The sequence below is a fragment of the Aeromonas sp. A04 genome (assembly GCF_047780465.1).
Classification (GTDB): Bacteria; Pseudomonadota; Gammaproteobacteria; order Enterobacterales; family Aeromonadaceae; genus Aeromonas; species Aeromonas bestiarum.
In genome coordinates this window covers 55,268-111,177 of the sequence record NZ_JBLNHP010000003.1, presented here as the reverse complement: position 1 = coordinate 111,177, position 55,910 = coordinate 55,268, and the positions used below count along the sequence as shown (strand labels likewise).

Sequence of the window (55,910 nt, the reverse complement as noted above, 5' to 3'; positions counted from 1 at the left end):
CTTGGCTGGTCGCCATGTGCCAGGTACCGGGGCGCCGCGCCCTGCAGTGGGCGCTGATGCTGCCCATGGCCATGCCCTCCTATATCGTTGCCTACGTCTATACCGACCTGCTCGACTACTCGGGGCCGCTGCAGGCGGGATTGCGAACCCTGTTTGAGTGGAGCAGACCGACGGATTACTGGTTCCCGGCCATTCGATCCCTCGGCGGCGCCGCCTGGGTGCTGGCGCTGGTGCTCTTCCCCTACGTCTATCTGCTGGCCCGCGCCTCGTTTCTGGAGCAGTCGGTCAGCCTGATCCACTCCAGCCGCTTGCTCGGCTGTACCCCCTGGCAGAGTTTTCGTCGTCTCAGCCTGCCGCTGGCGCGACCGGCCATCATGGTGGCCATCTCCCTGGTGGCGATGGAGACCCTGGCCGACTTCGCCACAGTCCACTTCTTTGCCATCAACACCCTGACCACGGCGGTCTACGACACCTGGCTCGGCTACGGCAGCCTGGCCACCGCCGCCAAGCTCTCCTGCCTGATGCTGCTGGCCGTGGTGCTGCTGATCGCCGTCGAGCGTCGCTCCCGTCGCCGGCAGCAGGTGTTCCAGAAATCCATGGGTCATGAGCCGCCGCTGCGCTACCCGCTCAAGGGAATGAGTCGTTGGCTGGCCGGTCTCTGGTGCTGGGGGTTGGTACTGGCCGGTTTCGGCCTACCGTTCGTCATCCTGCTGGACTACGGCGTGCGTTACTTCGAGTTGTCTTGGACGCCGGAGTTTGTCCGCTTCGCCGGCAACAGTCTGCTCATCTCGACGCTGACCGCCCTGCTCGCCATGGGCATAGCCCTGCTGCTCGGCTTCTTCCGCCGCCTCGATGGCGGGGTCAGGAGCCTGTTGCCCCTGCGCATCTCTGCCATGGGGTATGCCATGCCTGGCACTGTGCTGGCCATCGGCGTGCTGGTGCCGCTGACGGCCCTCGATTTTGCCATCAACGATCTGGCCGAGTGGCTCGGCCGCCAGGGCCCCGGCCTGCTGCTGACCGGCACCATCACCGCCATCGTGTTCGGCTACCTGGTGCGCTTCGTGGCCATCGCCATCGGCTCGGTAGAGAGCAGCATGGGCAAGATCTCCCCCAGCCTCGACATGGCGGCCCGCTCCCTGGGGCAGGGGGATGGTGGCATGCTGCGGCGGGTTCATCTGCCGCTGGTGCGGCGCGGTCTCTTTGCCGGCGCCATGCTGGTGTTCATCGAATCAATGAAGGAGCTGCCCGCCGCCCTGCTGCTGCGGCCCTTCAACTTCGATACCCTGGCGACCCACGTCTATCAATTCGTCTCGGACGAGATGCTGGAGCGGGGGGCGCTCGGCGCTATCGTCATAGTGCTGGTGGGCTTGCTGCCGCTGATCTGGGTCAACCGCAGCCTGGATAGTCCGGGCCACTGAACGGGCAGATGAATCTCTGCAATCTTGTCCGGCCGCAGGTCGGTCCGAACCAAAAGAATATGAGGAAGCCAGCCGTGTCTTGCTTGCAGGTTGAAAATGTCAGTTGCCGTTACAACGGCCGCAATGTGCTGGAGCAGCTCTCCCTGACGGTGGCCGACAACGAGATCGTCTGCCTGTTTGAGGGTAGCGAGTGGCTGCGTCGAATTTAAAACATAAGGGGAAGCCAGCCGTGTCTTGCTTGCAGGTTGAAAATGTCAGTTGCCGTTACAACGGCCGCAATGTGCTGGAGCAGCTCTCCCTGACGGTGGCTGACAACGAGATCGTCTGCCTGCTGGGGGCGAGCGGTTGCGGCAAGACCACGCTGCTCAAGGCCATCGCCGGTCTGTTGCCGCTGGCCGGGGGCAAGATCCGTCTTGGCGATACCCTGCTCGACGGGCCGGATGCCAGCGTGCCCCCCGAGGCGCGCAACATCGGCATGATCTTTCAGGATTACGCCCTGTTTCCGCACCTGACGGTGGCCGACAACGTCGGCTTCGGCCTGACCCGGCTCGATCGCTTCGCTCGCCAGCAGCAGGTGGATGAGGCGCTGATGCTGGTCAATCTGCAGGGGCTGGGGGCGCGTTATCCGCATGAGCTCTCCGGCGGCCAGCAGCAGAGGGTCGCCATCGCCCGCGCCCTGGTGTGCAAGCCCAGACTGATGCTGCTGGACGAGCCTTTCTCCAACATAGATACCCAGGTGCGGATGAAGCTTATTCTCGAGATCCGCGCCCTGCTCAAGCAGCAGGGGATAGGCGCCATCTTCGTCAGCCACAGCAAGGAGGAGGCGTTTGCCTTCGCCGACCGGCTGGCGTTGTTTCGGGCGGGTCACATCGAGCAGGTGGGCCAGCCGGAGCAGCTCTATCGCCGCCCGCAGAACCGCTTCGTGGCGGAGTTTCTCGGCGGGGTCAACTACCTGGCTGCCGAGGTGGTGGACAGCCACTGCGTGCAGACGTCGCTGGGGGTGGTGTGCGGCACCGAGCCTCACGGCCGTGCCGTGGGCGAGCTGCTGCAATTGATGCTCAGACCCCAGCAGCTGTTGCTGGAGGCCGTCGACGGCGGTGAGCTGGCGGTGCTGGAGCAGCAGTTCCTCGGCCATCACTGCCGGGTGTTGTTCGAGTGTGGCGGCCAGCGGCTCGAGGCCAGCATTGGCGAGCCGCTTGGCGGGATGCGGGCCAGGGTCAACCTTGCCCCGCATGCGCTGGTGCTGTTTGATCCATTGCCGTGACAGACCTGATATCGTTGTGAAATCAAGGAACTGGATTCACTCTGGTTTATAATCGCGCAACGCCAACATAGCCAATGCCTGTTCAGGGGAGAGATATATGAAAGCCCAAGCCGGGATCTGTGCAGAGCCGAATCTGCACGCCCTCTATCTGATGTTCAATCGCACCGGTGACGGCGCCGAACTGGTGACCCGTCTGGCCAGCTTGCCCGCCCTGTGGGAAGCAGTTGCCGCCGATTTCCCCGATGCCGGTTTCAGCGGTCTGGTCGCCGTCGGCGCCGATGCCTGGGATGGTCTCTACCCTGCCGCCCGTCCACCCCAGTTCCGTGGTTTTATGGCTCAGGAAGCCAATGGTCATAAGGCGCCGAATACCCCGTTTGATCTCTTCGTGCAACTGCGCGCCGATCGGGTCGATGTGCTGCACCACGCCGGTCAGCGCGTGATGGCCCTGCTGGCGGGGCTGGTGGCGCTGGCCGAAGAGGTGCGTGGTTTCCGCAATCTGGATTGCCGGGATCTGACCGGCTTCGTCGACGGCACCGAAAACCCGCAGGATGAGCACAGGGCCGAAGTGGCGCTGCTCGAGGGGGGCGAATTTGCCGGTGGCTCCTATATCCATGTCCAGCGCTGGGTGCACGCCATGAGCGACTGGGAGAGGCTGGCCCTGAAAGAGCAGGAAGACATCATAGGTCGCACCAAGGCCGACAACATAGAGTATGAGTCGGCCGACAAGCCGCTGACCGCCCACATCAAGCGGGTCAACCTCAAGACCCCGAAGGGTGAGTCCATGGAGATACTGCGCCAGAGCATGCCCTGGGGCACCATGACAGAGCAGGGGCTCTACTTCATCTCCTGCTGCCGCACGCCGCAGCACTTCAACGCCATGCTGGCCAGCATGTACAAGGGGGAGGGCAGTCACTTCGACCACCTGCTGCGCTTCACCAGCGCCGTGACCGGGGCGGCCTTCTTCGCGCCGTCCGAGGATTATCTGGTGTCGCAGGGTAAATAAGCGCGGTTGAGATGACCAACAAAAATCCCGGCCTTGGCCGGGATTTTTCGTTCAGGGGGCGTCACCACAGCGGGACGGACGTGCCTGATTAAGGGGTCTGTTCGAACAGCTCGAGGGCGGAGAGGTAGAGCTCTTCGATGTCGGTGTCGCTGGTCGGGGTGATGAAGATGGTGTCATCACCGGCTATGGTGCCGAGGATCCCTTCGGCCTTGCCGAGGGAGTCGAGCAGGCGGGCGATGAGCTGGGCCGCCCCCGGACTGGTGTGGATCACCACCAGGGCGCCGTTGTGGTCGACGTCCAGTACCAGGTTCTTGAGCGGGCTGGAGGTGGTGGGCACGCCCAGTTCCACCGGCAGGCAGTAGACCATCTCCATCTTGGCATTGCGGGTGCGAACGGCGCCGAAGCGGCTCAGCATGCGCGATACCTTGGACTGGTTGATGTTTTCGAAGCCCATCTCTTGCAGGGCAGTCACTATCTCTGCCTGGGAGCCAAATCGTTCTTCTTTCAGCAAGGCTTTAAAGGCCTTGGCCAGTTTTTCTTGCTTGTCGTTATGCTTCATCTTGGACTCACGAATGAGGAGGTGTGGCTGCCTGTCACGCTCAGGCGGCAGATATGAACAGCGTGCCCATTTTGCATTCATGTGCCTATTTTTGCAAGGAAGCGGCGCTTGTTCTGCATATTGATTCAAAATTAGCTTGCATCCACCCATGTTGGGGCTAAAATCGGGACGAAATTTTGAAAACTTATTCAATTGGGTTGTATGGGTATTGAATTAATCGGTATCGAAAAATCTTGGCACAAGGTGCCGGTACTGCAAGATGTCAGCTTTCGGACTGCACCCGGTGAGACCTTGGTGCTGCTGGGCCCGAGCGGTGCTGGCAAGAGTTCGCTGCTGCGCATGATGAACCTGCTGGACACCCCGGATGCCGGTGTATTGCGCATAGGTGAAAGTGAATTTTCTTTCCCGTCCAGCCTCTCTGCCGCCGGATTCAACCGTCAGGCACAGGCGCTGCGCCGCAAGGTGGGCATGGTGTTCCAGCAGTACAATCTGTGGCCACATCTGACCGTGATGGAGAACCTGATCGAGGCCCCCGTCAAGCTGCTCGGCATGAGCAAGGCGGCGGCCACCGAGAAGGGCGCCTACCTGCTGACCCAGTTGCAACTGGCCGACAAGCGCGATGCCTGGCCTGCCCGGCTCTCCGGCGGCCAGCAGCAACGGGTGGCCATCGCCCGTACCCTGATGATGGATCCCCAGGTGCTGCTGTTTGACGAGCCGACGGCGGCCCTCGATCCCGAGATCACCAAAGAGGTGGCGGAGATCATCCGCAATCTGGGCCAGACCGGCATCACCCAGGTGGTGGTGACCCACGAGGTGGAGTTCGCCCGCAAGGTGGCCAGTCAGGTGATCTATCTGGAGAAGGGGCGGATCATCGAATCCGGCTCCGCCGCCATTTTCACATCCCCGCAAACCAGCCGGTTTGCCGAGTTCTTGATGCATTGATATTCAAATCGATAAGGAAGCTGTCATGAAAAAGAGTCTGTTGCTGGTTGCTGCCATGGGCCTGTTGAGCACCTCGGTGCTGGCCAAGGAGATCAAGTTCGCCACCGAGGCCACTTATGCTCCGTTCGAATACCTGGATGACAAGAACGAGTTCCAGGGCTTCGACATCGATCTGGCCCGTGCCATCTGCACCCAGGCCAAGCTGGAGTGCAGCTTCCACAACCAGGCCTTCGACAGCCTGATCCCCAGCCTCAAGTTCCGTCGCTATGACGCCGCCATCGCCGCCATGGACGTGACCCCGGAGCGGGCCGCCCAGGTCGACTTCTCCGACATCTATTACGAGAACTCCGCCGTGTTCGTGGCCAAGAAGGGCGCCTTCAAGGGGCCGGAAGAGCTGGTGGACAAGACGGTCGGTGTGCAGAACGGCACCTCCCACCAGTCCTATCTGGTGGACAACTGGATCAGCAAGGGCCTGCTGACCGTGCCCTACGCCAGCTACCAGAGTGCTTTCCTCGACATGATGAACGGCCGTACCGACGGCGTGTTTGCCGATACCGCAGTCGCCGCCGACTGGCTCAAGCAGCACAAGGAATATGCCGTGATCGGCACCCCTGTGACCGACGCCAAGTATTTCGGTACCGGCTTTGGCATCGCGGTCGCCAAGGGCAATCAGGAGCTGCTGACTCAGCTGAACAAGGGGCTGGCCGAGATCAAGGCCAACGGCACCTATCAGAAAATCTTCGACAAATACTTCGCGCACTAAGCCATGTTGAGCCTGTTGTTGGATGCAGCCTGGATGACCCTCGGGCTGGCCTTGGCATCACTGGTCGGGGGCATGGTGCTGGCGCTGGCGTTCAGCGCCGCCGAACTGAGCAAGCAGCGCGCGCTGGTGTGGCCTGTGGCCACACTCACCACGCTCATTCGTGGCCTGCCCGAGTTGCTGGTGGTGCTGTTCATCTACTTCGGCTCGACCCAGGTGCTGTTCCTCATCACCGGCGAGTATGTGGAGTTCAGCCCGTTCGCCTGTGGCGTGCTGGCGCTCTCCCTGCTGTTTGCCAGCTACGCCACCCAGACCCTGCGGGCGGCGCTCAATGCGGTGCCCGCCGGGCAGCGGCTGGCGGCGCTGGCGCTCGGTCTCGGCAAGGGGCACATCTTCTTTCGCATCGTGCTGCCCCAGGCCTGGCGTCATGCCCTGCCGGGGCTCGGCAACCAGTGGCTGGTGCTGCTCAAGGACACGGCGCTGGTCTCCCTCATAGGGGTGAACGAGATGATGCGTCAGGCCCAGATGGCCTCGGCCAGCACCTATGAACCCTTTACCTGGTATGCCGCCGCGGCCCTCATCTATCTGGCCATCAGTCTGGTGAGCGAGTTCGGGCTCAAGCAGGCAGCCCGCTATACCCGTCGCTACGGAGGTTGACCATGCAGGACTATCTCATGACGCTGCTGGGGGGATTGGTGATCACCCTGCAATCGACCGTCTTCAGTCAGCTGAGTGAATGCGGTTTTAAGCAGACAGCCCGCTATACCCGCTGCTACGGAGGTTGACCATGCAGGACTATCTCATGACACTGCTGGGTGGTCTGGCGATCACCCTGCAACTGACGGCACTGAGCTTGCTGCTCGGCGTGCTGCTGGCCGCCGCCATGACCTGGGTGCTGGAACGACGGATTCCGGTGGCGACCCAGCTGGTACAGCTGTGGGTGCTGATCTTCACCGGCACGCCGCTGCTCATCCAGATCTTCCTCATCTACTACGGGCCAGGCCAGTTCGAGTGGCTCAAGTCCGGGCCGCTCTGGCCGCTGCTCAAGCAGCCCTGGTTCTGCGCCGTGCTGGCCCTTGGCTTCAATACGGCGGCTTACTCCACCCGGTTGTTCAAGGGGGCGCTGGATGCCATCCCCTCCGGCGAGGTGGAGGCGTGCCGTGCACTCGGCTTCTCGGCCGGGCAGACCCTGTGGATGAAGGTGCGCCACGCCGCACGGCGGCTGGTACCCGCCTATTCCAACGAGGTGATCCTGGTGCTCAAGGGGAGTTCGCTCGCCAGCACCATCACCATCATGGATGTGATGGGTCTGGCCCAGCGCCTCAACGCCCAGACGTATGACACTCTGGCGGTGTTCACCGTGGCTGGTGGCCTCTATCTGACCATGAACGGATTGTTAACAATTGGGTTTCGCTGGTGTGAACGGCGAGCCCTGGCATTCCAGGCCTGAGCTCGGTAGATCTACCTATTTATGGTAAGGGGAAGTGCAGGAAATCTGTGCTTCCCCTCTGATTTTCTGCATTTCCCCCCATTTTTATTCACCGCCTGTTTCTTGGCTCACAGAACCCGTGATTGCAACTGTTATCAGATTGTTTTTTAGGGGGGGATCCATTAAGGTTGGGCCCACAACAAGAAACAACCTTAAACCTACGCTTAAACATGGAGTTGATCATGAAAGTTGCCGTTCTGGGTGCCGCCGGTGGCATAGGCCAAGCCCTCGCTCTGCTGTTGAAAAATCGCCTTCCTGCTGGTTCCGAACTGAGCCTGTATGACATAGCCCCGGTCACTCCGGGTGTGGCGGTCGATCTGAGCCATATCCCGACTGACGTGAAAGTAAAAGGTTTCTGCGGTGAAGATCCGAGCCCGGCTCTGGTCGGCGCCGATGTGGTGCTGATCTCCGCCGGTGTGGCGCGCAAGCCCGGCATGGATCGTTCCGATCTGTTCAATATCAACGCCGGTATCGTCAAGAATCTGGTGGAAAAATGTGCCGCTACCTGCCCGAAAGCGCTGATCGGCATCATCACCAACCCGGTCAACACCACGGTCGCCATCGCCGCCGAAGTGCTGAAGAAAGCCGGTGTCTATGACAAGCGCCGCCTGTTCGGTGTCACCACTCTGGACGTGATCCGTGCCGAGACCTTCGTGGCCGAGGCCAAGGGTCTGAACGTCGACAAGGTGCGTGTCAACGTGATCGGTGGCCACAGTGGTGTGACCATTTTGCCGCTGCTGTCCCAGATCGAAGGCGCTTCCTTTACTGCTGAAGAAGTGGCTGCCATGACCAAGCGTATCCAGAACGCCGGTACTGAAGTGGTGGAAGCCAAGGCCGGTGGCGGATCTGCCACCCTCTCCATGGGCCAGGCGGCCTGCCGTTTCGGTCTGTCGCTGATCAAGGGTCTGCAGGGCGAAGCCAACGTCATCGAGTGCGCCTATGTGGAAGGGGATGGCAAGCACGCCACCTTCTTCGCGCAACCCATACTGCTGGGCAAGAACGGCGTCGAAACCGTACTGGACTACGGCAAGCTGAGTGCCTTCGAGCAAGCGGCTATGGATGGCATGCTGGCTACCCTGAAAGCCGATATCCAGCTGGGTGTCGACTTCGTCAAGTAAGCCGTATGGCTGGCAAACAAGGGGAGCTTCGGCTCCCCTTTGTCATGGGTGACAGATGCAGATGGCGACGGGCTAAGGGGATGGGGCCGGCTGCCGATAACAGAGAGCAGCAGGAGAACCTTATGATGAAACCACTTACCCTTGTCGGCCTTGTCTGTTTGCTGACCCCCCAGGTACAGGGCGCTGAGCCTCAGGCATCCGCCGCCACCCCCACAGCGAGCAGCGCGGTTTCCGCTGCCGAGCAGGCGATGGCATCCCAGAGCGCAGTGTCTGCCGCCGAGTCGCCAGCGGCTGCAGCCCAGAGCTCTGTGTCTGCTGCCGCCCCCCAGCCTGCCGGATCCGGTGCTGTCCCCGCTGCCGCGCCCTTGCCTGTGGCGTCCGAGTCGACACCCGCAGCTGAGCCCGCTCCCGTCGCGACGGGATCTGCGCCCGTGGCCCCATCCCCCGCCGCCACAGCGGAGAGCGGACTCTCTCCGACCAGCCGGCCCATGACCAGCACGCCATCGGGTGGCGGCGGTCTGGGGATCGACAGCAGCAATTTGCAGGCGGTCCCTCTCTATCGCCAGGACGAGCTGCTCAACTGGATTGAACAGGGTCGTCACTTGCAGCAGGTGAAGCAGGACAGGTGCCAGCTCACTCAGGATATAGAGGTGCGGGCCGAGGTGATGAAGGTGCCGGCCTATCAGTTCCTGTGGGGCGACATGCTGGCCTGGGGGGTGTGCATCAAGCCCGATGCCGAGCTCGGGGTCAAATTCATGTGGGAGGCGGCCAATCAAGGGCTGGCGCCGGCGCTGGAACAGCTGGGCCGCTACTACTGGAAGGGCACTCTGGTGCAGAAGGATCTGGTCAAGGCCGAGACCCTGATGCGCGAAGCCGCCAGTCTGGGGTTTCAACGGGCACAGGTCGAGTGGGTCGAGATGCTGCTGCAGGGGATGGGCAGCCCGCTGGATTATGAAGAGGCCTACCACTGGCTGCACAGCACTGTGATCGGTGACAAGGCGCTGCATCAGAAGGCGACCAGCCTGCTGAGCCGCCTGGCCAACCGCATGCCGGCCAATGCCATCGCCCGTGCCAAGGCGATGCACTGAATAAAAAAATGACCCACAGATCTGCATCTGTGGGTCCGGATCCGGCCGCCGTGCCATGACAGGCTGGATCCTCCTTGCTTTATAGGGGGCAGCCCCGTTTAAAGATCCTGATGGGGACCAAAAACTTCGTAGTGCAGCTGGTCGGCCGATATGCCCGCCGCGCTCAACTGCGCCTTGATCGCCTGCATGAAGCCAAGCGGACCGCAGAAGTAGTAGTGGGCCTGCGGTGCCAGCAACTCGGCCACCTGGCTCAAGTCCATGGTGCCGTGGAAGTCGTAATCCTTCCCTTGCTCATCCTGAGCCTCCGGCTCCCGATACCAGACCCGGCTCTGCAGCTGGTCGTGCTGCTCGTGCTTGTGCCGGATATCCTCCTTGAAGGCGTGCAGTGCACCCTGTTCACAGGCATGCAGCCAGCAGATGTCGGCCGCATGGCCCTTGGCCAGCAGCTGGTTGAGCATGCTCAGCATGGGGGTGAGGCCCACGCCGGCAGAGAGCAATACCACGGGCGTGCTGGCATCGGCCTGCAGGAAGAAGTCGCCGGTCGGTGGCATCAGTTCCACCTGATCGCCAGCATGCAGATGGTCGTGCAGCAGGTTGGAGACCTGGCCCTGGGGCTCGCGCTTGACGCTGATGCGGTAATCGCGACCGTTCGGCGCATCGGAGAGGGAGTATTGGCGGATCTCCTGATATTCGAGCTCGGGATGGGCCAGCTTGATGCTGAGGTACTGGCCCGGCTTGAAGTCCAGTACCGGCTTGCCATCCACCGGCGCCAGCAGGAAGGAGGTGATGAGCTCGCTCTCTTTGCGCTTCTCCTTGATGATGAAGGGGCGGGGACCCTGCCAGCCACCGATCTCGCTCGCCTTCTCCTGATAGATCTCGCTCTCCCGGCCGATGAAGATGCTGGCCAGCACACCATACGCCTTGCCCCAGGCATCCAGCACCTCTTCGGTGACCGCACTTCCACCCAATTCTTTGAGCGTGGCCAAGAGATGACTACCTACAATGTGATATTGTTCCGGCTGGATCATGAAACCCGTGTGCTTGTGGGCGATGCGTTCCACCGCGCCGGCCAAGGCTCCCAGGTTGTCGATATTCCTGGCGTAAGCCGCCACCGCATTGAACAGCGCCAGCGGTTGACCGCCGCTGCGCTGGTGCGCCAGGTTGAAAATATCCTTCAGTTCCGGGTTGTGGCTGAACATGCGCTGGTAGAAATGCTGGGTGAGGGCAGGCCCCGCCGATTCGAGCAAAGGGATGGTGCTTTTGATGACGGCGATGGTGGCTTGGTCTAACATAGGAGGTCCTTGCTAATTGAACATCTAAAATGTCACTTAATAAGCTGCATCCTAGATGTTTATTTGATCTGAATCAATAATCAATTTTCCGCGTTATGCGACACAGGCACTATGAGACTAACTAGCTATACCGATTTTGGATTGAGAGCCCTGCTCTATCTGGCGACCCTGCCACAGGGCGAACTGTCGAGCGTGGCCAAGGTCTCCGCCTTGTATGGCGTCTCCCGCAACCACATGGTCAAGGTGGTGAATCAACTGGTGAAGCTGGGTTATCTGCAATCCCAGCGCGGCAAGAATGGCGGGATCCGCATGGCCTGCGCGCCGGAGACAGTCAATATCGGCCAGGTGATCCGGGCGCTGGAGGGCAATCTGGACGGCATCGACTGCAACTCGCCCGCCTGCCACATAGTCTCTGTCTGCTTGCTGAAGAATGCCCTGAAGGAGGCGATGAACGCCTTTTTGGCGGTGATGGACAGCTACACGCTGCAAGACCTGCTGGCCAATCGCGAGGAGCTGCAGAAGGTGTTCGGCGACTTGATCCCGACCCTGGTGCTGGAGCCGGACGAGGAGAGCGAGTGAGATAAAAAAGGCTGCCATCGGCAGCCTTTTTTCAATCTTCGAATCCCGACTCGTTGCGGTATAAATCTGGCATGATCCGCGCCATCTTCACCATGTTGTTCTCCACTTCTAGGATCTCGATGGGATAGCCGGCCAGCCGCAGGCTGATGTTGGGCTGGGGGATCTCCTCCAGGTACTCCAGGATGACACCGTTCAGGGTTCTGGGCCCATCGATGGGCAACCGCCAGCTCATCTCCTTGTTCAGCTCGCGGATGCTGGCCGAGCCCTCCACCAGAAACGAGCCATCCGGCTGGGGGTGGATCTCGTCGCTGGGCGCCGGTGTCATGGAGGTGGTGAAGTCGCCCACTATCTCTTCCAGTATGTCATCCAGGGTGATCAACCCTTGAATATCCCCGTACTCATCCACTATGAGGCCGATCCGCTCCTTGTTGCGCTGGAATTTGGCCAGTTGCACGTTGAGCGGCGTGCCTTCCGGGATGAAGTAGATCTCGTCCACTTCCCGCAGCAGGCTCGACTTGTTGAACTGATCCCTGGCCATCAGCCGCAGCGCATCGCGGGCGTGCAGGAAGCCCACCACATCGTCGATGTTGTCGCGGTAGAGCAGGATCTTGGTGTGGGCACAGTGGGCCAGCTGACGCAGTATGGTCTTCCAGTCATCGTTGATGTCGATGGCGTAGATATCGCTGCGCGGCACCATGATGTGCTCCACCGTCATCTTGTCCAGATCCAGAATGCTGAGCAGCATCTCCTGATGACGCTGGGGGATCAGGCTGCCCGCCTCGTTGACTATGGTGCGCAGCTCCTCGGTGTTGAGGGAGTCATCCTTGTTGGGATGGAGCCTGAGCAGCTTGAGCAGACCGCTGGTGATGCCGTTGATCAGCCAGACAAAGGGGTAGAGCGGCACCATCAGCCCCTTGAGGATCCAGGAGGCGGGATAGGCGATCTTCTCCGGGTACATGGCTGCCAGCGTCTTGGGAGTCACCTCGCCAAACACCAGCACTATCAGGGTCAGGCCGAAGGTGGCGATGGCCACCCCGAAGGCGCCAAACAGCCTGATGCAGACTATGGTGGCGATGGCCGAGGCGAGGATGTTGACCAGGTTGTTGCCGATCAGGATCAGCCCCAGCAGACGATCCGGGCGGGACAGCAGCTTCTCTACCCGACGGGCAGCCTTGTGCTTGGTTTGAGCCAGATGCCGCAGCTTGTAGCGGTTGAGCGACATCATGCCGGTTTCAGAACTTGAGAAAAAAGCAGACAAGAGGATCAAAATAACGAGAACAATCAATAATGTGCTCGTTGATATGCTGTCCAAGAAGGGCTCCTGTGAGGGCTGGATGAGTAAAGGGGGGTGAGTATCAGCTCAGCAGGACTTCTTTGACGAAGCGGCTGCCAAAGTAGGCCAGGGTCAGGATGAAGCTGCCGATCAGGCTCAGGGTGATGACCTTGCGACCGCGCCAGCCACGGGTGTGATGACCCCACAGCAGCAGCACGTAGATGCACCAGGCCAGGATCGAGAGGATCGCCTTGTGGGATTTGCCCTGGGCGAACATGTCTTCCAGGAAGAAGAGGCCGGAGGCGATGGAGAGGGTCAGCAGGAACAGGCCCGCCGAAATGAGCTGGAACAGCCGTTTCTCCACCGTCATCAAGGGCGGCATGGCAGGCAACTGACTGATCTTGCGGGACTTCAGCTGTCTGTCCAGACAGGCGAGCTGCAGTGCGAACAGGCAGGCGATCATCAGCACCGAATAGGCCATCAGCGCGAGCCCTATGTGCAGCAGCAGCTGGGGATGGGCCTCCAGATGGGTGATATAGCGACCCGGGATCAGGGCGCTGGCGGCCAGCAGCAGGGCGGAGAAGCTGTAGACCACGGGCAGCAGGATCCAGCCGTTGAAGCGGCGGGTGACGCAGGTCATGAAGCAGCTGATGATGAGGCTGACCAGGGACGCGACGTTGAGCATGCTCAGGTTCTGGCCTGAATGGGTCACCAGCACTTCGCCGGCCACGGCGGCGCCGTGCCCGATCAGGGCCAGTCCGATACAGGCAAACAGGGGAGCTTGCCCCACAGGTTTGGCACTGAGCAGCAGATGCAGCGAGGCGATGATGGCCAGCAGATAGAACGCCAGGGCCAGAACAGAGATCACGATCATAACCAGGTCGTTGTTGAACAGGCAGTTGGGAATAGGAGAGGCAGTATACCTTGCACAAGATGTGCTCGCCAGTTGTGCTACCGCCGATCTGCCCATATATAGGGAGCAGGTCCCCATTGCTGCCGTGCGGTGAATAATCGTCCTCGCGTCCGCTCTGGGTTATAATGCCCCCAATTTATTACGCCAAGAACCGGAATCCGTCATGTTTGAGAATTTGACTGAACGACTCTCGCGCACCTTGCGCAATGTCAGTGGGCGCGGTCGCCTGACCGAAGAGAACATCAAGGATACCTTGCGCGAAGTCCGCATGGCGCTGCTCGAGGCGGACGTCGCCCTGCCGGTGGTGCGTGACTTCGTCGCTCGCGTCAAGGAGCGTGCGGTCGGCCAGGAAGTGGCCAAGTCCCTGAGTCCGGGCCAGGCCTTCATCAAGATAGTGCACGGTGAACTGGTCTCGGTGATGGGCGAGGCCAACGAGCAGCTCAACCTGGCCGCCCAGCCGCCGGCCATCATACTGATGGCGGGTCTGCAGGGTGCTGGTAAGACCACGACCGTAGGCAAACTGGCCAAGCTGCTCAAAGAGCGCAGCAAGAAGAAGGTGCTGGTGGTCAGTGCCGACGTCTATCGCCCCGCGGCGATCAAGCAGCTGGAGACGCTGGCGAGCGACATAGGAGTCGATTTCTTCCCGAGCGATGCCAGCCAGAAACCGGTCGACATCGCCACCGCCGCCATCGATCAGGCGCGCAAGAAGTTCTATGACGTTGTGATAGTGGATACCGCCGGTCGTCTGCACGTCGACAGCGACATGATGGACGAGATCATCCATCTCCACGCCACCATCAAGCCGATCGAGACCCTGTTCGTGGTGGACGCCATGACGGGTCAGGATGCCGCCAACACCGCCAAGGCGTTCAACGAGGCGCTGCCGCTCACCGGCGTGATCCTCACCAAGGCGGACGGCGACGCTCGCGGTGGTGCCGCCCTCTCTGTGCGCCACATCACCGGCAAGCCGGTCAAGTTCATCGGTATGGGCGAGAAGACAGATGCACTGGAGCCGTTCCATCCGGATCGTCTCGCCTCCCGCATCCTCGGCATGGGCGACGTGCTGTCGCTTATCGAGGAAGTGGAGCGCAATGTCGACAAGGAAAAAGCCGCCAAGCTGGCCAACAAGGTCAAGAGTGGCAAGGGCTTCGATCTGGAAGACTTCCGCGAACAGCTGGCCCAGATGCGCAACATGGGCGGCATGATGGGCATGCTCGACAAGCTGCCAGGCATGTCCGGTCTGCCGGACAACGTCAAGGATCAGATGGATGACAAGCTGACCGTGCGGATGGAGGCCATCATCAGCTCCATGACGCCCAGGGAGCGTGCCCATCCCGACCTCATCAAGGGCTCCCGCAAGCGCCGTATCGCCGCAGGGTCCGGCATGCAGGTGCAAGACGTGAACAAGCTGCTCAAGCAGTTCACCGAGATGCAGCGGATGATGAAGAAGATGTCCGGCAAGGGCGGCATGCGCAAGATGATGGGGCAGATGAAGAACATGTTGCCGCCAGGATTCGGTGGCGGTCGCGGTCCCTTCTGATCCCGACCGTTTCAGCCAGGCCAGGGGCTCACCAGAGGTGGGCCCTTTTCATTGTGAGCCTTGTGCAAAAAATGGCTGGCTTGGTTGCAATTATTACGAATCCAAGTAGAATTACGCGGCTTATTTTAAGCTAGGGTCCGCGTGTTTGCGGGCCTTGTTCATTAGATGTTAATGAGGACGATATGGTAACCATTCGTTTACAACGTGGTGGCGCGAAAAAGCGTCCGTTTTACCAGGTAGTAGTTTCTGACAGCCGTTGCGCCCGTGACGGTCGCTTCATCGAGCGCGTTGGTTTCTTCAACCCGGTTGCTTCTGGTTCTGCCGAAAAGCTGAACCTGGACCTGGCTCGTATCGAGCATTGGGTTGCTACTGGTGCCGCTGTTTCTGACCGCGTTGCCAAGCTGATCAAAGACGCTGCCAAAGCTGCTTAATCAGCCAAACGGTAAGGAGTTAAGGTGGAAAAACCTATAGTTCTGGGCACCCTGGGTACCGTTTATGGCATCAAGGGCTGGCTTAAAGTGAACTCCTTCACCGATGTTGCCGAAGCGATTTTCGATTACAACCCCTGGCTGATCAATCAGAACGGGGCGTGGCGTGAACTCAAGGTTTCGGCCTGGAAGCGTCACAACAAGGGTCTGATTTGCAAGATCGATGGTATCGATCTGCGTGAAGATGCCCTGGCATTGACCAATGTCGAGATTGGCGTTCCCGCCGATCTGTTGCCTGCGTTGCCTGAAGGTGAGTTCTACTGGCGTGACCTGATTGGTTGCTCGGTATCGACCACCAAGGGTTACGACCTGGGCAAGGTGACCGAATTGATGGAAACCGGCTCCAACGATGTGTTGGTGGTTGAGGCCAATGTAAAAGATGCCTTTGGTGCAAAGGAGCGGTTGATTCCGTTCCTGGAAGAGCAGGTGATCAAGCATATTGATCTGACTGCTCGAACAATCGAAGTTGATTGGGATCCTGGTTTCTAGTTTCCCGCGGTAACACGAGTGCCGGAGGTTTCTTATGTGGATTGGGGTGATTAGCCTCTTCCCGGAAATGTTCCGAGCCATTACCGAGCACGGGGTAACGGGTCGGGCCGTCAAGAGTGGCCTGCTGCAGATTGAGTGCTGGAACCCCCGGGACTTTACCCACGACAAACACCGTACGGTCGACGATCGTCCTTATGGTGGTGGGCCCGGCATGTTGATGATGGTTCAGCCGCTGCGTGACGCGATTCATGCAGCCAAGCAAGCGGCGGGAGACGGGGCGAAAGTCATCTATCTCTCTCCTCAGGGACGCAAGCTGACTCAAGCTGGCGTAACCGAGTTGGCGACGAGTCAGAAACTGATTCTGGTAGCCGGTCGATACGAAGGTATCGATGAACGCGTGATACAAACCGAAGTCGACGAAGAGTGGTCTATCGGGGATTACGTGTTAAGTGGTGGCGAGTTGCCTGCCATGACCCTGATCGATGCGGTTTCGCGTCTGGTCCCAGGGGTTTTGGGCGATCAGGCCAGTGCCGAGCAGGACTCCTTCACGGATGGCTTGCTGGATCATCCCCACTACACTCGGCCGGAGTTGTTGGATGGATTGGCGGTGCCAGAGGCGCTGACAAGCGGCAATCACGAAGTGATTCGACGCTGGCGTCTCAAACAGTCGCTCGGACGAACCTGGCAAAGAAGGCCGGAACTTATTAACAACCTAGCTCTGACTGACGAGCAAGAATCACTTCTTGCCGAGTATGTCCGCGAAGTGCGTGACAGCGTTAAGTAGAGTTTTCAGTTTATCCTAGGTAAGGAAAGACAATGAGCAAGATTATTCAGCAGCTTGAACAAGAGCAACTGCGTACCGACATCCCGGCTTTTGCCCAGGGCGACACCGTACGTGTTCAAGTTCGTGTTAAAGAAGGTGGTAAAGAGCGTCTGCAGGCTTTCGAAGGCATCGTTATTGCCAAGCGTAACCGCGGTCTGCACTCTGCTTTCACCGTTCGCAAGATCTCCAACGGCGAAGGTGTTGAGCGTGTATTCCAGACTCACTCTCCGCTGATCCACAGTGTAGAACTGAAGCGTCGTGGTGATGTTCGCCGCGCCAAACTGTACTACCTGCGCAACCTGTCCGGCAAAGCTGCTCGTATCAAAGAGAAGCTCAACTAATTCGATTCGAATTGGTGTCGGTATGTCGGCGAAAAGCTCGACAGGTAGTGAAAAGGCTCGCCAATGGCGAGCCTTTTTTGTGTCTGCAATTCGGGTGCCGGCCAGATGCGCCAGTGTTCTGCTCGTCGCCTACTGACTGACCCGCACCACTGAGTTGTCACGTCCGAAGGGGCCGGGCACATAGTCGTCCGCCTCCCAGTCGTTGTCGTAGTGAGTCTCCCCGTTCGGTTGCACCAGCTGGTAGCAGTATTCGAAATGGCTGGGGCCATCGGTGGGCAGGTTGAGGGTGGTTCTGAACTCCCCGCTCTTCATCCGTTTGAGCTCTATGGGTTGCCACTGGCTGAATTCCCCCAGCAGCAGTACCTGTTCAGCCTCACCTGCGGCCACTTTTTCCACTGCGAAGGTCACCTTGACCTCGGGACGGGACTTGAGGAATTGCTTGTTGATCGGCATGACGCCTCCTTGTCATTGATTGCGAAGAAATGGCTTCTGGCTATTTTTATATCACTTTATGACAAGGATGTTTATAACGGAGATCAAAGGGGCAGGGCAAAGTGTCGTTGCAGCAGGCCGTGGGTGAAGCCTGTCTTGAGGTAAAAGCCCCGTGGCAGGGTCAGGATCGGCTGGCCATTGCGACCGATGGCACGGGTCAGCGCCTTGTTGTTGGCGGCCTTGGGACGCAGTTGCATCACCTGGCCGTGGCGAGCGCTGATCTGCTCCACCTCGCCCAGCACTATCATGTCCATCAGCTCCTCCCAGTCCTGGCGCAGCAGCCGATCCTCCTCCTCACTCGGGCTCCACATCAGCGGCATGCCGACCCGCCGCTCGCCTATGGGAATGTCGCGGCTGCCCTCCACCGGGATCCAGAGCACCCGGGAGAGCTTGTTGCGCACGTTCGACTGCTCCCAGCGCTGGCCGCTGACGCCGATCAGCGGCGCCACGCAGACGAAGGTGGTCTCCAGCGGTTTGCCCTGAGGATCTATGGGGATCGTCTTGAGCTCTATGCCGAGTTCGGGGAAGTCCTGCTCCGGCTTGCTGCCGGCGCTGGCGCCCAGTTGCCATTCGATCAGCTGGCCGACCCAGCCCTTGTCCCGCCTCAGATCCCGCGGGGCGGCGAGGCCGGCATCGGCAGCCAGCTGTGCCAGCGTGAAGCCCGCCATGGCATGGGCTCGGCTCAATAACTCCTGCTCGGACTGGGGCTGGGTGGGCATGAATGACTCCTGCAAAGGGGGATTATTCTAGCAAGTCTGATCCCTGGTGAGGATCGCTGTTTTTATAACCGATCCTGCCGAGGGGTTGCACAGGGGGGGCGGTTTTGTGTGTAAGCACTTATCATAATGATTTTTAACGGATTTGTCTTTGTTGCGCCGATCTTTCCCACGCAGGATCCCGACTTGAAATAGTTGTCCAAGGGTTTGCTCATGCTGTTGCACACAGTTATCCACAGAAATCTTGGATAACTGGCTCAAAGTGGTGATAGTCGGGGTGTTGTTACAAAAAAATGTGAAACTACACCGATTTTTGCTGTGATGACAGGGCAGATAGTGTGCCACTCCTGTGGATAAATTAGCCGTGGTGGATCTTTGAGCAGCCGAACTTGTTCACAATCGGGATCCCGGATCTCCGGCCGGGAAAGACATGGATCTTGATCCAGCACTATGCATTTAACACCATGTATTTAAATACATATTTAGTTTTTATTGCCATGCTGTATGCTGATGCCCTGGGTAGAGCAGATAAATAAAACTACTGTATATACCCGCTTGCTCACAGGCTTATGCACAGTCTGGGTGGGCAACTTGCGGGGCTTGATCCTCGGGTTTGTTTATAAGTCGGCTTGAAATTGAAAGTTATTCATGAGTGGGGGATTGCAGTCCTTGTTTGCTGCCACGGGGTGAATGTGGAACAATCTCCTTATAGATTCAGCCTTTATAAGGTGATCACGTGATAGATGGCGACGGGTTTCGTCCCAATGTCGGAATCGTGATCTGTAACCGTGACGGGCAAGTATTGTGGGCTAAGCGCTATGGGCAGCACTCCTGGCAGTTTCCGCAGGGGGGGGTTGATGACGGTGAGACGCCTGAGCAGGCCATGTATCGTGAGCTGTATGAGGAGATAGGCCTCAAGCCCGAGGATGTGACCATCATGGCCACCAGTCGCAACTGGCTGAAGTACCGCTTGCCAAAACGCCTTGTTCGTTGGGACAGTTCACCGGTCTGTATTGGCCAAAAACAAAAATGGTTCTTGCTACAGCTGGATCCGGGCAGGGAGTCCAGGATCCAGTTCGGCTGTCATGGTCACCCCGAGTTTGATGATTGGCGTTGGGTCAGCTTCTGGTATCCGGTACGCCAGGTTGTCTCCTTCAAACGAGAAGTCTATCGACGGGTGATGAAGGAGTTTGCTCCGCTGGCGATGCCAGTGCCTGTGGTGCAAGTTAATCGGAAAGATGGGCGGCGCAACCGCTCTCGCTAAGGAGCACACCTAGTTGCTGACGGAACTCAGACGCATCGTCGAAAGCATGGCCGAAGCCAACACCCTGGAGCTGGCCCTGCAGGCATTGGTCAGCCAGACCCGGCTGGCCATGATGGTGGACTGCTGTTCCGTCTATGTCTCTGAACCTGACATGCGCCGCTACCGCCTTGCCGCGACCGATGGTCTGGCCGAGTCGGCGGTGGGCAAGGCAACCCTGCCATTCGAGCAGGGTATAGTCGGTCTGGTGGGTCAGCGCGAAGAGCTGATCAACCTGGCCGATGCCCCCTCCCATCCCAGTTTCAAATTCCTGCCCGATGTGGCTGAAGAGGCGTTTCGCTCCTTCCTTGGCGCCCCCATCATGCATCAGCGCCAGGTGGTGGGCATTCTGGTGGTGCAGCAGAAGGACAGCCGCCTCTTCGATGAGGGGGAGGAGTCCTTCATGGTCACGCTGGCGGCCCAGCTGGCGGCCCGCATCGCCCAGGCGCAGGCCAAGGGCTGGTTGCAGAAGACCGACTGGAGCAAGCCGCTGCGCGGCATCGCCGGGGCCAGCGGCATTGCCATGGCTAAGGCCTGGGTGTGGCGGCCCCGCAAGGAGCTCAGCTCCATCACCCCGCGCAAGGACGAGGAGCACGCCAAGCAGCTGGAGCGGCTGAATGTGGCGGTGGAAGAGGTGCGCCACGATCTGGAGAGTCTGGCGCTGCGGTTTCGCGAGAGCTACAGCCAGGATTCGGTCGCCATCTTCGACATCTATCTGCATCTGCTCAACGATCCCGGTTACATCAAGCCCATCCGCAACAAGGTGAGCAAGGAGCACTGGACGGCCGTGTCGGCGGTCAAGCTCATCAGCGACCGGCTGATCGATCAGTTCAAGGGGATGAAGGATCCCTACCTGCAGGAGCGCTCCACCGATGTGAAGGACATAGCCCAGCGGCTCATCAGCCGGCTGGTGCAGAATGAACCTGAACACATCACGGTCGGCGAGCCCGTGGTGCTGGTCGCCGACGAGGTGACGGCCACCATACTCGCCGAGGTGCCGCGGGAATTCCTGACCGGGGTTGTCTCCCTCAAGGGGGGCACCAACTCCCACGCCGCCATTTTGGCCCGTGCCATGGGGGTGGCGGCCATCATGGGGGTGGATCTGCCGCTCGGCGACATAGGCGGTCGCATGCTGGTCGTCGACGGCTACAGCGGCGATCTCTTCATCGAGCCCAATCAGGTGATCCTGACCGAGTATCGGCAACTGCTCAACGAGGAGCGGGCGCTCGATACCCTGGTGCGCAGCGTCGACAACCAGCCATCGGAAACCGCCGACGGCACTCCTGTCTCCTTGCTGCTCAACGCGGGCCTGAGCGCCGACACCGAGATCTCCCTCAATCATCTGGCGGACGGGGTCGGGCTCTATCGCACCGAGATCCCCTTCATGCTGCAGGACAGCTTCCCCTCCGAGTGGGAGCAGACGGCGCGCTATCGCGGCATCCTGGAAACCTATCGAAATCGTCCTGTCTGCATGCGCACGCTGGACGTGGGGGGCGACAAGCAGCTGCCCTATTTCCCCATCGTCGAGGAAAATCCCTTCCTTGGCTGGCGGGGGATCCGGCTCACCCTGGATCACCCCGAACTGTTCCTGGTCCAGCTCAAGGCCATGCTGCGGGCCAGCGAGGGGCTGGACAACCTGGCCATCATGCTGCCGATGATCAGCAGCGTCAGCGAAATCAGGGCCTCTCGCCGGCTGCTGGATCAGGCCTGGCGAGAAGTGTCGGAAGAGGCGGCCAGTCGCGATGCGGTGATCCGCTACCCCAGCCTGGGAGTGATGATAGAGGTGCCGTCCGCTCTCTATATACTGCCCGAGATGGCGCCGCTCATCGACTTCTGGTCGGTGGGCAGCAATGACCTGACGCAATACCTGCTGGCGGTGGATCGCAACAATGCCCGCGTCGCCAATATCTACGATGCCTTCCATCCCGCGGTGATCCGCGCCCTGCAACTGCTGGTCGATGCCTCCCATCGCTACCAGAAACCTGTCTCCGTGTGTGGCGAGCTGGCCGGCGATCCGGTCGGTGTGCTCTTGCTGCTGGCCATGGGCTATCGGCGCTTCAGCATGAACACCCACAACATTGCCCGTATCAAGTACGTGCTGCGTCAATCCACCCTGAGCGAGCTGACCGCGCTGATGGCCGATGGCCTCAAGCACGACAATCCTCACGTGCTGCGCGGCCTGTTTGCCCGTTACCTGGAAGAGCACGGTCTGGGCGGCTTGCTGCGGGCCGGTCACAAAACGAAACAGACTGATTGATAATCATGCCTTGTCCCTGCTGACGAATGATCGGAAAATGCGGCTTTTCTTATGACTGGGGCCGCATATGCAGCACGATGGATATTGGGTTTTCTCGCAGGTTGATCCTGTAGCATTCAGTTTGGGGCCACTATCGGTACGCTGGTACGGTCTCATGTATCTGTTTGGTTTCGCCTTCGCCATGTGGTTGGCGGGGCGTCGCGCCGATACACCGAACAGCGGCTGGACCCGCAACGAGGTCTCCGATCTGCTGTTTTACGGCTTCCTCGGGGTGATCCTGGGTGGTCGGGTCGGTTACGTGCTGTTCTACAACTTCGACATGTTCCTGGCCGATCCCCTCTACCTGTTCAAGATCTGGACCGGCGGCATGTCGTTCCACGGTGGCCTGATCGGGGTCATCACCGCCATGATCTGGTTCGCTCACAAGACCAAGCGCCACTTCTTCACCGTGGCCGACTTTGTGGCACCGCTGATCCCGTTTGGCCTCGGCGTGGGTCGCATCGGCAACTTCCTGAACGGCGAGCTGTGGGGCCGGGTCACCGATGTGCCCTGGGCCATCATATTCCCTGAGGCTGGCCCTGAGCCGCGTCACCCTTCCCAGCTCTATCAGTTCGCGTTGGAAGGTGTGGTGCTGTTCATCATCCTCAATCTGTTCTGGCGCAAGAACCCGCCCCGTGGCGCCATCTCAGGCATGTTCCTGTTGTTCTACGGTCTGTTCCGCTTCCTGGTGGAGTTTGTGCGTCAGCCGGACAGCCAGCTGGGTCTCTACTTCCAGGAGATCAGCATGGGCCAGATCCTCTCCATGCCGATGATCATCGTCGGTGCCATCATGATCTGGGTCGCCTACAAGCGTCCTCAGCTGTTCGGCAACGCCGCGAAGGAGGCCAAGCAATGAGGGCCTATCTTGACCTGATGCAGAAGATCCTGGATGAGGGCACGGTCAAATCCGACCGCACCGGCACCGGTACCGTCTCCCTGTTCGGCCACCAGATGCGTTTCAATCTGGCGGACGGCTTTCCGCTGGTCACCACCAAGAAGTGCCACCTGCGCTCCATCATTCATGAGCTGCTCTGGTTCCTCAACGGCGATACCAACACCGCCTATCTGAAAGAACACGGCGTCAGCATCTGGGATGAGTGGGCCGACGAGAATGGCGATCTGGGGCCTGTCTATGGCGCCCAGTGGCGCTCCTGGCCGGCGGCCGATGGCACCGTCATCGATCAGATCCAGCGTGCTGTGGATGACATCAAGCAGAATCCGGATTCGCGCCGCATCATAGTCTCCGCCTGGAACGTGGGCGAACTGGACAAGATGGCGCTGGCTCCCTGCCACGCCTTCTTCCAGTTCTATGTGGCGGACGGCAAGCTCTCCTGCCAGCTCTACCAGCGCAGCTGTGATGTGTTCCTCGGCCTGCCGTTCAACATCGCCAGCTATGCATTGCTGACCCACATGATGGCCCAGCAGTGCGATCTGGAAGTGGGCGATTTTGTCTGGACCGGTGGTGATGTGCACCTGTACTCCAATCACATGGAGCAGACCGCGCTGCAGCTCTCCCGCGAGCCGCGGCCCTTGCCGCAGCTGGCGATCAAGCGCAAGCCGGATTCCCTCTTCGACTACAGGTTCGAGGATTTCGAGATCCTGGGGTACGACCCCCATCCCGGCATCAAGGCGCCCGTCGCCATCTAATGTAAAAGGCGCCTTGAGGCGCCTTTTATATGCATAAAAATAACTGAAAATTCATTTTATTGATTGCGTCATCAAGGGGGCCTGAGTGCAGTAAAACCTGCTTATAGCAGGCACATTCTGTTTTTCCTTCGGTTTTCTCGTTGTATTCAGCAGTAAGAAACGATTTTCCATTAATTGTTATGGGATATAGACTCAAATCAAAGTAATACTGTGGATAATTTAACCATGAGCAACGTAATAAAGAAGTTTCTGCAGCTGGAGGCCGCCTCCGGAATAATTCTGATCATGGCAGCCATACTGGCGATGGTATTGGCCAACACGGGTCTGGCCGGTGGCTATCAGGCATTCCTCGATACGCCTGTGCAGGTGCGCATCGCCGCGCTCGACATCAACAAGCCGCTGCTGCTCTGGATCAACGACGGTTTCATGGCGATCTTCTTCCTGCTGGTCGGGCTTGAGGTCAAGCGTGAGATGCTGGAAGGGGCGCTCTCTTCCCGGGTGCAGGCGACCTTCCCGGCCATAGCCGCGGTCGGCGGCATGCTGGCCCCCGCGCTCATCTACGCCTTCTTCAACTACTCGGATGAAGTGGCGCGCGCCGGCTGGGCTATCCCCGCTGCGACCGACATCGCCTTTGCCCTCGGGGTGATGGCGCTGCTGGGCAAGCGGGTGCCGGTCAGCCTCAAGGTGTTCCTGCTGGCGCTGGCCATCATGGACGACCTGGGTGTCATCATCATCATCGCGCTCTTCTATACCCAGCAGCTGTCGCTGACGGCGCTGGCGGTCGGCATACTGGCGACCCTCACCCTGCTGTGGATGAATCGCCGTGGGGAGGACAGGATCGGCCTCTACATGCTGGTGGGCCTGGTGCTCTGGGTGGCTGTGCTCAAGTCCGGCGTCCATGCGACCCTGGCTGGCGTCATAGTGGGCTTCATGATACCGCTCAACGGCAAGCGTTATGCCTCGCCGCTCAAGCATCTGGAGCACTCGCTGCACCCCTGGAGCGCCTACCTGATACTGCCGCTGTTCGCCTTTGCCAATGCGGGGGTCTCGCTGGACGGGATAGGCCTGTCGTCCCTGCTGAGCCCTGTCCCTCTTGGCATCATGCTGGGGCTGTTCGTGGGCAAGCCGCTCGGGGTGTTCACCATCAGCTGGCTGGCGGTCAAGCTGGGCATCGCCCAGTTGCCGGGCGGGGTCAACTTCAAGCAGATTTTTGCGGTCAGCATACTGTGTGGCATCGGCTTTACCATGTCGATGTTCATCGCATCGCTGGCGTTCGAGCACGGCGGATTGGATTACGGCAGCTATTCACGCCTCGGGATCCTGGTGGGATCCACCCTGGCGGCAGTGGTCGGTTATCTCGCCCTGCGGATGTCGCTCCCCAACCGGGAGGCGGATCAAAGCACGGAGGGGTTATGAGAAGAGTGATAGGCTTGGTCATGCTGGCGAGCCCGGGGCTCTGGGCGGCCAGTCTGGAAGATTGTCAGCAGGATGCGGCATCAAGCAGCTGCTCCGCCTATCTCAACGGGGTGGTCGACAGCGCCGTCATGCTGGGGGACAAGCAGGCCAAGGCCCAATTCGGTGAGACCTTCGCCGAGCGGGCCCTGAGCAGCCGGGCCGGTGAGCGGGTCAAGCAGTCCAACAAGCGCTACTGCGGCGAGCGGATGCCTGACAAGGTGCGCCTCAAGGCCAACCTGCAGGCGCAGTTCACCGCAAACAAGGTTGACTCGATCAGCGACATGTATGACATTCTGGCGGCTGAACTCAGCTGCTACCGGAGTCCGCGTACCGCGGGAACCCCATCGGATGTCACACCTTAACTACAACCACCTCTACTATTTTTGGATGACTCAGAAGAAGGGCTCCGTCACCCAGGCGGCGGAAGCTCTCTTCTTGACCCCGCAGACAGTCACCGGCCAGATCAAGCTGCTGGAGCAGCGCCTGGGCGGCAAGTTGCTGATGCGCAAGGGACGCTCCCTCGAGGCTACCGAGCTGGGCCAGCTGGTGTTTCGCTATGCCGACAAGATGTTCAGCCTTTCCTACGAGATGCTGGATATCGTCAACTACCGCAAGGAGAGCCAGATACTGTTCGATGTCGGCATCGCCGATGCACTCTCCAAACGCCTCGCCAGCCGGGTACTGCTCTCGGTCATTCCCAACGATGGCTCCATCCACCTGCGCTGCTTCGAATCGACCCACGAGCTGCTGCTGGAACAGCTGAGCGAGCACAAGCTCGACATGATCCTCTCCGACTGCCCGGTGGACTCCAGCCAGCATGCGGGCCTGCTCTCCAAGCGGCTAGGCGGTTGTGGCGTCAGCTTCTTCTGCAAGGCGCCGCTGCCCGAGAAGCCCTTTCCCGCCTGTCTGGAGGAGCGCAAGCTGCTGATCCCGGGACGTCGTACCGCCATGGGCCGCCAGCTGACCCAGTGGTTCGAGCAGCAGGGCATCTCCCCCAGCATCCTCGGCGAGTTCGACGATGCGGCCCTGATGAAGGCCTTCGGTTTCTTCAATCAGGGCATCTTCATGGCCCCCACCATCTATCGGGAGGAGATCCTGGAAGGGGAGGAGGTGATGCTGATCGGGGAGACCCAGGATCTGATGGAGGAGTATTACGTCATCTTCGCCGAGCGGATGATCCAGCATCCGGCGGTAAAACGGGTGTGCGAGAGTGATTTCTCCTTCCTGTTCGCCGGGCGGGAGGACTTCACCACGATTCAACCGGCAACCCTGGCATTTTAAATCGGCGGGTCACAGAGTATGATTCTTGCCTCGGACGAGAGGGGATGAGATGCAACTGGAAGAGATGGAGGCGAATGCGAGCCGGGCTGTGGCGCTGCTCAAGGCACTGGCCAACGAACGACGACTGTTTATTCTGTGTCAGCTGCAGGATCGGGAACTGTCGGTGGGGGAACTCAACGAGGTACTCGGATTGAGCCAGTCAGCCCTGTCGCAGCACCTGGCCGTGCTTCGGCGGGATGAGTTGGTGGAGACGCGAAAAGAGGCCCAGACGGTCTACTATTCGCTGCGCAGCCATGAGGTGCGCGAGATGATTGCCCTGCTGCACAAGCTTTACTGCAGCGCAGATAAATAAAAACCGGCACTGAGGCCGGTTTTTTTAGCTTTATACAGCCGAAGCTGATTAAGCCATAGCTTTGATCTGGGCAGACAGGCGGCTCTTGTGACGAGCAGCTTTGTTCTTGTGGATCAGGCCTTTGGTAGCCATGCGATCCATGATCGGCTGAGCGGTAGCAAAAGCAGCAACGGCAGCAGCTTTGTCGCCAGAAGCGATGGCAGCAATTACTTTCTTCAGATAGGTACGGGTCATTGAACGACGGCTGGCGTTGTGTTGACGACGTTTCTCTGACTGAATCGCGCGCTTCTTAGCAGATTTGATATTAGCCAAGGTAAAACTCCTAAAACTGTCTTAGCGAGTGTATTGAAAAGGCCCGGAAATATGCCTTCTCAACCACATATTGTCAAATGATTTGTGCAAATAAACACCGCCCCCCGGTGGTGTGTCTGTTGGGAGGCGGTTAAACTGTCGGCCGATTCTACCAGCATTCTTTCCATTCTGACAGTTCCAGAGGCTTCGTCTTGAGTAAGAAATTGATCAAATCCGGCATGATAGTGTCCGCAATGACGCTGGCGTCCCGTGTGATGGGCTTGGTTCGCGATGTGGTCATCGCCAATCTGCTTGGCGCCGGGGTGGCCGCAGACGTCTTCTTCTTTGCCAACCGCATTCCCAACTTCCTGCGCCGGCTGTTCGCCGAAGGGGCCTTCAACCAGGCGTTTGTTCCCGTGATGACGGAGTACAAGAAAAAGGGCGATGAGCGCGAGGTGCGCGAATTGCTGGCCGCCGTGGCGGGTACGCTCGGTGGCATAGTCACCGTCGTTACCCTGCTCGGGGTGCTGGGCTCGGGCGTGCTGACGGCCCTGTTCGGCTGGGGCTGGTTCTGGGACTGGCTGCATGGCGGGCCGGCGGCCGAGAAGTTCGAGCTGGCCAGCCTGATGCTCAAAATCACCTTCCCCTACCTCTGGTTCATCACCTTCACCGCCATGGCGGGGGCCATACTCAACACTTTTGGCCGCTTTGCGGTCTCCTCGTTTACGCCCGTGTTTCTCAACCTCACCATGATAGCGGCGGCCTGGTGGATAGCGCCCTTGATGGAGCGGCCAGAGATAGCCCTCGCCATCGGTGTCTTTCTCGGCGGTCTGGTGCAGTTCCTGTTCCAGTACCCCTTCCTGCGCCAGATCAACATGCTGGTGTGGCCCAAGTGGGGTTGGCATCATCCCGGGGTGATCAAGATCCGCACCCTGATGATCCCGGCGCTGTTTGGCGTCTCGGTCAGCCAGATCAACTTGCTGATCAACACCATGCTTGCCTCCTTCCTCGCCACCGGCGCCATCAGCTATCTCTATTACTCGGATCGGCTGCTGGAGTTTCCCCTCGGCCTGTTTGCGGTGGCCATCAGTACAGTGATCCTGCCTGCGCTGGCCAAGAAGCACGTGGATGAGGATCCGGCCGACTTCGCCCGTACCATGGACTGGGGGGTACGCATGGTGATGCTGCTCGGCCTGCCGGCCATGGTGGGGATAGCCGTGTTGCGCGAGCCCATACTGCGAGTGCTCTTCATGCGCGGCGAGTTCGGCATGCACGAGGTGAGCATGTCCAGTGCCAGCCTGCTGGCCTCCACCACGGGCCTGCTCTCCCTGATGCTGATCAAGGTGCTGGCGCCGGGCTACTACGCCCGCCAGGATACCAAGACGCCGGTGCGGATCGGGGTGATGTCCATGGTGGCCAACATGGTGTGCAACCTCATCTTCATCTTCCCGCTCGGCTATGTGGGGCTGGCGCTGTCGACCGCCTGCTCGGGCACCCTGAATGCGGCCTTGCTGTTCAAGGGCTTGTATCAGCAGTCGGTCTACCGTCCGTCCCGCCATACCGGGATCTTCTGCCTCAAGCTGCTGGTGGCGACCGTGCTGATGGGGGGGCTGCTTGGCTACCTGTCGCCGGATCTCGCGCAATGGGGCGCCTGGGGCATGGGCAAGGCCAGCATGCAGCTGACCATGTTGCTCTGTCTGGGCGGGGCCCTGTATGGCGTCATACTGCTGGCGCTGGGCATTCGGCCAAGACACCTGAGATCGGGTCAGTAGCCGCAGTGACACTGCCGCCATGGGCGGGTGAAACTTGCAGGGGGTGGCTCTGATGGCGCTCGGCATTCGGAATTTGACCAGGATGCCTGAAATCGGGCCATGAGGGCTGACCCTGCCTGCTGGCTGATATATAATCCGCCGATTTCCATGGCAGCAACGCACAAGGCACTGATGGAGCTTATTCGCGGTATTCACAATATCAAGCCCCGTCACCGGGGGTGTGTATTGACCATAGGCAACTTTGATGGGGTCCATCAGGGTCACCATGCCGTGCTGGCACGCCTGCAGGAAAAAGCCGTCCAACTCGGCCTGCCCGCCTGCGTCATGCTGTTCGAACCCCAGCCCCTTGAGCTGTTTGCAGGTAGCGAAGCGCCTGCCCGCCTCAGTCGGCTGCGGGAGAAGTACGAGGCGCTCAGGGGCATGCAGCTCGATCGCATGCTCTGCGTGCGCTTCAACCATCGCTTCGCCGAACAGTCCGCCGCCACCTTCATCGAGCAACTGCTGGTGGATAAGCTCGGCGTGCACTATCTGGTGGTCGGCGATGATTTTCGCTTCGGCAAGGGGCGGGAAGGGGACTTCCAGTTGCTGGAGGCTGCGGGGCAGCGCTTCGGTTTCGAGGTGATCAGCACCCAGAGCTTCCAGCTCGAACGCCAGCGGGTCAGCAGCACGCTGGTGCGCGAGGCCCTCAAAGCCGGCCGGATGGCGGAGGTGGAGCTGATGCTCGGTCGCCCCTATACCATCAGTGGCCGGGTGGCCCACGGTGACAAGCTGGGCCGCACCATAGGTTTTCCCACCGCCAATCTGGCGCTCAAACGCCAGGTGATCCCGGTCGGTGGCGTGTTCGCGGTGGAAGTGGTATGTTCCGGCAAGACCTTCCCCGGTGTCGCCAATGTGGGTGTACGGCCGACCTTGAGCGGTACACAAGCCAGATTGGAAGTACATCTATTTGATTTTTCTGGCGATCTATATGGTCAACAGGTCAAGGTGCTGCTTCGCCACAAGCTGCGCGAAGAGCAGAAGTTTGCCTCTTTCACCGCCTTGAAAGAGCAGATCGAACGAGATGCCCTGGCGGCCCGAGCCTGGTTCGGGCTGCCACCATTCAATTTACCCAGCACTCTTTTAGAAAAGAAGGGAACCCAGGACTGATGAGCGACTATAAACATACCCTGAATCTTCCGGAAACCGAGTTTCCGATGCGTGGCGATCTGGCCAAGCGCGAACCCAACATGCTGAAACGTTGGTACGATCAGGATCTTTACGGCGCCATTCGCCGCGCCAAAGCGGGCAAGCCCTCCTTCATTCTGCATGATGGCCCTCCCTACGCGAACGGCAGCATTCACATCGGTCACTCGGTCAACAAGATCCTGAAAGATGTCATCATCAAGTCCAAGGGCCTCTCCGGCTTCGATTCTCCCTATGTGCCCGGCTGGGATTGCCACGGTCTGCCCATAGAGCTGAAAGTGGAAGGCATGGTCGGCAAGCCGGGCGAGAAGGTTTCCGCCGCCGAGTTCCGCGCCGAGTGCCGCAAATATGCCAAGACCCAGATCGAAGCGCAGAAGACCGACTTCATCCGTCTGGGCGTGCTGGGTGACTGGGAACATCCCTACCTGACCATGGATTTTGGCACCGAAGCCAACATCATCCGCTCCATGGCCAAGATCGTCGAAAACGGCCACCTGCACAAAGGTTCCAAGCCGGTGCACTGGTGTACCGACTGTGGCTCCGCCCTGGCTGAAGCCGAGGTTGAGTACTACGACAAGAATTCCCCCTCCATCGACGTGCGTTTCAAGGCCGTCGACGAGGCTGCCGTTGCCGCCAAGTTTGATTGCGCCGAAGGCCACACCGGCAAGGGCCCGCTCTCCGTGGTGATCTGGACCACCACCCCCTGGACCCTGCCGGCCAACCGCGGCGTCGCCATGCACGCAGACCTCGACTATGCCCTGGTGCAGGTGGATGGCGATCATCCGGAGCGCCTGATCCTGGCGGCCGACCTGGTCAAAGACGTGATGGACCGCGCCGGCATCGAGCAGTTCCACAACCTGGGTTATGCCAAGGGTGCTGCGCTCGAGCTGCTGCGCTTCAACCACCCCTTCTACCGCTTCGACGTGCCTGTGGTGCTGGGTGATCACGTCACCCTGGATGCCGGTACCGGCGCCGTTCACACCGCCCCTGGCCACGGTCAGGAAGACTTTGTGGTCGGTCAGAAGTACGGTCTGGAAGTGGCCAACCCGGTTGGCAGCAACGGCGTTTACCTGCCGGATACCGAACTGTTTGCCGGCCAGCATGTGTTCAAGGCCAATGCGGCCGTGGTCGAGGTGCTGAACGAGCGTGGCGCCCTGCTGCACCACATGGTGTTCAACCACTCCTACCCGCACTGCTGGCGTCACAAGACCCCGATCATCTTCCGTGCCACCCCGCAGTGGTTCATCAGCATGGAACAGAAGGGTCTGCGCAAGCGCGCGCTGGAAGAGATCGAGCGCATCGAGAAAGACGGGATCACCCAGCACGGCCAGAGCGGCTGGGTACCGGCCTGGGGCAAGAACCGCATCCAGGCCATGGTCGAGAACCGTCCTGACTGGTGCATCTCCCGTCAGCGCACCTGGGGCGTGCCCATCTCCCTGTTCGTTCACAAGGAGACTCAGCAACTGCACCCGGAATCCGTGCGCCTGATGCATGAAGTGGCCAAGCGGGTCGAGCAGGCCGGCATCCAGGCCTGGTGGGATCTGGACAAGGCTGAGCTGCTGGGCAGCGACGCCGACATGTACGATAAGGTGCCCGACACCTTGGACGTCTGGTTTGACTCAGGCTCAACTCACTCCTCAGTGGTCGATGCCCGTCCCGAGTTCAACGGTCACTCCGCCGACCTCTATCTGGAAGGTTCCGACCAGCACCGTGGCTGGTTCATGTCCTCCCTGATGATCGGCGTGGCCATGAAAGACAAGGCGCCCTACAACCAGGTGCTGACTCACGGTTTCACCGTGGATGGTCAGGGTCGCAAGATGTCCAAGTCCATCGGCAACGTGGTCAGCCCGCAGGACGTGATGAACAAGCTGGGTGCCGACATCCTGCGTCTGTGGGTCGCCAGTACCGATTACACCGGCGAGATGACGGTCTCCGACGAGATCCTCAAGCGCTCTGCCGATGCCTATCGCCGCATCCGCAACACAGCCCGTTTCCTGCTGGCCAACCTGAACGGCTTCAATCCGGCAACCGACATGGTGGCTCCGGCTGACATGGTGGTGGTGGATCGCTGGGCCGTGGGTCGTGCCAAGGCGGTACAGGCCGAGATAGTGACGGCATTCGACGAGTACAACTTCCACGGCGTGACCCAGAAGCTGATGCAGTTCTGCTCCATCGAGATGGGTTCCTTCTACCTGGACGTCATCAAGGATCGTCAGTACACCGCCAAGGCAGACAGTCTGGCTCGTCGCTCCTGCCAGACAGCTCTGTATCACATAGTGGAAGCCATGGTGCGCTGGATGGCGCCCATCATGAGCTTCACCGCCGATGAAATCTGGGCCCTGCTGCCGGGTGAGCGCAGCGAGTTCGTGTTCACCGAGGAGTGGTATGACGGCCTGTTCGGGCTGGATGCCGGCGAGCAGATGGGCGATGCCTTCTGGGCCGAGATCCTGACCGTGCGTGGTGAAGTGAACAAGGCGCTGGAAGCGGCCCGTGGAGAGAAGCGTATCGGCGGCTCCCTGCAGGCCGAACTGACCCTGTTTGCCAAGCCTGCGCTGGCCGAGCGTCTGAATGCCCTGGCCGACGAGCTGCGCTTCGTGCTGCTCACCTCCAAGGCCAAGGTCGTGATCGCTGACAGTGCACTGGAAGGTTCCGTTGCGACCGAGCGCGATGACCTCTGGCTGAGCGTGGCCCAGTCCGCCGCCGCCAAATGCGACCGCTGCTGGCACCATGTGGAAGACGTGGGCACCATAGCCGGTCACGAAGAGATCTGTGGCCGCTGCGTCACCAACGTCGAGGGTGACGGCGAAACACGTCAATTTGCCTGATGAACATGACTCATAACAAGAGCGGCCTGCGTTGGCTGTGGCTGGCGGTGCTGGCATTCGTACTGGACCAGGCGAGCAAGCTCGCCGTGGTCAAGCTGCTGCCGTTTGGCTATCCGGGGGTGGAGATCACCCCCTTCTTCAATCTGGTGCACGTCTACAACAAGGGCGCTGCGTTCAGCTTCCTGGCCGATCAGGGGGGCTGGCAGCGCTGGTTCTTCGCGGTGCTGGCGTTTGCCATCTGCGGGCTGCTGATCCACTGGCTGCGCAAGCAGTCGGTCACCCAGCGCTGGAGCGGCATCGCCTATTCGCTCATCATAGGCGGAGCCCTTGGCAACGTGTTTGATCGGCTGGTGCTGGGCCATGTGGTCGATTTCCTCGACTTCTACTGGCAGCGTTCCCATTGGCCGGCGTTCAACCTGGCCGACAGCTTCATCTTCATCGGTGCCGCCATGATAGTGCTGGAAGGCTTCCGTTCCGAGAAGAAGAGGGAGGTAGCATGAGTCAGCCTATCGCCGCCGGGATTACGGCCAACAGCAGCGTGCTGTTTCACTTCGCCATCAAGCTGGAAGACGGCTCGGTTGCTGACAGCACTGCGCTGCACGGCAAACCGGCCCGCCTGCGGATGGGGGATGGCAGCCTGACCAATACCTTCGAGCAGTGCCTGCTGGGCCTGCAACAGGGTGATGCCAAGAGCTTCACTTTGGCGCCGGAGCAGGCGTTCGGCCTCGCCAATCCCGACAACATCTACCATCTGGATCGAGCCAAGTTCGGCGCCGAGGTGGAGCCCAAGGTCGGCACCATCATACTGTTCGACCAGCCCAATGGCAGCGAGCTGCCCGGCATCATACGGGCGGTGGAAGGCATGTCGGTGACTGTCGATTTCAACCACCCCCTGGCCGGTCATACCGTCACCTTCGAGGTGGAAATCCTGGGCGTTGATGACGAGGAGAAAGTGACCTGATGGATATTCTGCTCGCTAACCCTCGCGGTTTCTGCGCCGGTGTCGATCGTGCCATCAGCATAGTCGAGAGCGCGCTGGAGAAGTTCGGTGCTCCCATCTATGTCCGTCACGAAGTGGTGCACAACCGCTATGTGGTGAACAAGCTGAAAGAGGCGGGCGCCGTGTTCGTCGAGGAGCTGGACGAGGTGCCGGACGATAGTATCGTCATCTTCTCCGCCCACGGCGTGGCCAAGACGGTGCGCGAGATGGCCAAATCCCGCGCCCTCAAGGTGTTTGATGCCACCTGCCCGCTGGTGACCAAGGTACACATGGAAGTCCATCGCGCCAGTCGCAAGGGCTCCGAAGCCGTGCTCATCGGTCACGCGGGTCACCCCGAGGTGATCGGCACCATGGGCCAGTACGAGAACCGCGAAGGCGGCATGTATCTGGTGGAGACGCCGGACGATGTGGCCAGGCTCCAGGTGAAGAATCCGGATGATCTCTGCTTCGTCACCCAGACTACCCTGAGTGTGGATGAAACCTCGGATGTGATCGACGCCCTGCGCAAGCAGTTCCCCAAGATCCAGGGGCCGCGCAAGGACGATATCTGTTACGCCACCCAGAACCGCCAGGATGCGGTGCGGGAGATGGCGGGGCTGGTGGACGCCATGCTGGTGGTCGGGTCACGCAACTCTTCCAACTCCAACCGTCTGCGCGAGCTGGCCGAGAAGGTGGGGGCTCGCGCCTACCTGATCGACGATGCCTCCATGATCGAAACCGGCTGGCTGGAGGGGGTCGAGCGCATCGGGGTCACGGCCGGCGCCTCGGCACCGGACGTGCTGGTGCAGAACGTCATCGCCCGTCTGCGCGAGCTGGGCGGCAATATGGTCGTCGAGCACCCGGGTCGCGAAGAGAACGTGGTGTTTGAAGTGCCGCCCGAGCTGCGGATCCTCTGATCCGCATCCTGTTGGTCGGGATGAGATGATGGGTCTCCGAGCCACCTCCTGCGAGGTGGCTTTTTTATGCACGATTCTTATGAATCTTGTTTACCCGGATGCGGCAGGAACCCAGCGAAAATTGATGATGTATGTCCAAGATTTGAGTAGATTGAATTGCAAGCGAAGAGCCGCAGTCTAGACTGCTGATGATCTTCTCATCTGGCTTGATGGCACATGGATATGCAGGCAAGCCCCAACGAAATCAGAGCGAAACAGGATGTTTTTGCGTTCAGGTTTTAGCCTTATCGAGCTGATGGTCACCATAGCGATCGTGTCGATCCTGCTGACCCTGGGAGTCCCCTCCTTTAGCGCGGTATTGCGCAACATCACGCTGACCACCCAGGCCAACAATTTCGTGGCCGCCATCAACCTTGCCCGCTCCGAAGCCATTCGCCGCAATACGGCTGTGACACTCTCCGCCACAGCCAGCAACATTACCCAGCATCACTGGGAGTCGGGCTGGCAGATCTGGGTCGACAGCAACGGCAATGGCACCCTGGATAACGGTGAGCTGCTGCGCCTCTTCCCCGACATGGGGTCAGGCACTCTGGTCAGCAACACCTCGCTCTTGCGTTTCAGTGGCAACGGCTTTCTCGATGGCCGCCAGCAGGTGACGCTGGTGTTTTCCCTGCAACCACCAGACTGTGCCGCCGAGCCGGCACGGGACATCATGATCACCCCCGCCGGCCGTCCCTCCATCCAGGAGACCAGCTGCATATGAAGCGTCCACAAGGGCTGTCACTGCTCGAAATCCTGATCTCCGTGCTGGTGCTGTCGATCGGCATCCTCGGCATGGCAACCTTGCAACTGCAGGCACTCAAGAGCAACCAGTCGGCGCTGACCCGCACCGAGGCGACCCAGTACGCCTACATGATCACCGACATGATGCGGGCCAATCGCAGCGCGGCCCTGCTCGGCCAGTACAATGTGGGGCTGGGGGAGGCCGTCTCCGGCAGCTCGATGGCCATGTTGGATCTGCAGTACTGGAAACAGGCGCTGACCGGTCTGCCGAGCGGCGATGGCGCCATTGTGATCAGCGCGGGGCAGGCCACCATCACCATCCAGTGGGATGCCAGCCGGCTGCCGACCGAGCCTTCGTTGCGCAGCATGACGCTGAGGACGGATCTATGAGCGGGCGCATGTCACTGCGACGGCAGGCCGGGGTCGGTCTGGTGGAGGTCATGATAGCCCTGGTGCTGTCTCTGCTGACGGTGGGCATCATCATTCAGGTTTTTCTCGGCAACCATAAGACCTATCTGACCGGCGAGGCCATAGCCCGGGTGCAGGAAGACAGCCGATTTGCCGTCAACCTGCTGCAAAAAGAGCTGCGAATGGTGGGTTATCAGGGCTGTCTGAGCAAGCAGGGGGTCAACATTACCAATACCCTCACCGGCGGGACTGCACTGCCCTACAACTTCACCGTCTATCTGCGCGGCTATGACAATGTCACCGCCACTCTGCCCGCCGCCTTGTCGGCCCTGTTCACCGCAGGCGAGCCCAAGCCCAGGCCGGGTAGCGACGTCTTGTTGATCCAGGGGCCAACCGGGGCCGGGGTGCCGGTGACTCGCAACAACAGCGCCGCCCAGCTGTTCGTGCAGCAGATCTCCAGCAAGGCGAACTACTGCGGCACCGGCAAGCAGGGCTACAGCGACTTGTGCGAAGGGGACATAGTCATGGTCTCCGATTGCCAGAAGGCCCGGATCTTCCAGATCACCCAGACCCAGGTGGTGGGGGCGGGGACCGAGGTCAACATAGGTCACTCCAATGACAACAAATACACCCCAGGCAATGCTATCAGTTCCTGGGGCGGGGCCAGCAGCCCGGTCGAGGAGCGTTTTGGTGCCGGTTCGATACTGAGCCGGATGGAGACCCGGATCTACTACATTGCCCGGGCCTCGGCCACCGCCCCCTACATCCTCTATCGCAAGAGTGGTCTCGCCGCCGGCATGCCGCTGGTCGAAGGGGTGACCGACATCCAGCTGACCTTCGGCGAGGATCAGAACCGGGATCGGGCGGCGGATCGTTACGTGAGTGCCGCCAGCAATCCGAACTGGGACAACGTGCTGGGGATTGGTGTCCAGCTCTTGATGCGCAGCGCTCAGGGCAATCTGGTCTCCGCGCCCCAGGCCTTGAGCTTTGCGGGCTCGACCTTCCTGGCTGGCGACAATCACTGGTACTGGGTGACCGAAACCACGGTCGCCCTGCGCAACCGGCTGCCATGAGGATGGAATCCATGATGCCTCGACAACAGGGAATGGCACTGGTGATCAGCCTGATTTTTCTGGCCATGGTGAGCCTGCTGGCGATGGCCAGCATGCAGGGCGCACTGTTGCAGGAGAAGATGGCGGGCAACCAGAAGGAGTCACAGCAGGCGCTGCAGGCGGCGGAGGCCGGTTTGCGTGCCGCCGAGCGCTATCTGGAAGCCGGTAATTCAGGCCCCTATGACAACAGCGCCGGTTTGTACGATTTCGTCAGCGTGGCGGTGGATCCCGCGTCTCCCTCCACGGCCTGGCGTACCTATGTCAACAGCGGTCTGGCGGGGCGTGCCCCCGAGTACTTCATCGAGCGACTGCCCTACACCCAGGCTGGCAACGAGAGTCTGGCGGTCGACGAACCCATAGGCGAGCGTCGCCTCTATCGCATCACGGCAAGGGGATTCGGTCTCTCGGATGAGAGCCGGGTGCTGTTGCAATCGACCTACAGCCGCTAGGAGGGCAACCCATGCGCACATCTGGCTACGGACTCTCGGTCCTGCTGCTCTGCTCGTCGGTGCAGGCCGCGCTCGATATTGCCCAGGTTCCCCTCTATCTCGGTACCCGGGCCGAGCCCAACATCATGTTCAGCCTCGATGACTCCGGCTCCATGCACTTTGAACTGATGCCGGAAGGGCTGATCGAGAACAGCGCCCGCTACGTCTACCCCCGCGTCGACAACGTGTATGGCAGCGAGGACTATGACAACCGGACCGTCACCTTCACCAGCAACAACGACCGCAACGCCTATACCCGCTCGAGCAACAACAACAAGCTCTACTACAACCCGCTGCAGAGCTACCGCCCCTGGGCCAAGGCGGATGGCACCCTGATGGCGAATGCCAGCATCAGCTGTGCGCCACACAATCCGTTCAATACGGCCGCCGGTTGCCGTGACCTGACCAAGAACAACCGGTCTAGATCGCTGCGTTACTACACCGGATTCTCCTCCAGCGACTACAACGATGACGAGACGTTCTGGCCCGCCGTCTATTTTGCCTACAAGGGCAGTGGCGATGTGAAGAAGGTGGGCAGCTACACCCGGGTCGAGATCAAGTCGGGCAGCACCTATGGCGGACGCCCCAACCGCAGCGACTGCAAGAGCGCGCCCGTCTGCACCTATGACGAGGAGATCCAGAACTTCGCCAACTGGTATACCTACTATCGCTCCAGGATCCTGGCGGCCAGGGCCGGGGTTGGGCGGGCCTTTGCCAGTCAGGGGCAGGCCATCCGGGTCGGCTTTGCCACCATCAACGCCAGTGGCAGCGTGATCCGTGGCGTGGCCCCCTTCTCCGGCACCGATCGCAGCGCATTTTTCAGTGACCTCTACAGCCGCGACATTCTGGCGTCCGGCACACCGCTGCGCACCAGTCTGAAGGATGTGGGGGAGTACTTCTCCCGTACCGACAACAATGGCCCCTGGGCCGCCAGTGCGGGCAGCACTCTGCCGCACCTCACCTGCCGTCAGAGTTACAACATACTGATGACGGACGGCTACTGGAACGGAGACACCCCTTCGGTGGGGGATCAGGACAAGGACGGCTACAGCAATACCCTGGCCGATGTGGCCTACCAGTATTGGAAGACGGATCTGCGCACCGATCTGGCCAACAAGGTGCCGACCAGCACGGCAGATCTCGCCAACTGGCAGCATCTGGTCAATTTCACCGTCGGGCTGGGGGTGAATGGCTCGCTCAATCCGGCCAACGGCATCCCGAGCAGCTGGCCCAATCCCCATGATCCGGATGACAAGGAGTACAAGAACCCGACCTACATTCCGGAGTACAAGATCGATGATCTCTGGCATGCGGCACTCAACAGCAAGGGCAGCTTCTTCAGTGCGGCTGACCCCGACACCTTTGCCGCGGCCCTGAGCAGCACCCTGGCCCAGATCGCGGCCCGCAACAGCTCAGCCAGTTCGGTGACTGCCAATGCGACCCGGCTGGACAGCAATACCCACATCTATCAGGCCCGTTACAACAGCGGGGACTGGTCGGGACAACTGGTTTCCATTCCGCTCAACAGCGATGGCTCATTGGGCTCCATGGCCTGGGATGCGGCGACCCTGATCCCGGCGCATTCGGCCCGCACTATTTTCACCCGGCAAAACGGGGTCGGCATCCCTTTTACCTGGGCCGATCTCAATGCCACCAACCGCGCCTTGTTCAACATCGCCGGCGACAACCAGGGGGAGAACCGGGTCGCCTATCTGCGCGGTGATCGCAGCCGTGAACAGAGCAATGGCGGCCTGTTTCGCAGTCGCAGCGATCTGCTGGGGGACATCATCAACTCGGATCCCGTCTATGTCGGTGTCAGGGACTACGGCTACGGCAGCGCCACCGGGCTGAGCCAGGCGGAGCGGGACGGTTATCAGAGTTTCCTCGGATCGACGGCCATCCGCAGCCGCACTCCCATGCTCTATGTGGGGGCCAATGATGGCATGCTGCACGGTTTCAGGGTCGCCAGCGGGGTGGAGACCCTGGCCTATATTCCCGCCAGCCTGTTGGGGGATCTGAGCCTGTTGACCAAGCCTGATTACAGTCATCGTTACTATGTCGATGGTACTGCCAAGGTGGGCGATGCCTATCTTGGCAGTAGCTGGAAAACCGTACTGCTGGGATCGACGGGGGCCGGTGGCAAGGCGGTATTCGCCATCGACGTGACGGCGCCGGACAATTTCAGCGCCGACAAGATGCTGTGGGAGTTCACCAATGCCGAGATGGGGGTGGCACTGGCTGCGCCGACCCTGGTTCGGGTCAAGTCCGGCAGCAAGTGGGTGGCGCTGGTGGCCAATGGTTACAACAGCACCAGCCAGACGGCGCGTCTGTTCGTGCTGGATCTGGCGACCGGCGCCGTGATCAAGGAGATAGATACCCAGGTGGGGTCGGCCAGCGAGCCGAACGGTCTCTCTTCCCCCTTGCCGGTGGATGAGGATGGCGATCGGGTGGCTGATTATGTCTATGCCGGCGATCTGCAGGGCAACCTGTGGAAGTTCGATCTGACTGACAACAACAGCGCCCAGTGGGGCAGCGCCTTCAAGACCGGCAACAAGCCAAAGCCGCTGTTCCAGGCCTGCAATGGCACCTGCTCGGCCAGTACGCGCCAACCCATCACCATGCGGCCACTGGCGATCCGCCATCCCAAGGGGGGCATCATGGTGCTGATGGGGACGGGGAGCTATTTCACCAATGATGACAAGCTGTTGCCTGCAACTCCGAGGCTGGAGGCCGTCTATGGCATCTGGGACACGGGGGCCGAGGTGAGCAGCAGCCAGTTGCTGCAACAGAGCATCACCCACGAGTATTCGGCCAATGGCACCACCATCAAGTTCAATGTGCGGGTGGTGTCCAGCAAGGCAGTCAACTACACCAGCCAGAAGGGCTGGTACCTGGTCTTGAAGTCACCCGGACTGAGCAAAGGAGTGGGGGAGCGCGCCGTCTCCGAGATGCTGTTTCGGAACAAGCGGCTGATCTTCAACACCCTGATCCCCTCGGCAGATGCGTGTGATTTTGGCGGCCGTTCCTGGTTGATGGAGCTGGATCCCGTGTCGGGGGCCCGTTTGACCTATTCGGTGTTCGACGTCAATGGTGACGGTGCCGTCAACGATGATGACTATGTGGGGATCAAGGATGATGCCGGCAATGACGTCAAGGTGCCGGTCAGTGGCAAGCAATTTGATGAACTCACCACGACCCCGAGCGTGGTGGAGGATGCGGACATGGAGCGTAAATACATCAGCGGATCCAGTGGCAACATCTCGGTCACGCTGGAGGAGGGGGCGGGCGATCTGGGTGGTCGTCAATCCTGGTTGCAACTGGACTAGAGGCTGGCATGGATCGTGGATTTTCCCTGATGGAGTTGATGATTGCGGTGGCCGTGATGGCCATCCTGACCGTGATTGCCTACCCCAGTTACAACAACTACATCGCCTCGGCCAAGCGGGCCGAAGCCAAGGCGACCTTGCTAGAGGCCGCGCAATATCTGGAGCGGCAGTTTACCGCCGAGGGTAATTATGATGGCGGGAATCTGGCCTCTGCCGGACTGGCGACCCTGCCAAAGGAGGGGGGGGAGGCTTATTACAACCTGGCGCTCAATGCCAGCGGGGGGCGTTATACCCTGACGGCGATTCCAACCGGGGCCATGGATGGTGACCCCTGCGGCCTGCTGACCCTGGATCAGGGCGGGCAGCAAGGGGTGTCAGGCGCCACCATGACGGCGGCGGAGTGCTGGTAGTACGTCGATAACGGTCGCCTGTTACCAGCAATCGGCTGGGGTCTTGGTGTCGGCCTTGTTGAGTGTCAGGGTATCGCAGGCAGTGCTGCCGGCCTTGTCTCCGACCTGAGCCCCTTTGGTGGTGGCGATCAGGGTATAGGTGGTCGCGGTCGCTCCCGATGCAACCCCGAAGGTGTAATAGTCACTGCTGGGATTACCGAGCAAAGAAGGAGTTGTTTCAAACCCTGATTTATTAACATATTCAGAGTTTGAAATTCGGTATTCCTCCTGCTTGAGCTGCATGCTGAGCAATCCCTTGAAGGCTTCGGCCCTGCGGGATTTGCGCAAACCATCGGTGAAGCTGGGGTAGGCGACAGAAGCAATGATGGCGACGATGGCGATCACGACCATCAACTCCAGCAGCGTGATTCCTGATTGTTTGATTCTCATGGGCGGCATGGTTCGTGAAACAGGTTGATACTATAGGATAGTACTGACAGTACACTCTACTGGCATGAGCAAAAAGAAAGGAGTCTTGAGCTAATGGAATGTACAGAGGGCAGATCCGCCGGTTTTACCCTGATCGAACTGATGGTTGCCCTGGCCTTGGTCGCCCTGCTGTTGACCGTGGCCATCCCTAGCTATCAATCATTGCGCCAAGACCAGATGGTCAAGGCGGCGACTCAGGCCGTCTATACGGATGTGATGTTGCTCAAGTCCGAAGCACTCAAGCGCAATCGCAACTTGCAGATGATCCTGTTCAACAGTGGCACCAACAACTGGTGCTATCGCATCAGCATCGACGGGACCTGCGGCAGTTGCAGCGATACCTGCTCCAGTATCGAGGGTCGCAAGGGGGCCGATGCCAGCGAGTTCCCGGGCATTGTCCTGACGGCGACCTATACCGAATCATCGAGCCAGGTGCGCCCTATCACGTTTTCCCCCCGTCGCGGCACCCTGCCCAGCGGCAGCATTACGGTTGCCTCGTCCATTGCCAGCATGAAGGTGGTGACCAGCAACCTCGGACGGGTACGCACCTGTGCCGTCAGCAACCTGGTTGGGGAGGTGACATGCGATTGAGGGCTCATGGTTTCAATCTGGTCGAACTGATGGTCGCCATGGTAGCCGGGCTGCTGCTGGTCGCGGCTGTCACCTCGCTGTTTGCCACCATCCTCAAAGCCAATCATACCGCCATGCAGACCAGTCGTCTGAATCAGGAGATCCAGCTGCTGACGGACATGATAGCGCGCGATATCCAGCGAACAGGGTATGACACCAATGCGACTCAATTTCTTGCCGCAGCATCCGGCAGCCGCTCCAGTTTCTATTTTGATACGGCAACGGATCTGATGAATGAAACGGCGACGGGCTCCGGCCTCTATACCTGCATCAGGGTGCGCTATGACAATGATGAGAACGGTGTACTGAACACGGATGACACCCTGGTCTACAGCTACAGCAGTGCTGACAAGGGGATCAAGCAGGGGACTGGCGCTACGACATGTGGCAACGGCAGCCTTGTTTCTACCGATGACACCATAGAGATAACCGCCATGACCCTCCGGTTGCTGCCGAGCAGCCAGGTCAGCGGGGCGCGGGCACTGCAGTTGATGATGAGCGGTCGCTTCAAGTCTGCGCCCGCACTGACCCTGAATCTGCAGCGGGACATCAAACTGCGTAATGATGGGTACTGATATGAGCCGACAGTCGGGTTTTACCACCTTCACCATCACGTTGCTGCTGGTGTTGATCTTGTTGGGTATCTCACTGCTGGTCGGCAAGATGCTGGTGGCCGATCGCCGCGTGACCCTCAATGAGGTGCTCTATCGTCAAGCCATGGCGATGGCAGAGCAGGGCATGGCGGATGGATTGGGACGGCTGACGCTGGATCCGGGTTGGCGTACCAGTTCGGCGACGACCACGCTGACCACGGGCAGTTACACAATCTCGTCAGTGGATGACACGGCCATTACCGTAGGGTCCGTGGTGGTGACTCCGATCCGGGTGCGCTCCCAGGCGACGCTGAGTAATGATCAGGCACAGGCAGCAGTAGAGACCAAGGTGGTTCGTTTCAATGTGTTGGCGGGATCGCCAGCAGCTCCCTTGACCGTGGCCGGTGGTATGGCGGTCGGCGGCAACTTCACCATAGTGGCCAATCCCAATGGCGGTGGGCTGGGGGTGCCCCTGTCGGTCTGGACCAGTGGCAACGTTGACCTCATTACGGGGACGGGGCAAACCTGTCATCAGGGGGATTACAGCGGCGGCTGCTCGGCCAACATCAGCCAGAAAGGGGACAAGCAGTCGGATATCAAGGACAACGATGCCGCCTTTCCGACCGATCTGGTCTGGTATCTGTTCAATGAAAAGGATGATGCTGCCGGTTGGACCAATCTGGAGGCCAGAGCCACCCAGCGGTTGACCGATTGCAGCTCCCTCGGCCCCACCTCGACCGGGCTCATCATAGTGGATGGCGACTGCAAGCCTTCTGCCAACGTCGGCACCGAGGCCGCACCCGTGATCCTGATAGTGCGCAACGGCAATTTGGCGGTGAATGGCAACACTGTGCTGTACGGTCTGGTCTTTGCCTACTCGTCCAACCCGGCCGCGGCCGGTACGGATGTGAAGCTGACCGGCGGGGCCATAGTATATGGCGCCATGGTATCCAATTATCAGCTGGGAAATGCCAACGGCACCTACGATGCAAAGTTTGATGCCAATGTATTGAGCAACATCTCGAATGGCGCCGCTTTCCAGGTCGTCAATCAGGTGCCCGGCAGTTGGCGGGACTGGTAGAGGAAGATGAGGATGAATAGGCAAAAAGGATTTGGCCTGCTTGAGATTTTGATCACGCTGGTCGTGTTGGGGGTCGGGGTTGTCGGCTTGGTCGCCATGTCAAAGTCGGCGCTGACTGTCTCGCAGGATGGCCGTCGCTATGAGACTGCGATGCGCCTGGCTGAATCAAAACTCGATGAGTTCCGCAACTTCAATGGCGTGATGACGGCAACGGCGCCGCTCACTGCCTACAACCAGATCACCTCGGCCAGTGCCGCCGTTACCCTGTCGGGGGAGCCCTATTCTCTGGCCTGGACCGTGACCAATCAGTATCTGAATAGCTCAACCTGGCAAGGCACGGCGCCAGTCGGCTATCGCCTCAGCTATCCGGGACGAAAGGCGGTGGCAGTCAATGTCGGCTGGTCGGATAGCGAAGGGCAATCCCATACGCTGCAGCTTGTCGGTAATGTATCGCCGATAGAGTCCTTGAGCACAGATCAGTTGAACGGGGGCTTGAACACCGCAAGGCAGGGACCCAAGGTCAACTATACGCCTGGGGTTGCCCCGGATGTCATCTCGGTTGAGCTGGGCGATGGCAACAAGCAGGAGACCAGCAAGCCCTTGCCCACAGTCACGTCCAAAGACGGTCAGGTCGGCAAGTTGGTGCAGTTTGAAACTGTGACTTACAAGCCTGAGGCCGGAGGCAACACCCAGCAGGTGTTGCAGGACATGGCCTCAGTCTCCTGTTCATGCAGTTATGGCTCCAGCCTGACCGCCTATTTGCCGGGGCAGGTCTACAGTTCGGCGAGCAAGCAACTTTACTGGAAAGCCGGTGCCATGCTGAGCAAGCCGGCCGGGACGCTCGACAGCAGCGTCAATGGCCAGCCGACGCTGTGTACCAGCTGTTGCAAGGATCACTTCGATGGCAGTGGCTCCAGCTTTACTAACTTCTATGCTCCGCTCAACACCAGCCGGGTGCGCTACAACAGTGCCTTGAGCACTGTCACCAGTGGCAAATATGTGGACGCCTGTCGTTTTGTCCGGCTGGACGGTTTCTATCGCCCCTTGCCAGACTGGAATCTGGTCAAGGTAGTGGTGACCACGGCCGATTTTCTGGCCAAGCCGGCCAATCAGGCCAGCTATCAGAAATACATCAAGTACGTGGTCAAGACTTACATTGACTGGCAGAAGTCGACCCTGAACTGGACGCAAGGCGCCTCCGCCACGCTCCCGACGATCACCGACTTTTCGGCCTGGCTGGCCTCCAATGCAGAGGCGGGGGGAGATACCACGACCGGCATCACAGTCAGTACCGGTACGGCGCAGCTCATCGCTCGCGGCATCTATGTGGACGTGCTTGACCCTGTCTATCTGGTTGGCATAGACACCAGCGCAACGGACTATCTGACCAAGGTACCGTTTCAGGATATCAACCTGACCATGCTGGCAGAGTGGACCATGGGACCACTGACCCTGTTGACCGGCAGCGCCACCGATTATGCGACTGTCACCAATGAAGCGGTGAAAACCGTGGTGGACCTCAATAACTACTATTTCGGCAGTTACAGTCGCGGCTACATGACGGCGAAAAAATCGACCAAAGACAGCGGCCAGATACTGCGGGACGTCATTATCCGGGTCGCCGCCTATCAGGGGAACTCGGGGATCACCGCCTCCCTGATCTCTCCGCAGGATCAATCATTGGCATTGAGCGCCGACATGCTGGTGAAAATTGATGCAAGCCAGCAGACGGTACCGACCATCAAAGTCAGTGGCCGAATCCAATGCTTGGATCGTGGCAAGGGGAACAATAATCCGCCGCCAGAGGCCTGCAGCAAGAACACCTTCAACAACCTGAGCATCAGCACGCCAAACTCGGGGGCGACCTGCCGTATCGACAAACCGCAGGCGAACAACCAGCCCGCAGCCTATCTGTGCGAGGCCCCGGAAAATGCGACGCTGGCCATCAATCTTTCCTACACCAATCAGGGCAGCACAACCTACATGCTGCAGCCGCCCTCTTTCAGCGTGCAGATGACGCCACAGCCCAACAATCAGGTGTTGAGCGGGCCCTGTTCCCTGCTGGTGGACAATGGCGTCACCAACGCTGCCAACCTGACTTGCACCCCTTGAGCCTTGGGCGCTGGCACAGCCAGCGCCTTTTCTTTATCATTCCCCATCATTTTCGATTTTAAGATGCATCGCCATGGCAAAAGCCCTCTCTCTGATGCTTGCCCAGTTGAATCTGACGGTAGGCGCCATCGAAGATAACTGTGACAAGGTGCTGGCTGCGGCCGCCCAGGCCGAGCAGCAAGGTGCTGATCTGCTGGTGTGCTCCGAGCTGGCCCTGACCGGCTACCCGCCGGAGGATCTGCTGTTGCGTGCCGATCTGATGATCCGGGTCGACGTTGCGCTGGCTCGCATCGCGGCCTGGCAGGGCAAGTGTGCCATTCTGGTGGGTCACCCCTGGCGTGAGGGGGCTGCGCTCCATAATGCGGCCTCTCTCTATGAGCAGGGCAAGCTTATCGCCCGTTACTTCAAGCAGGATCTGCCCAACTACGGAGTATTCGACGAGAAGCGCTACTTCACCGCAGGCACGGATAGCTGCGTGGTGCCCTTCCGTGGCCATCAGCTGGGGCTGCTCATCTGCGAAGATCTGTGGCAACCGGGCCCGGCGCTGGCCGCCAAGGCGGCGGGAGCCGAGCTGCTGCTCACCATCAATGCCTCGCCCTACGATCAGGAGAAACCCTGGATCCGCCATGAGCTGATGACGACCCGCTGTCACCAGACAGGTTTGCCGCTGGTCTATCTCAATCAGGTGTGTGGCCAGGACGAGCTGATCTTCGACGGTTGTTCCAAGGTGTTCAATGGTCGGGGCGAGCTGACCCATAAATTGGCTCCGTTTGCCGAAGAGCTGGCGCTGGTGCGCTTTGCCGCCGGGCAGCCGCTGAAAGAACGTGAGCCTGCCGCGTCGCTCGACCCCTTGGCCGAGACCTATCAGGCACTGGTGCTGGCGGTGCGTGACTACATCACCAAGAACGGTTTCCAGGGGGCAGTGCTGGGTCTCTCCGGCGGCATCGATTCCGCCCTGACCCTGGCCATAGCGGCCGATGCCATAGGGGCGGACAAGGTGCAGGCTGTGATGATGCCGTTCCGCTACACAGCCCAGATGAGTGTGGAGGATGCCAAGGAGCAGGCCGAGCGGATGGGGGTCGAGTTCGACATTATCTCCATCGAGCCCATGTTCGAAGGTTTCATGACCCAGCTGGCGCCGCTGTTTGCCGGCACAGCCCGGGATACCACGGAAGAGAACCTGCAGGCTCGCTGCCGTGGCGTGCTCTTGATGGCACTCTCCAACAAGCGTCGGCGCATAGTGCTGACCACGGGCAACAAGAGCGAGATGGCCGTGGGCTATGCCACCCTGTATGGTGACATGGCGGGCGGTTTCGACGTGCTCAAGGACGTGCCCAAGACGCTGGTCTTCAAATTGTGCGAATATCGCAACTCGGTCGATTACGTGATCCCGCAGCGGGTCATCGACCGTCCCCCCTCGGCAGAGCTTGCGCCAGACCAGGTGGATCAGGACAGCCTGCCCCCCTACGACATCCTGGATGCCATCCTCAAGCGCTACGTGGAAGAGGATGCCTCGGTCGCCGATCTGGTGGCAGAGGGATTCGAGGAGGCGGTGGTGCGCAAGGTGATCCGGCTGGTGGATCTCAACGAATACAAGCGCCGTCAGGCCGCCGTCGGGCCCCGTATCACGGCCCGCAACTTTGGTAAGGATCGCCGTTACCCCATCACATCCGGGTTTGGCAAACAGAACTGGTAAGGAGTCACCATGAAGAAGATTGAAGCCATCATCAAACCGTTCAAGCTGGACGATGTGCGCGAGGCCCTGGCCGAGATCGGCATCAACGGCATGACGGTATCCGAAGTCAAAGGCTTCGGCCGCCAGAAAGGGCACACCGAGCTCTATCGCGGCGCCGAATACATGGTGGATTTCCTGCCGAAGGTAAAGGTGGAGCTGGTGGTGCAGGACGAGGATCTCGATGCCTGCCTGGAAGCCATCCAGAACACAGCCCGCACCGGCAAGATAGGTGACGGCAAGATTTTCGTCTGCGAGGTGGAACGGGTCATTCGCATTCGTACCGGCGAAGAGAACGAAGACGCGATTTGATGTGATGCATGTGCCTCGTAACGATCAAGAGAACGAAGATGCAACACGGTTGATGTCATGGATGCGCCTCGCTGCGGTGGCAGGCCTGCTGGCCGGCCTGACCGCCTGCAGTACCCGGCCGCCGGCTCAACCGGAGAACCTGTGCCAGATCTTTCGGGAGAAACCCGAGTGGCACAAGGCGGCACTCAAGATGAACGAGAAGTGGGGGACGCCGATCCAGGTGGTGATGGCCATGATGTACCAGGAGTCCTCCTTCGTACACGACGCCCAGCCGCCGATGGGGTACTTCCTCTTCATCCCGACCGGGCGGGCCAGTTCCGCTTATGGTTATGCCCAGGTGAAAGACGAAACCTGGGACGATTACCAGCGGGAAACCGGCAACGGCTGGAGCAGTCGCGACGACTTTGCCGACGCCATCGATTTCATGGGCTGGTACACTAACAAGGCCCAGCGGCTGAACGGCACCTCCAAGTGGGATGCCTATGGCCAGTATCTCAACTATCACGAAGGGTGGGGTGGCTACCGGCGTGGCAGCTACCGCAGCAAGGGGTGGTTGATGAAGACCTCCCGCAAGGTAGAGGCTCGCGCCCAGCGCTACGGCGCCCAGTATCGACAATGCAAGGATCAGCTCTCCAGCGGGGGCTGGTTCTGGTAACCAAATCAGGAGTCAGAAATGCCGTTATTGGACAGTTTTACCGTTGACCACACCCGCATGGAAGCCCCTGCGGTACGCGTGGCCAAGACAATGCAGACCCCGAACAAGGACACCATTACCGTGTTCGATTTGCGTTTCTGCGTGCCGAATCAGGAGATCCTCTCCGAGCGCGGCATCCACACCCTCGAGCACCTGTTTGCCGGTTTCATGCGTGATCACCTGAACGGCAATGGGGTGGAGATCATCGACATCTCCCCCATGGGTTGCCGTACCGGCTTCTACATGAGCCTGATCGGCGCACCGGACGAGGCCCGTGTCGGCGCAGCCTGGCAAGCGGCCATGGCCGATGTGCTGACAGTGCAGGATCAGGCCAAGATACCGGAGTTGAACGAATACCAGTGTGGCACCTTCAGCATGCACTCGCTGGAAGAGGCCCACGCCATCGCCCGCCACGTGCTGGAGCGCGGCATCGGCGTCAACCACAACGACGAGCTGGCCCTGCCGGAAGAGAAGCTGAAAAGCCTCTGAGCCTGGTATCGCCAGCATGAAAAAGGCCGGTCATTGACCGGCCTTTTTGTTGTCTGGAAGGATCAGGATGGCAGCGGCATCACCCGGTTGCGGCCCAGTTCCTTGGCCTTGTAGAGCAGCTTGTCGGTACGTTCGACCAGGGCATCGCCGGTCTCCTGGCCATTGTACTCGCCCACCCCGAACGAAGCCGTGATGTGGTCGATGCGGCGGCCTGACTTGCGATCCAGAATGGACATCTTCTCGATGGCCCGGCGCAGGCTCTCGGCCATCTGGCGGCTCAGGGCCAGGCTGCGCATGGGCACCAGCAGGGCAAACTCCTCGCCACCGAGCCGGTAGGCGGTGATGCCCTCCTTGCAGGTTTCCCGCAGCCGCTTGCTGAAGGCGCGCAATACCTGATCCCCCAGCAGATGGCCATATTCGTCGTTGAAGTTCTTGAAGCGGTCTATGTCCGATAAAATGAGAGAGAAGGGGCGCTTGCTGCGGATCAGGCCGTCTATCTCCAGATCGAAGGCGCGTCGGTTGAGCAGGGAGGTGAGGGCATCTTCGTTGGCCAGCTTGCGAGTTTCATTCAGCGCCTCGCGCAGCTCCTTGATCTCCTTCTCGGCGCTGCTGAGCTGATTGCGAAAATGCATGGTCGACATGCGAACATCCCGCGACTCGCGTACCAGATCCCGCAAGATACCCATGGTATCCTCCAGGCTCAGCCCCTCATCGTCGATGAGGCTCAGCCGATCGAAGCTCTTGTCGAGCATCTCCTGGAACATGCCGGTGTCGGAGATGGCATCCTGCATGCTATGGCCGAGCTCGTTGGCCATGGCAGCCAGAGTGAGCTTCATCGCCTCCATCTGCTGCTCGTCTTCGGCGGCGAGATGCTGGTGATAAAGCCGTTCGCAGGTGGTGAGAGAGCAGGTGCCCTGCAGCTTGATGGCCTGATCGATGGCCTGATTGAGCTCGGGCATGCTGGCGGCCACATAGTTATACCAAAGGGTGTAATTATCCGGCGTTGTGGGAATTTGATACTTGATCATCAGGGGAACCGCCTGCTTCAGATAGGCGGCGGATTGGGCGAACGAGTCCTTGCTCATGAGTTCCGTGTCTCATCATGCCTGCAAACTTTGCATAGTATGACAGAGAGATTGGCCAAAAGGCAGCCGATGGATGCCATTAGCTCCCCCCTTCGATATAATGTCTGCGTTATTACCTACCCTAAGGCCTGCTTATGTCTCAAAAAGATCCTTTCCTCCAACGCGAGGCCGAAAAATACGAAAACCCCATCGCCAGTCGCGAGATGCTGCTGGAGCTCATCAAGGGCCATGAAAAACCCATGTCCCGGGAAGAGCTGGCCAAGGCTCTCAAACTGACCGACGAAGAGCCGTTGGAAGCCTTGCGCCGTCGTCTGCGCGCCATGGAGCGTGACGGGCAACTCGTGTTCACTCGCAACCAATGTTATGCCCTGCCGGATCGTCTGAATCTGGTGAAAGGGTATGTACTCGGCCACAAAGATGGTTTCGGTTTTCTGCGCCCGGAAGGTGGTGGACCGGATCTCTATTTGAACAACCGCGAGATGCAGCGCCTGATGCATGGCGACTACGTGCTGGTGCAGCCGACCGAGATTGACCGCAAGGGTCGTCAGGAAGCGCGTCTGGTGCGTCTGCTCAAGTCCCGCGAGGCGGATATCGTCGGCCGTTACTTCGTCGAGAACGGCGTCGGTTTCGTGGTGCCGGATGACAGCCGCATCGGCCAGGACATCATCATCCCCGAAGGGGAAAACAAGGGTGCCCGCCAGAGCCAGGTGGTAGTGGTGCGCATCAATCAGCGCGCCACCTCCCGCATCAATGCGGTCGGTACCGTGCTGGACGTGCTGGGCGAGAACATGGCGCCGGGCATGGAGATCGAGATCGCCCTGCGTACCCACGGCATCCCGCATACCTGGCCGGAAGAGGTGACCAAGGAGGTTGCCGGTCTGGGCGAACAGGTACCGGAGAAGGCCAAAGAGGGTCGTATCGACCTGCGTGCCCTGCCGTTGGTCACCATAGACGGGGAAGACGCCCGTGACTTCGATGACGCCGTCTTCTGTGAAGCCAAGCGTGGTGGCGGCTGGCGCCTGTGGGTGGCCATCGCGGATGTCTCCTCCTATGTGAAGCCCGGCACTGCGCTGGATGCCGAAGCGTATCAGCGTGGCAACTCCGTCTATTTCCCCGAGTTCGTGGTGCCCATGCTGCCGGAGGTACTCTCCAACGGCCTCTGCTCCCTGAACCCGCAGGTCGACCGTCTGTGCATGGTGTGCGAGATGACCATCTCAGCCGCCGGCCGCATGTCCGGTTACAAGTTCTACGAAGCCGTGATGAACTCCCACGCGCGCATGACCTACAGCAAGGTGGCGGCGATCCTGGATGGCGAGCCCAAGCTGCGTCAGCAGTACGAGCCGCTGGTGGGTCACATCGAGGAGCTCAACAACCTCTACAAGGCGCTCAAGCATGCCCGTCACCAGCGTGGCGCCGTGGAATTCGAGAGCGAAGAGACCCGCTTCATCTTCAATGCCCAGCGCAAGATCGACCAGATAGTGCCGCTGGTGCGCAACGATGCCCACAAGATCATCGAAGAGTGCATGATCCAGGCGAACGTGGCCGCGGCCCGTTACATCGAGAAGAACGAAGCCTTTGCCCTGTTCCGGGTGCACGACCGTCCGGGCGAAGAGCGCCTGACCGGTTTCCGTGACTTCCTGGCCGAACTGGGTCTGGAGCTCAAGGGTGGCCTCGAGCCCGAGCCGAAAGACTTTGCCGAGCTGGCCGCCAAGTTTGAAGGGCGTCCGGATGCGGAGCTGCTCTCCACCATGCTGCTGCGCTCCATGCGTCAGGCTGTCTATCAGGCCGACAACATAGGTCACTTCGGTCTGGCCCTGAAGTCCTATGCGCACTTCACCTCGCCGATCCGTCGTTACCCCGACCTGATACTGCACCGCGCCATCAAGTACCAGACGGCCAAGGAGCAGCAGGGCAATCTGCGCCACAAATGGACTCCGAGCGGTGGTTACCACTACCAGCTGGAAGAAGTGGATCCCATGGGCGAGCATTGCTCCATGACAGAGCGCCGAGCCGATGATGCGACCCGCGACGTGGCCGACTGGCTCAAGTGCGAGTACATGCTGGATCACGTGGGTGACGAGTTCGACGGCGTCATCGCCAGCGTCACCGGCTTTGGTTTCTTCGTCCGTCTGGCGGAGATCCACATCGACGGTCTGGTGCACGTCAGCACCCTCACCAACGACTACTACCAGTTTGATCCCCTGCACATGCAGCTGATCGGCGAGAACTTCCGCCGTCGCTACCGTCTGGGCGACAAGGTACGCGTCAAGGTGATGGGCGTGAACCTGGACGATCGCAAGATCGACTTCGTGATGGTGGAAGAGCCGCTCCAGGCCACCGGCAAGAACGCCAAAGAGATGGCGCGCAAGCAGGCCGAGATCAAGAAAGAGAAGGCCAAGAGCGCCCAGCGCCACGAAAAACGCAAAGAGGGCAAGGAGATCGGCAAATCCGACAAGGGTGGCCGCGCCAAGCCCAGCAACAGACGACCGAGCAAAAAGGCTCGTGATAAGGTCAAGAGCACGAAATGAGTACTGAACTGATCTACGGCATTCACGCTGTATCCGCGCTGCTTGAGCGCACCCCGGAGCGTTTCATCGAAGTGTGGGCCCTCAAGGGCCGGGATGACGACCGGCTGCAACCCCTGCTGACCGAGCTTGAATCCCTCGGTCTCAAGGTGCAGAGCGTGAACCGCAAGACGCTCGATGACAAAGCCGAGGGCAACAATCACCAGGGCATCATGGCCAAGGTGATAGAGGCGCCCAAGCTGGCCGAGCATGATCTGGCCAGCCTGCTGGACGGCTTGGCGGTGCAAGAGACCGCCCCCTTCCTGCTGGTGCTGGACGGGGTGACTGACCCGCACAACCTGGGGGCCTGCCTGCGCAGCGCCGATGCGGCCGGGGTCCATGCGGTGATAGTGCCGCGGGACAAGGCCAGCGGCCTGACCTCTGTGGTGCGCAAGGTCGCCTGTGGCGCCGCCGAAGTGGTACCGCTCATCCAGGTCACCAACCTGGCCCGCAGCCTGCGCGAGTTGCAGGAGCGCGGCGTCTGGCTGGTCGGCACCGCCGGTGAGGCGGATCACGACCTCTATCAGGCCAAGCTGACCGGTCCCATGGCACTGGTCATGGGCGCCGAAGGCAAGGGGATGCGCCGCCTGACTCGCGAGCATTGCGACGAACTGGTGAGCATCCCCATGGCCGGGGCCGTTTCCAGCCTCAACGTCTCGGTGGCAACGGGCGTCTGCCTGTTCGAAGCCGTGCGTCAGCGTCGCGTCTGAGGCGAACGGGATGGACAGACCCCCGTTCAGCCGGGATCGGGTCATGAATGAGCAGGAGGCCACGCGCCTCCTCTCTTTTGCCCGCTCGTTGACCTTGAGCCCCCGCGCCTGTCTCTGGCATGCAGGTGACAGGCCCGATCTGCTGGTCAGGGTGGAGAAGGGGTTGCTGCGGGCCAAGGTGGTGCTGGCAGATGGCCGCGAGTACATCAAGGAGTTCTACTGGGAGGGGGACGAGTTTATCGACTTCCACCATCTGCTCAGTGGTGAACCTGCCCGCTACAGCGTGGAGGCGCTGGAGCCCTGCCGGCTGCAACTCTTCAACCTCGGCGACTTGCGTCAGCTCCCTTGCTGGTCCGCCTGGTATCACCACCTGCTGGCGGTGCAACTGCGCATCAAGGAGGAGAAGGAATTGCTCTTGCTGACCGAGAGCCCCCAGGCCCGTTATCAGCACTTCCTGCAATGTTTTCCCGAGCTGGACGCCAGGGTGCCGGATCACCAGATCGCCGCTTATCTGGGTATCACCCCCATCAGCCTGAGCCGCATTCGCAAACGGCTGAAGGATCTTAACAAAGGTTAATGCCAGCCCCTTGCTGGCTGGCTATGCTGCCCTTCTCATCATGAGCAAGGAATCCCCATGAACTGGTCCCTCAAGTCTTTTGAACAACTCGACGTCAACGAACTCTATGAACTGCTCACCCTGAGATCCCGCGTCTTCGTGGTGGAGCAGACCTGTGTCTTCCTCGATCTGGACGGGGTCGACAAGCGTCCCGACGTGCAGCACCTGCTCGGCTGGCAGGATGGCGTGCTGGTGGCCTACGCCAGACTGATGGCGCCCGGCGTCGCCAAGGCGAATCAGGTGGTGATCGGCCGGGTGGTGACGGCGCCCGAGGCCAGAGGCGACGGTCTGGGTCACCAGTTGATGCAACAGGCGCTGCTGGAATGCGAACAACTGTGGCCCGGGGTCAGCATCTATCTGGGCGCTCAGGCGCACCTGCAGGGTTTCTATGGTCGTCATGGCTTCACCGCCGTGGGCGAACCCTATCTGGAAGATGACATTCCCCACATCGGCATGACCTCCTCTTAATATCTTTTAGGCATAACAATGAAATTATTATGTCTTGAGGTAGTAAAGAAAACGGGTGCTAGCCGCCATGTTACTGGGTACCCTCTGAGTGATTAATCGGCAACCATTGATGGATAGGTTTAAAAATGGTTTTTTACCCCATTAATACAGAACAAGATTCAGCGATTGAGCCGTTGAGCCATTTTATCTGCGTTCGCCACACGAGTGGCTGTCGCTGATGGAGCTGTTGCGCAAGCGGTTCGCTCTGGACCTGCAAACCTTCGCCATCATCACCCTGGTGCTGGGCAATCTGGCCCAGGCCTTCTCCGATGTGCTGGTCAAGCTGATCGGCCCCGGTTTCAGTCCCTTCCAATACATGTTCCTGCGCCAGCTGCTGACCCTGCTGGTGCTGCTGCCTTTCATGCTGCGGGTGCCGAGAGCGGCCTGGGGACTGGGTGCCTGGAAATGGCACCTGCTGCGCGGTCACCTCTGCCTGCTCGGCGGGGGTGGCATGATGCTGGCCCTGACCCAACTGCCGCTGGCCACGGCCAACGCCATCTTCTACGTCTCTCCGTTGCTGACCCTGCCGCTGGCGGCCTGGCTGCTCAAGGAGAAGATCAATTCCCGGGTCTGGTTGCTGGGAGGCATGGGGCTGCTCGGGGTCGTGTTCGTGCTCAAGCCGGGGGATTTTCATCTGGCGGGGCTGGGTGCCCTGGTGACCGCCTTCACCCTGGCGCTGTTCAATGTGACCGGCCGCAAGCTGCCAGCGGGTATCTCTGTGGTGGCGACCCTGTTCTGGGCCAACCTGCTGGCGTTGCCGCTGACGGCGGGCTTGGCGGTGAATCAATGGCAGCCGGTGGACTGGCGTCTGCTGGCGCTGATCGGTGGCAGCGGCGTGATGCAACTGCTCTACCATGCCAGTTGCATTTATGCCTACCGGCAGGTCGAGGCCAACCGCATCGCGAC

59 protein-coding genes (2 of these 59 running past the window's edge) are annotated in these 55,910 nt (G+C 60.0%); 50 read left to right on the top strand and 9 right to left on the bottom strand.

Going from position 1 to position 55,910, the window contains the following annotated elements; all coding sequences use genetic code 11:
- The 4 genes from ACM3N8_RS11800 to ACM3N8_RS11785 form a co-directional block, all read left to right on the top strand.
- Positions 1-1,418 carry the 3' portion of an iron ABC transporter permease gene (locus ACM3N8_RS11800; RefSeq protein WP_348686616.1) on the top strand. 208 nt of this gene lie to the left of the window's left edge, so the window shows 1,418 of its 1,626 coding nt (coding positions 209-1,626); its start codon lies off the left edge, out of view; its stop codon occupies positions 1,416-1,418.
- Positions 1,419-1,492: 74 nt separating this feature from the next.
- Positions 1,493-1,627, top strand: coding sequence for a hypothetical protein (locus ACM3N8_RS11795; protein ID WP_276329632.1), 135 nt, complete (start codon positions 1,493-1,495; stop codon positions 1,625-1,627).
- 20 nt (positions 1,628-1,647) lie between these two features.
- Complete coding sequence (locus ACM3N8_RS11790) at positions 1,648-2,682, top strand: ABC transporter ATP-binding protein (RefSeq protein ID WP_290019037.1); 1,035 nt, start codon at positions 1,648-1,650, stop codon at positions 2,680-2,682.
- A gap of 97 nt (positions 2,683-2,779) precedes the next feature.
- The gene (locus ACM3N8_RS11785) at positions 2,780-3,685 is read left to right on the top strand and encodes a Dyp-type peroxidase (protein WP_290019038.1); all 906 of its coding nucleotides are present in this window, start codon (positions 2,780-2,782) and stop codon (positions 3,683-3,685) included.
- Positions 3,686-3,773: 88 nt separating this feature from the next.
- Here the strand turns inward: ACM3N8_RS11785 and argR are convergent, their stop codons facing one another.
- Entirely contained in the window at positions 3,774-4,244 is a 471-nt protein-coding gene (gene argR, locus ACM3N8_RS11780) for a transcriptional regulator ArgR (protein ID WP_005308670.1), read from the bottom strand.
- Between the two features lie 201 nt (positions 4,245-4,445).
- On the opposite strand from argR, the gene ACM3N8_RS11775 reads away from it, so the two are divergent.
- From ACM3N8_RS11775 to ACM3N8_RS11745, 7 genes are all read left to right on the top strand, one after another.
- Positions 4,446-5,186, top strand: a complete 741-nt coding sequence (locus ACM3N8_RS11775) for an ATP-binding cassette domain-containing protein (RefSeq protein ID WP_290019039.1) — start codon at positions 4,446-4,448, stop codon at positions 5,184-5,186.
- Between the two features lie 25 nt (positions 5,187-5,211).
- Positions 5,212-5,949 carry a transporter substrate-binding domain-containing protein gene (locus ACM3N8_RS11770; protein ID WP_043140605.1) on the top strand — a complete coding sequence of 246 codons (738 nt, stop codon included), beginning with the start codon at positions 5,212-5,214 and terminating at the stop codon, positions 5,947-5,949.
- Between the two features lie 3 nt (positions 5,950-5,952).
- Complete coding sequence (artQ, locus tag ACM3N8_RS11765; RefSeq protein ID WP_043140609.1) at positions 5,953-6,603, top strand: arginine ABC transporter permease ArtQ; 651 nt, start codon at positions 5,953-5,955, stop codon at positions 6,601-6,603.
- A gap of 2 nt (positions 6,604-6,605) precedes the next feature.
- Positions 6,606-6,731, top strand: coding sequence for a hypothetical protein (locus ACM3N8_RS11760; protein WP_290019040.1), 126 nt, complete (start codon positions 6,606-6,608; stop codon positions 6,729-6,731).
- Between the two features lie 2 nt (positions 6,732-6,733).
- Positions 6,734-7,396: an arginine ABC transporter permease ArtM gene (artM, locus tag ACM3N8_RS11755; protein WP_043140611.1), complete on the top strand. Its 663-nt coding sequence runs from the start codon at positions 6,734-6,736 to the stop codon at positions 7,394-7,396.
- Between the two features lie 221 nt (positions 7,397-7,617).
- The gene (gene mdh / locus ACM3N8_RS11750) at positions 7,618-8,553 is read left to right on the top strand and encodes a malate dehydrogenase (RefSeq protein ID WP_043140614.1); all 936 of its coding nucleotides are present in this window, start codon (positions 7,618-7,620) and stop codon (positions 8,551-8,553) included.
- A 488-nt stretch (positions 8,554-9,041) separates the two neighbouring features.
- On the top strand, positions 9,042-9,641 hold the full coding sequence (locus ACM3N8_RS11745) for a tetratricopeptide repeat protein (RefSeq protein ID WP_043140619.1): 600 nt from the start codon (positions 9,042-9,044) through the stop codon (positions 9,639-9,641).
- 98 nt (positions 9,642-9,739) lie between these two features.
- Here the strand turns inward: ACM3N8_RS11745 and hmpA are convergent, their stop codons facing one another.
- Entirely contained in the window at positions 9,740-10,933 is a 1,194-nt protein-coding gene (hmpA, locus tag ACM3N8_RS11740; protein WP_290019041.1) for an NO-inducible flavohemoprotein, read from the bottom strand.
- A 111-nt stretch (positions 10,934-11,044) separates the two neighbouring features.
- Between hmpA and ACM3N8_RS11735 the strand changes: the two genes are divergently transcribed.
- The gene (locus ACM3N8_RS11735; RefSeq protein ID WP_042869116.1) at positions 11,045-11,512 is read left to right on the top strand and encodes an Rrf2 family transcriptional regulator; all 468 of its coding nucleotides are present in this window, start codon (positions 11,045-11,047) and stop codon (positions 11,510-11,512) included.
- A 31-nt stretch (positions 11,513-11,543) separates the two neighbouring features.
- On the opposite strand, the gene ACM3N8_RS11730 is transcribed toward ACM3N8_RS11735, so the two are convergent.
- On the bottom strand, positions 11,544-12,824 hold the full coding sequence (locus ACM3N8_RS11730) for an HlyC/CorC family transporter (RefSeq protein WP_043140623.1): 1,281 nt from the start codon (positions 12,822-12,824) through the stop codon (positions 11,544-11,546).
- A 43-nt stretch (positions 12,825-12,867) separates the two neighbouring features.
- Entirely contained in the window at positions 12,868-13,659 is a 792-nt protein-coding gene (locus ACM3N8_RS11725; RefSeq protein WP_290019042.1) for a cytochrome C assembly family protein, read from the bottom strand.
- Positions 13,660-13,861: 202 nt separating this feature from the next.
- On the opposite strand from ACM3N8_RS11725, the gene ffh reads away from it, so the two are divergent.
- The 5 genes from ffh (at position 13,862) to rplS (ending at position 17,379) form a co-directional block, all read left to right on the top strand.
- Complete coding sequence (ffh, locus tag ACM3N8_RS11720) at positions 13,862-15,238, top strand: signal recognition particle protein (protein WP_042038808.1); 1,377 nt, start codon at positions 13,862-13,864, stop codon at positions 15,236-15,238.
- 182 nt (positions 15,239-15,420) lie between these two features.
- A complete protein-coding gene (rpsP, locus tag ACM3N8_RS11715; protein WP_021141082.1) occupies positions 15,421-15,669 on the top strand; it encodes a 30S ribosomal protein S16 in 249 nt (82 codons plus the stop codon).
- Between the two features lie 24 nt (positions 15,670-15,693).
- Complete coding sequence (rimM, locus tag ACM3N8_RS11710; RefSeq protein WP_043141859.1) at positions 15,694-16,215, top strand: ribosome maturation factor RimM; 522 nt, start codon at positions 15,694-15,696, stop codon at positions 16,213-16,215.
- A gap of 34 nt (positions 16,216-16,249) precedes the next feature.
- Positions 16,250-16,999 carry a tRNA (guanosine(37)-N1)-methyltransferase TrmD gene (gene trmD, locus ACM3N8_RS11705; RefSeq protein ID WP_042652118.1) on the top strand — a complete coding sequence of 250 codons (750 nt, stop codon included), beginning with the start codon at positions 16,250-16,252 and terminating at the stop codon, positions 16,997-16,999.
- A 32-nt stretch (positions 17,000-17,031) separates the two neighbouring features.
- Entirely contained in the window at positions 17,032-17,379 is a 348-nt protein-coding gene (gene rplS, locus ACM3N8_RS11700; RefSeq protein WP_005313505.1) for a 50S ribosomal protein L19, read from the top strand.
- A gap of 129 nt (positions 17,380-17,508) precedes the next feature.
- Here the strand turns inward: rplS and ACM3N8_RS11695 are convergent, their stop codons facing one another.
- Entirely contained in the window at positions 17,509-17,832 is a 324-nt protein-coding gene (locus ACM3N8_RS11695; protein ID WP_043141863.1) for an isoamylase early set domain-containing protein, read from the bottom strand.
- Positions 17,833-17,915: 83 nt separating this feature from the next.
- Positions 17,916-18,590 carry a DNA mismatch repair endonuclease MutH gene (gene mutH, locus ACM3N8_RS11690; RefSeq protein ID WP_290019045.1) on the bottom strand — a complete coding sequence of 225 codons (675 nt, stop codon included), beginning with the start codon at positions 18,588-18,590 and terminating at the stop codon, positions 17,916-17,918.
- A 733-nt stretch (positions 18,591-19,323) separates the two neighbouring features.
- Here mutH and rppH point away from each other — a divergent pair.
- The 8 genes from rppH to ACM3N8_RS11650 all read left to right on the top strand — a co-directional run bounded on the left by rppH (position 19,324) and on the right by ACM3N8_RS11650 (position 26,918).
- Positions 19,324-19,851 (top strand): RNA pyrophosphohydrolase, encoded by a 528-nt coding sequence (gene rppH / locus ACM3N8_RS11685; RefSeq protein ID WP_043141866.1) that lies wholly within the window; start codon positions 19,324-19,326, stop codon positions 19,849-19,851.
- Positions 19,852-19,864: 13 nt separating this feature from the next.
- A complete protein-coding gene (gene ptsP, locus ACM3N8_RS11680; RefSeq protein WP_241325743.1) occupies positions 19,865-22,144 on the top strand; it encodes a phosphoenolpyruvate--protein phosphotransferase in 2,280 nt (759 codons plus the stop codon).
- A gap of 67 nt (positions 22,145-22,211) precedes the next feature.
- On the top strand, positions 22,212-23,039 hold the full coding sequence (gene lgt, locus ACM3N8_RS11675; protein ID WP_043141870.1) for a prolipoprotein diacylglyceryl transferase: 828 nt from the start codon (positions 22,212-22,214) through the stop codon (positions 23,037-23,039).
- Positions 23,036-23,830, top strand: a complete 795-nt coding sequence (gene thyA / locus ACM3N8_RS11670; protein ID WP_290065963.1) for a thymidylate synthase — start codon at positions 23,036-23,038, stop codon at positions 23,828-23,830. Before lgt ends, thyA begins: the two co-directional genes overlap by 4 nt.
- 225 nt (positions 23,831-24,055) lie before the next feature.
- Positions 24,056-25,246, top strand: coding sequence for a Na+/H+ antiporter NhaA (nhaA, locus tag ACM3N8_RS11665; RefSeq protein WP_042869135.1), 1,191 nt, complete (start codon positions 24,056-24,058; stop codon positions 25,244-25,246).
- A 20-nt stretch (positions 25,247-25,266) separates the two neighbouring features.
- Entirely contained in the window at positions 25,267-25,647 is a 381-nt protein-coding gene (locus tag ACM3N8_RS11660) for a hypothetical protein (protein WP_172955414.1), read from the top strand.
- On the top strand, positions 25,634-26,566 hold the full coding sequence (gene nhaR / locus ACM3N8_RS11655; protein WP_103471606.1) for a transcriptional activator NhaR: 933 nt from the start codon (positions 25,634-25,636) through the stop codon (positions 26,564-26,566). The genes ACM3N8_RS11660 and nhaR overlap by 14 nt, the downstream gene beginning before the upstream one ends.
- A gap of 49 nt (positions 26,567-26,615) precedes the next feature.
- The gene (locus tag ACM3N8_RS11650; RefSeq protein WP_042869139.1) at positions 26,616-26,918 is read left to right on the top strand and encodes an ArsR/SmtB family transcription factor; all 303 of its coding nucleotides are present in this window, start codon (positions 26,616-26,618) and stop codon (positions 26,916-26,918) included.
- Between the two features lie 48 nt (positions 26,919-26,966).
- On the opposite strand, the gene rpsT is transcribed toward ACM3N8_RS11650, so the two are convergent.
- On the bottom strand, positions 26,967-27,230 hold the full coding sequence (gene rpsT, locus ACM3N8_RS11645) for a 30S ribosomal protein S20 (protein ID WP_005892298.1): 264 nt from the start codon (positions 27,228-27,230) through the stop codon (positions 26,967-26,969).
- A 191-nt stretch (positions 27,231-27,421) separates the two neighbouring features.
- Here rpsT and murJ point away from each other — a divergent pair, with 191 nt between their 5' ends.
- From murJ to tppA, 12 genes are all read left to right on the top strand, one after another.
- The gene (gene murJ / locus ACM3N8_RS11640) at positions 27,422-28,981 is read left to right on the top strand and encodes a murein biosynthesis integral membrane protein MurJ (protein WP_043557519.1); all 1,560 of its coding nucleotides are present in this window, start codon (positions 27,422-27,424) and stop codon (positions 28,979-28,981) included.
- Positions 28,982-29,152: 171 nt separating this feature from the next.
- A complete protein-coding gene (ribF, locus tag ACM3N8_RS11635) occupies positions 29,153-30,127 on the top strand; it encodes a bifunctional riboflavin kinase/FAD synthetase (RefSeq protein WP_043557520.1) in 975 nt (324 codons plus the stop codon).
- Positions 30,127-32,988, top strand: coding sequence for an isoleucine--tRNA ligase (gene ileS, locus ACM3N8_RS11630; RefSeq protein WP_378080726.1), 2,862 nt, complete (start codon positions 30,127-30,129; stop codon positions 32,986-32,988). Before ribF ends, ileS begins: the two co-directional genes overlap by 1 nt.
- Positions 32,988-33,488, top strand: a complete 501-nt coding sequence (lspA, locus tag ACM3N8_RS11625; RefSeq protein WP_043141560.1) for a signal peptidase II — start codon at positions 32,988-32,990, stop codon at positions 33,486-33,488. The genes ileS and lspA overlap by 1 nt, the downstream gene beginning before the upstream one ends.
- An 8-nt stretch (positions 33,489-33,496) precedes the next feature.
- Positions 33,497-33,949: an FKBP-type peptidyl-prolyl cis-trans isomerase gene (gene fkpB / locus ACM3N8_RS11620; protein WP_378082341.1), complete on the top strand. Its 453-nt coding sequence runs from the start codon at positions 33,497-33,499 to the stop codon at positions 33,947-33,949.
- A complete protein-coding gene (gene ispH, locus ACM3N8_RS11615; RefSeq protein ID WP_290019056.1) occupies positions 33,949-34,884 on the top strand; it encodes a 4-hydroxy-3-methylbut-2-enyl diphosphate reductase in 936 nt (311 codons plus the stop codon). The genes fkpB and ispH overlap by 1 nt, the downstream gene beginning before the upstream one ends.
- A 259-nt stretch (positions 34,885-35,143) precedes the next feature.
- On the top strand, positions 35,144-35,647 hold the full coding sequence (tppE, locus tag ACM3N8_RS11610) for a type IVa pilus pseudopilin TppE (protein ID WP_043141552.1): 504 nt from the start codon (positions 35,144-35,146) through the stop codon (positions 35,645-35,647).
- A complete protein-coding gene (gene pilV / locus ACM3N8_RS11605; protein ID WP_416016159.1) occupies positions 35,644-36,057 on the top strand; it encodes a type IV pilus modification protein PilV in 414 nt (137 codons plus the stop codon). Before tppE ends, pilV begins: the two co-directional genes overlap by 4 nt.
- Entirely contained in the window at positions 36,054-37,148 is a 1,095-nt protein-coding gene (locus tag ACM3N8_RS11600) for a PilW family protein (protein WP_416016158.1), read from the top strand. Before pilV ends, ACM3N8_RS11600 begins: the two co-directional genes overlap by 4 nt.
- Before the next feature lie 11 nt (positions 37,149-37,159).
- Positions 37,160-37,636 (top strand): PilX N-terminal domain-containing pilus assembly protein, encoded by a 477-nt coding sequence (locus tag ACM3N8_RS11595; protein WP_416016157.1) that lies wholly within the window; start codon positions 37,160-37,162, stop codon positions 37,634-37,636.
- A gap of 11 nt (positions 37,637-37,647) precedes the next feature.
- A complete protein-coding gene (locus tag ACM3N8_RS11590; RefSeq protein WP_416016156.1) occupies positions 37,648-41,001 on the top strand; it encodes a pilus assembly protein in 3,354 nt (1,117 codons plus the stop codon).
- 8 nt (positions 41,002-41,009) lie between these two features.
- Positions 41,010-41,411, top strand: a complete 402-nt coding sequence (gene tppA, locus ACM3N8_RS11585) for a type IVa pilus pseudopilin TppA (protein WP_241278974.1) — start codon at positions 41,010-41,012, stop codon at positions 41,409-41,411.
- Between the two features lie 21 nt (positions 41,412-41,432).
- On the opposite strand, the gene ACM3N8_RS11580 is transcribed toward tppA, so the two are convergent.
- Positions 41,433-41,840: a type IV pilin protein gene (locus tag ACM3N8_RS11580; RefSeq protein ID WP_274452694.1), complete on the bottom strand. Its 408-nt coding sequence runs from the start codon at positions 41,838-41,840 to the stop codon at positions 41,433-41,435.
- A gap of 93 nt (positions 41,841-41,933) precedes the next feature.
- Here ACM3N8_RS11580 and ACM3N8_RS11575 point away from each other — a divergent pair, with 93 nt between their 5' ends.
- The 8 genes from ACM3N8_RS11575 to luxS all read left to right on the top strand — a co-directional run bounded on the left by ACM3N8_RS11575 (position 41,934) and on the right by luxS (position 49,522).
- The gene (locus ACM3N8_RS11575) at positions 41,934-42,470 is read left to right on the top strand and encodes a GspH/FimT family pseudopilin (protein WP_290019059.1); all 537 of its coding nucleotides are present in this window, start codon (positions 41,934-41,936) and stop codon (positions 42,468-42,470) included.
- Positions 42,461-43,084 (top strand): PilW family protein, encoded by a 624-nt coding sequence (locus tag ACM3N8_RS11570; RefSeq protein ID WP_084214198.1) that lies wholly within the window; start codon positions 42,461-42,463, stop codon positions 43,082-43,084. The genes ACM3N8_RS11575 and ACM3N8_RS11570 overlap by 10 nt, the downstream gene beginning before the upstream one ends.
- A gap of 1 nt (position 43,085) precedes the next feature.
- On the top strand, positions 43,086-44,183 hold the full coding sequence (locus tag ACM3N8_RS11565) for a PilX N-terminal domain-containing pilus assembly protein (RefSeq protein ID WP_416016155.1): 1,098 nt from the start codon (positions 43,086-43,088) through the stop codon (positions 44,181-44,183).
- Positions 44,184-44,195: 12 nt separating this feature from the next.
- Positions 44,196-46,295 carry a type IV pilus modification PilV family protein gene (locus tag ACM3N8_RS11560; RefSeq protein ID WP_416016154.1) on the top strand — a complete coding sequence of 700 codons (2,100 nt, stop codon included), beginning with the start codon at positions 44,196-44,198 and terminating at the stop codon, positions 46,293-46,295.
- A gap of 73 nt (positions 46,296-46,368) precedes the next feature.
- Entirely contained in the window at positions 46,369-47,991 is a 1,623-nt protein-coding gene (locus ACM3N8_RS11555) for an NAD+ synthase (protein ID WP_416016153.1), read from the top strand.
- 9 nt (positions 47,992-48,000) lie between these two features.
- Complete coding sequence (gene glnB / locus ACM3N8_RS11550; RefSeq protein WP_005308848.1) at positions 48,001-48,339, top strand: nitrogen regulatory protein P-II; 339 nt, start codon at positions 48,001-48,003, stop codon at positions 48,337-48,339.
- A 61-nt stretch (positions 48,340-48,400) separates the two neighbouring features.
- Positions 48,401-48,994 carry a transglycosylase SLT domain-containing protein gene (locus tag ACM3N8_RS11545; RefSeq protein ID WP_276203889.1) on the top strand — a complete coding sequence of 198 codons (594 nt, stop codon included), beginning with the start codon at positions 48,401-48,403 and terminating at the stop codon, positions 48,992-48,994.
- Between the two features lie 18 nt (positions 48,995-49,012).
- Positions 49,013-49,522, top strand: a complete 510-nt coding sequence (luxS, locus tag ACM3N8_RS11540; RefSeq protein ID WP_241278978.1) for an S-ribosylhomocysteine lyase — start codon at positions 49,013-49,015, stop codon at positions 49,520-49,522.
- 62 nt (positions 49,523-49,584) lie between these two features.
- Here the strand turns inward: luxS and ACM3N8_RS11535 are convergent, their stop codons facing one another.
- The gene (locus ACM3N8_RS11535) at positions 49,585-50,607 is read right to left on the bottom strand and encodes a GGDEF domain-containing protein (RefSeq protein WP_181003604.1); all 1,023 of its coding nucleotides are present in this window, start codon (positions 50,605-50,607) and stop codon (positions 49,585-49,587) included.
- 134 nt (positions 50,608-50,741) lie between these two features.
- Here ACM3N8_RS11535 and rnr point away from each other — a divergent pair, with 134 nt between their 5' ends.
- From rnr to ACM3N8_RS11510, 5 genes are all read left to right on the top strand, one after another.
- Complete coding sequence (gene rnr / locus ACM3N8_RS11530; protein ID WP_098980771.1) at positions 50,742-53,135, top strand: ribonuclease R; 2,394 nt, start codon at positions 50,742-50,744, stop codon at positions 53,133-53,135.
- Complete coding sequence (gene rlmB / locus ACM3N8_RS11525) at positions 53,132-53,881, top strand: 23S rRNA (guanosine(2251)-2'-O)-methyltransferase RlmB (protein ID WP_416016152.1); 750 nt, start codon at positions 53,132-53,134, stop codon at positions 53,879-53,881. The genes rnr and rlmB overlap by 4 nt, the downstream gene beginning before the upstream one ends.
- A gap of 10 nt (positions 53,882-53,891) precedes the next feature.
- Positions 53,892-54,458, top strand: a complete 567-nt coding sequence (locus ACM3N8_RS11520) for a Crp/Fnr family transcriptional regulator (RefSeq protein WP_241278980.1) — start codon at positions 53,892-53,894, stop codon at positions 54,456-54,458.
- Between the two features lie 57 nt (positions 54,459-54,515).
- Positions 54,516-54,965: a GNAT family N-acetyltransferase gene (locus ACM3N8_RS11515; protein ID WP_098980768.1), complete on the top strand. Its 450-nt coding sequence runs from the start codon at positions 54,516-54,518 to the stop codon at positions 54,963-54,965.
- 217 nt (positions 54,966-55,182) lie between these two features.
- Positions 55,183-55,910: the 5' portion of a DMT family transporter gene (locus ACM3N8_RS11510; protein WP_172955202.1), read on the top strand. The gene runs 133 nt beyond the window's last position; only the first 728 of its 861 coding nucleotides appear in the window; the start codon lies at positions 55,183-55,185; its stop codon lies off the right edge, out of view.

Bases quoted from the DNA above. Each gene is read 5' to 3' on its own strand.
- ACM3N8_RS11785 (WP_290019038.1), top strand. From the start codon at position 2,780: ATGAAAGCCCAAGCCGGGATCTGTGCAGAGCCGAATCTGCACGCCCTC.
- argR (WP_005308670.1), bottom strand. From the start codon at position 4,244: ATGAAGCATAACGACAAGCAAGAAAAACTGGCCAAGGCCTTTAAAGCC.
- ACM3N8_RS11775 (WP_290019039.1), top strand. From the start codon at position 4,446: ATGGGTATTGAATTAATCGGTATCGAAAAATCTTGGCACAAGGTGCCG.
- ACM3N8_RS11770 (WP_043140605.1), top strand. From the start codon at position 5,212: ATGAAAAAGAGTCTGTTGCTGGTTGCTGCCATGGGCCTGTTGAGCACC.
- artQ (WP_043140609.1), top strand. From the start codon at position 5,953: ATGTTGAGCCTGTTGTTGGATGCAGCCTGGATGACCCTCGGGCTGGCC.
- ACM3N8_RS11760 (WP_290019040.1), top strand. From the start codon at position 6,606: ATGCAGGACTATCTCATGACGCTGCTGGGGGGATTGGTGATCACCCTG.
- artM (WP_043140611.1), top strand. From the start codon at position 6,734: ATGCAGGACTATCTCATGACACTGCTGGGTGGTCTGGCGATCACCCTG.
- mdh (WP_043140614.1), top strand. From the start codon at position 7,618: ATGAAAGTTGCCGTTCTGGGTGCCGCCGGTGGCATAGGCCAAGCCCTC.
- ACM3N8_RS11745 (WP_043140619.1), top strand. From the start codon at position 9,042: ATGACCAGCACGCCATCGGGTGGCGGCGGTCTGGGGATCGACAGCAGC.
- hmpA (WP_290019041.1), bottom strand. From the start codon at position 10,933: ATGTTAGACCAAGCCACCATCGCCGTCATCAAAAGCACCATCCCTTTG.
- ACM3N8_RS11735 (WP_042869116.1), top strand. From the start codon at position 11,045: ATGAGACTAACTAGCTATACCGATTTTGGATTGAGAGCCCTGCTCTAT.
- ACM3N8_RS11725 (WP_290019042.1), bottom strand. From the start codon at position 13,659: ATGATCGTGATCTCTGTTCTGGCCCTGGCGTTCTATCTGCTGGCCATC.
- ffh (WP_042038808.1), top strand. From the start codon at position 13,862: ATGTTTGAGAATTTGACTGAACGACTCTCGCGCACCTTGCGCAATGTC.
- rpsP (WP_021141082.1), top strand. From the start codon at position 15,421: ATGGTAACCATTCGTTTACAACGTGGTGGCGCGAAAAAGCGTCCGTTT.
- trmD (WP_042652118.1), top strand. From the start codon at position 16,250: ATGTGGATTGGGGTGATTAGCCTCTTCCCGGAAATGTTCCGAGCCATT.
- rplS (WP_005313505.1), top strand. From the start codon at position 17,032: ATGAGCAAGATTATTCAGCAGCTTGAACAAGAGCAACTGCGTACCGAC.
- ACM3N8_RS11695 (WP_043141863.1), bottom strand. From the start codon at position 17,832: ATGCCGATCAACAAGCAATTCCTCAAGTCCCGTCCCGAGGTCAAGGTG.
- mutH (WP_290019045.1), bottom strand. From the start codon at position 18,590: ATGCCCACCCAGCCCCAGTCCGAGCAGGAGTTATTGAGCCGAGCCCAT.
- lgt (WP_043141870.1), top strand. From the start codon at position 22,212: ATGCAGCACGATGGATATTGGGTTTTCTCGCAGGTTGATCCTGTAGCA.
- thyA (WP_290065963.1), top strand. From the start codon at position 23,036: ATGAGGGCCTATCTTGACCTGATGCAGAAGATCCTGGATGAGGGCACG.
- nhaA (WP_042869135.1), top strand. From the start codon at position 24,056: ATGAGCAACGTAATAAAGAAGTTTCTGCAGCTGGAGGCCGCCTCCGGA.
- ACM3N8_RS11660 (WP_172955414.1), top strand. From the start codon at position 25,267: ATGCTGGCGAGCCCGGGGCTCTGGGCGGCCAGTCTGGAAGATTGTCAG.
- nhaR (WP_103471606.1), top strand. From the start codon at position 25,634: ATGTCACACCTTAACTACAACCACCTCTACTATTTTTGGATGACTCAG.
- ACM3N8_RS11650 (WP_042869139.1), top strand. From the start codon at position 26,616: ATGCAACTGGAAGAGATGGAGGCGAATGCGAGCCGGGCTGTGGCGCTG.
- ribF (WP_043557520.1), top strand. From the start codon at position 29,153: ATGGAGCTTATTCGCGGTATTCACAATATCAAGCCCCGTCACCGGGGG.
- ileS (WP_378080726.1), top strand. From the start codon at position 30,127: ATGAGCGACTATAAACATACCCTGAATCTTCCGGAAACCGAGTTTCCG.
- lspA (WP_043141560.1), top strand. From the start codon at position 32,988: ATGAACATGACTCATAACAAGAGCGGCCTGCGTTGGCTGTGGCTGGCG.
- ispH (WP_290019056.1), top strand. From the start codon at position 33,949: ATGGATATTCTGCTCGCTAACCCTCGCGGTTTCTGCGCCGGTGTCGAT.
- tppE (WP_043141552.1), top strand. From the start codon at position 35,144: ATGTTTTTGCGTTCAGGTTTTAGCCTTATCGAGCTGATGGTCACCATA.
- pilV (WP_416016159.1), top strand. From the start codon at position 35,644: ATGAAGCGTCCACAAGGGCTGTCACTGCTCGAAATCCTGATCTCCGTG.
- ACM3N8_RS11600 (WP_416016158.1), top strand. From the start codon at position 36,054: ATGAGCGGGCGCATGTCACTGCGACGGCAGGCCGGGGTCGGTCTGGTG.
- ACM3N8_RS11595 (WP_416016157.1), top strand. From the start codon at position 37,160: ATGATGCCTCGACAACAGGGAATGGCACTGGTGATCAGCCTGATTTTT.
- ACM3N8_RS11590 (WP_416016156.1), top strand. From the start codon at position 37,648: ATGCGCACATCTGGCTACGGACTCTCGGTCCTGCTGCTCTGCTCGTCG.
- tppA (WP_241278974.1), top strand. From the start codon at position 41,010: ATGGATCGTGGATTTTCCCTGATGGAGTTGATGATTGCGGTGGCCGTG.
- ACM3N8_RS11580 (WP_274452694.1), bottom strand. From the start codon at position 41,840: ATGAGAATCAAACAATCAGGAATCACGCTGCTGGAGTTGATGGTCGTG.
- ACM3N8_RS11575 (WP_290019059.1), top strand. From the start codon at position 41,934: ATGGAATGTACAGAGGGCAGATCCGCCGGTTTTACCCTGATCGAACTG.
- ACM3N8_RS11570 (WP_084214198.1), top strand. From the start codon at position 42,461: ATGCGATTGAGGGCTCATGGTTTCAATCTGGTCGAACTGATGGTCGCC.
- ACM3N8_RS11565 (WP_416016155.1), top strand. From the start codon at position 43,086: ATGAGCCGACAGTCGGGTTTTACCACCTTCACCATCACGTTGCTGCTG.
- ACM3N8_RS11560 (WP_416016154.1), top strand. From the start codon at position 44,196: ATGAATAGGCAAAAAGGATTTGGCCTGCTTGAGATTTTGATCACGCTG.
- ACM3N8_RS11555 (WP_416016153.1), top strand. From the start codon at position 46,369: ATGGCAAAAGCCCTCTCTCTGATGCTTGCCCAGTTGAATCTGACGGTA.
- glnB (WP_005308848.1), top strand. From the start codon at position 48,001: ATGAAGAAGATTGAAGCCATCATCAAACCGTTCAAGCTGGACGATGTG.
- ACM3N8_RS11545 (WP_276203889.1), top strand. From the start codon at position 48,401: ATGCGCCTCGCTGCGGTGGCAGGCCTGCTGGCCGGCCTGACCGCCTGC.
- luxS (WP_241278978.1), top strand. From the start codon at position 49,013: ATGCCGTTATTGGACAGTTTTACCGTTGACCACACCCGCATGGAAGCC.
- ACM3N8_RS11535 (WP_181003604.1), bottom strand. From the start codon at position 50,607: ATGAGCAAGGACTCGTTCGCCCAATCCGCCGCCTATCTGAAGCAGGCG.
- rnr (WP_098980771.1), top strand. From the start codon at position 50,742: ATGTCTCAAAAAGATCCTTTCCTCCAACGCGAGGCCGAAAAATACGAA.
- rlmB (WP_416016152.1), top strand. From the start codon at position 53,132: ATGAGTACTGAACTGATCTACGGCATTCACGCTGTATCCGCGCTGCTT.
- ACM3N8_RS11520 (WP_241278980.1), top strand. From the start codon at position 53,892: ATGGACAGACCCCCGTTCAGCCGGGATCGGGTCATGAATGAGCAGGAG.
- ACM3N8_RS11515 (WP_098980768.1), top strand. From the start codon at position 54,516: ATGAACTGGTCCCTCAAGTCTTTTGAACAACTCGACGTCAACGAACTC.